The sequence below is a fragment of the Undibacterium sp. SXout7W genome (assembly GCF_049339385.1).
GTDB lineage: Bacteria > Pseudomonadota > Gammaproteobacteria > Burkholderiales > Burkholderiaceae_D > Undibacterium.
Map to the genome: position 1 here is coordinate 1 of NZ_JBMPPF010000022.1, position 50,954 is coordinate 50,954.

Sequence of the window (50,954 nt, forward strand, 5' to 3'; positions counted from 1 at the left end):
GGGAAATTTGAATCCAAACCTGGCTCCCCTTGGTGTATTGCCAAATCAAGTAAATCAAAAGCGGGCCTATCATCGCGATGTTTTGGAAACAATGAAAGGTGCATGGGGTGATGGTGTTTTACCAGTTACCTTATTTGAGCGTGCTGCAATTGACCTGGCTAAAGATCGTGCGGTGTGGCTCACAGATAAGGGGGAAAGCCGCAATGTGGCAGCCAGGGAAATGAAAACGGCTTGTGAGCACATTTTTAGCCGCATGGGTCTGTAAGGAAAAATCATGTCAAAGAAAAGTTTAGAATTGACCCAGTTTGCTGGAGTTATAAATGGTGCTATGGCGACGCCAAGGGTTCCTGACACTAATATGGACGTAAGTAAAATTTACGCTGTGGTGCAAGTTCGCAAAAAATTCAGCGATTTGGAACAGTTTGCGGAAATTCTTCGTGTGGACGGCATTAAACATCCCCTGCTTGTACATGAAGAAAAAGATGGTCGCTATCGAATCATCGCGGGGGAGCGCCGTTTCAGGGCTGCTTTGCTGATTGGTTTAAAAACTGTTCCAGTAAATATCGAACGTGGACTTGATGAAGCTACGATTCGTAGGCTCCAAGTATCTGAAAACATGACGCATCGTGCTCTCACTGTTCATGAGCAGGCTCTGGGGGTCGTTGAGGACACAACCAAATATGGAGCGGAAGAAGCTGCAAAAATTTGGGGTCGTAGTGCTGCCTGGATCAGTAAACGGATGGCTGTAAAATCGTACAAGACTGTGACATTGAGTATTTTGGAAGAAGAACTGTCTGGAGACTTGGAAATTCTATCTGTACTCAATCAGATTGAGGAACTTGATGCAGAAGAGGCTTCTCGTTACAAAATACACCTGATAGACGGTAAGCCGCTACCCCGTGACGAGATCCGCAACAAGCTGGCGCTGATGAAAAAACAGAAGGAAGAGACAGAAAACTATGCTGCTGAAAAAAATGCAGAGATAGACTCAAACATCGCTGGGAGCCAATTACATCCAGACGCTGGCGATGAAGAGGAAGTTCCTGAGACAGTGCCAGATGTTGAAAGCAATAATTTTGAAGCATCTGGCGGTTCTAAAACAATGGAAAAGCCAGGGACGCAGCGGGCGGCAGATAAAAAACCCCCTGGGAGACTTGGTGTGCCGGCCACATCACCAGGCAAGCAAGAATCCAAACCAGCCAAGGCACCAAAGCGCGATTTAGAAGAAGAAAGACGCCAGGCAGAACAGGAATTGCTTACACTCAGGAAAGAGGCTGTTGAATGGGGTGATGGCAATGGGGGACTGGTGAAAGAAATGCAAGAAAAATTTCGCGCACTTGACTCCAAACCCGATGATGCTGAGTTCGTTTTATGGTCTTGTTTTTTGGATTCAGTGTTACCTATGCTTTTTGCCCTGGGACCGGAGAGATCAAAAGCATACATCGCTCGGCTGCAATCGGACTCAAAAAAGAAAGGTATCGAGAAATTGTATGAAGAACTCCATCCAACTCAGGAGTTAGGTGGAGGCATACGCAGCAAGATTGAGGTGCCAATTATGCCTACCGGCTGGAAATTCTAAGTAGAAATCAGGTGCGGCAGCTATGCTGTCGCCCTTCCCTTCCTCTCTTTTTTTGTATTTCTTTCCCTATGAGTGTTATTCGTTTAAATACCGATGACCTGGACTTGCTTCTGTCCTCAACGAATCTAGGTGACGGAGCCAGAGCTATTGCTCGCGAAGTTTTCGTTCTTGGCCATACTCATACGGAGGTGGCCAAGAGAAATAAAGTCGCCAGGCAGCGCGTAACAGCGATCGTGGCGACGATAAGGCGTACTCAAGAGCATTATGCTGTCAGCTCTTCAGATAATATTGCTACCGTTCAATTAACTTTGCCTCTGGCGTTGGCGACAGAGCTGCAGAAACTCTGTGACGACATGGCGTGCTGTGGAAGTCATGAGAGGCGGCGTGCTACCTTCAATAAGATAACAAGATCTGTCGTGGCCGCCAGGCTGACTTATATCCATGAGGAAAAGAAAAACGCCCCGTGAGCAGACGAGGCGTTTGTGGTGATTTTCAAGACTTTAGGAGTTTTTCAAATCACAAGCTGGAATTTTATCACAGATCCTTTTATATTTTCAATTTAGTATATTCAAATTGGACGATGTTTTTATAGCGGTAAAAGCACATAATATGTGCAGTCTCTTAATAGGCCAGCCTGCACCCAAGCCCCGACATAAAGGTTTTAACTATGGCATCCGACAAAAATAAGAAATCGCCTACCAAGGTAAAGAAAATACCAACATCTGCGTTTGAAAATTTTCAACTCGATTTATTCCAAAAATTTTTGTGCAATACAGATGATGAACGTTCAAATCTCGGTAATACGATTGATCTGTGGGATAGTATCCCCAAATATTCTATGTCTCGCCAAGCCCAAAATAAGCTGCGGTCCAGCGATGGGCGGCTAAAGTTGCTGAAACTCAACTGTAAATTCGGTGGCAGAGGTTACCAGGTTGTAATCCAACCGGCACGAATTGAAGTCAAGGATAAAGAGACGGACACGATCAGTGAAATTGACTTCTATCCGTCATCGAATGAGGAATTGATTGAGGATGCATTGCGTAAAATCGCTTCAGAGCAAGATCAAGGTTTTTTTGACAAATTCAGCTATCGTTCAGGTGCAGTTTTCACGCTCTACATGCTCCGCGAAGAACTAGCAAAGCGCAAGCATACAAGGTCATTTCAAGAAATTATTCTTTCCTTGGAAATTCTTTCAAAGGCAAATATTGAAATTAACTGTGATGGTGATGGCGATGGCGTCGGGTTCAGTTCAATTCTGCCTGCACTTGCAGGCGTGACGCGAAAAGATTTGGAGGCAAATGCGGAGGCAAAATGGATTGCTCAGTTTCATCCTCTGGTAACCAGAAGCATTGACGAGCTGAGATATAAGCAATACAACTATGATCAAATGATGAGTCATTCTTCACAGCTCGCGAGATGGCTTCATAAACAGCTGTCCACCAAATTTACTTATGCTGCGCATGGTAGGACGTTTGATATGCTGTATTCAACAATTGATCGTGACAGCGCGCTTTTAAACGGATACAAACATGCCAGGCAGGGCATCCAAGCATTGGATGATGCTTTTTCAGAGTTGGAAAAGAACAAAGTATTGATGTTCTATACAAAGGATGTGAGGCGTGGGAGCAGAAACAAAATTGAGGATGTTTCCTACACATTAACGCCGAGCCCAGAATTTGTCGCTGCAATTCGGGCGTCTAATAAGCGACTCAGTGATGGGCGTAAACTAAGTGGTGAAATGTCAGTGCTTCAAATAGTCTGATCGGTAGGTATAGGTTACGGGTTGTGATGACCAATTGTCCGGTAGGTATAGGTTACAGGTCCTTCGTTACCTATCGCACTGAATGTGTCGCCTGTGGCAAAGAAATCCCGTTTATCATCAATTTTCATATGTAGGTATAGGTTACACATAAAATAAAAGCGGTAGGTATAGGTTTCGGGTTGTTTTGTTCTACGGTAGGTATAGATGACGGGTATTGGTAGGTATAAGTTACAGTTCATTTTGAACCAGTAGGTATAGGTTACGGGTTCCAATTGAAGCAGTAGGTATAGGTTACGGGTAATTTGAGAACCGGTAGGAATAGGTTACAGGTGTCCATTTCATAGGTAGGAATAGGTTACAGGTGTTCATAAAATTTTTAAAAACAGTGATTTCGTGGTTTATTTGATAACTTTTGTGCATTGTTTTTTACCCGTTTTCGGTAGGTTTTACTTACAGCAAATTTTTTTATGTAGTTGATTTTATTGAAAAAAAATTGATTTTTAACAACCTTAGCCTTTTTAGCCTTTTTTTTAGCCTTTTAATAGCCTTAAAAGCGCCGACTCTTGGGGCAAGCCCCACCGTCTCCTCCGGCCGCAAGCGGCCTCCGCCCGCGCTACGCGCTCCCACCCGGCATCCCCAGGGCTTCGCCCTTTAAATAGACCCCAAAGGGGTATTACGCTCGCAAGCGAGCTTGTTGACCCCCTGGGCACAACCAGCAACATACAAATAATTACCGTGAGTATCATCATTCCCATAACTACTAGGGAAAAGAGATTTATGCCCGGTTGCATCCACAAGTATTCACGCTATATACTGATTGCATGTACAGTATTATTGCGCGCCCATTTGAAATAATTCTCTTCAATGCCGGAATTTCGGCTGGCTTTCCCTCGCCTGCAGCTGACTATGCTCAAAAACGAATTGATCTAACCCAGAAGTTAATACTCAATACCGAAGCAACTTACCTGTTTAGAGTGGCCGGTGATTCTATGGAAGGTATTGGTATCTATGATGGGGACACCATCATTGTTGACAGGGCAATAGTCCCGGCTAGCAACAATATCGTCCTGGCTATCGTAGATGAAGAATTCACCGTGAAGCGATTTTTCAAACGTGGCCAGGTCGTTCGCCTCCTGCCAGAAAATCCCAAATACAAACCAATGGAGTTAAGGGAAGGTCAAGAGCTACGCATCTGGGGCGTTGTTACTTACAACCTGCGCAAGCTGTATTAATCATGCGGTACGTGGCTTTAATCGACTGTAATAATTTCTATGTTAGTTGCCAGGTTGTTTTCAATCCACGACTTGCCGGAAAAGCGGTCGTGGTCCTGTCAAACAACGATTCCTGTGTGATTAGCAGATCCAGCCAGGCGAAAGCTTTGGGAGTCAAGATGGGCGTGCCACTGTACCAGATCAGAGAACTTGTGAAGCAGCATGACATACAAGTTTTGTCGTCAAATTATCCGTTATATGCGGATATGTCCAACCGGGTCATGTCCATTCTTGGTAGGTATTCACCTATCCAGGAAATCTACAGCATTGACGAGTGTTTCGTTGATCTAACCGGCATGTCTGACATTAAAATGACTGCAGAGGCCATGAGAAGCCGCGTACAGCTCGAAACGGGAATCCCTGTGTGTGTTGGGGTCGGGCCCACAAAAACGCTCTCAAAACTCGCCAATTTCGTCGCAAAACGGCATCCGAGGTCCAATGGGGTGTTCAACATCAGCGATTTGACTCAAAAGCAACAAGACAGTGTTTTTTCAAACATCCTTATTGAAGAAGTATGGGGTATTGGCCGCAAACTTAATGCTTCCCTGGTGACACAGGGTATCTCCACCGTGGCCGAGCTGCGTGATGCCAATATTGCCGGCATTCGGACGAGGTACGGCCTTGTCCTGGAAAGGATTGTACGTGAGCTCAGAGGTGAGGACTGTATCGAGATCGAGGAGGTAGCACCGGCTAAGCAGCAAATAATTACCAGTCGTAGCTTTGGCCAGGTAATTGAATCCGTCGAAGATATCCAAGATGCACTGGCCCATTTTGTAAGCAATGCCGCATTCAAGCTGCGCCAGCAAGAATCTGTGGCCAGCGTTTTGCAGGTTTTTATCATGACTGACCGGTTTAGAGATGACAGGCCGCAGTATTGCCCTAGCATTACCATTCCTTTGATTTCGCCCTCGGCCAGCTCGACCGAATTACAGCAGTGGGCAGTACGAGGCCTGCAGGACATTTTCAGGGAGGGATTTCAGTACAAAAGGGCTGGTGTCATTCTGTCCGGCATCTTGCCGGCAGCTTTCTATCAGGGCGATTTGTTCGTCAATAAGGAGCATGCAAAACCTGGCTTGATGCGCGTTATGGACGACATTAATGCCAGGTACGGAAGAGGTACGCTCAAACTATCGCAAGATGGCTGCAGGATGGCTTGGGCTATGCGTCAGGAAAACAAATCACCGGCGTATACAACTGACTGGGATCAACTGCCCGTATGCAGGTAGCGATTTCAAATTTGTTTTTGCATAGCCAGAGACCCTGGTTGTGCTCTTTCTTTTGCTGCGATCAGATCCAGTACGTCTTGCTCGGAATACAGCATGACAGTTTCTATCGAAGCGTGACCAAGATGAGCGGCGACAGAGCGTTGATCCTGTCCTACTAATAAGCTTGCTTTGGCGAATGTATGCCGTAACCAATGAGGTGACGCCTGGCGCAATTGTGCTCCTCTGTCATCCTTCTTGGCATCGAGCTGATCAGCTGCTGCTTTAAGCCGGGCTTTTACAATCTCATAAATCCCTTGCCTGGTCCGTACTGGAGTCCATGCCTGGAAAAACTGTCTGTCCTTGGTATATTTGACCTTGATACCATTGATTAGGACAGGCATGGTACGCGGCGATAAGATTAATAATGCCGTTTCCTCAGGCCCTGGAACTGTTGGCAGGCCAAACGCCCTGCGGTACAGTCGGAGTGCATCGAAGACTGGCACTGGAACTGGAATTGTTCTGGCTTTGCTGCCCTTGGCAGTTTCTGCTAGAACATCAAACACCCAATAGGTTTTTTCGGTACCAGGAACTGATAAGAGGCGGAATGCTGACATCCTGGCCAGGACCAGCTCGCTCGCGCGCAGGCCAAGCCCGCGCAAAGCGGAGAATACAAAACGATCGCGACGGGCCAGCATTCGCTGACAGACCGTTTGTGCCATCTCATCATCAATGTTCTGAAGCACAAGATCATACAGATCCAGGCTAATTGCCCGATGAACGTTAGCAGGGTTCCCACGGTCGGCGCCGTCAAGGCATTCAGGGATAAAACGTATATAGCCCTGGCGGTGCCAGGATTTAAATAAAGAGTGCAAAACTCGCTGGATATCAGCCTGGCTGCTGTTTGACGGTTGTACACGAAACGGTGTCCAACCAGGATGGTGCTGGCGACTACCCTTTGTAGCGATGCAGTCTTTTGGCACTTTTTGTAGAAATTGCAAAAAAATGATCGCTTCTTGGCTAGACCAGCGAGATAGCGTGATTTTTGACACGTTTTCACAGTACCAGCGAATTTTTGCCATGTGATATCCGTATGTCGCATCTGTTTGGCTGGCTTTTCCCTTGCGCTTGATACTTAAGCCAGTGAGCCATAGTTCAGCTGCTTCCCAGTCGTCAGCCACGTTCCCCAGGTTGTGCCCAGCCTGCGGCCGTGCAATCAATCCTTCTGGCAGAATCTGCAGGGCGGTCATTCTGTTTCCCCATCCAGCAGTTGGTCAGGTATGGCGGCACCGCGCGCGTAGGCTGCGCGCCGGTAGTATTCAAACAATTCTAGGCGTTTGCGGTGTGCAATTACAGTGGTTTCATACTTCAATTTCCATTGGCGAGTATCGGCCCTGGCCAGCTCAATGCTGTCCAGGGCGTGCTGGCGCAGTCCGTCGATGCTGTCAGTGAGTTTGCGGTTGGCATCGGCCAGCTGGGCCAACTGATCAAACCAGGCTTGCTGCTGTAGCTGGTGTTGTTCTTTGATTATGGTGGCCGCCTGCAGCTTGCCCTGCAAGCTAGCCACCTGATCTGCCAGATTCCGGCACCTTTGTTCGCTATCAGCCAGTTCCCCGGTTAAAAAATTGACGATCTGGCTTGCGTGGACGACCTGGGCACCGTTTTCTAAGGTAGGTAAGTACTTGCCTATGCCTTTCACCACGGCACTCTCCAGCAGGTGCGCCAGCTCGCTGGCTTTAACATCATTAACTTGGCCAGCTGCCACCTGCATAGATTGAATCTTGGTCTGTAACCGGCGTCGGGCGTCTGCAAAAGTCTGCATCGACGGCGAGCGGTCCGGGCACAAACGCAAGAATAGCTGACGGCATGCAGCGATCGACGGGAGGATGCTAGTAACGTGATGCAGTGTAGCCAGAAAGGCGTCCACCAGGTTGCGCTGGCTGCGACCGCCACCATGGCGGTCAATCAAATCAGGCAGCGCGTCGGTCATTGCCGTGAGTTGTTCGGGGGTAGGTGTCCAGCTGGGCATATTGATCCTTTGTGTTCAGCGAGAAGGCATGATTACGGATTCCATGGTTCTTTTACGCTTGCGCCGGGGCATGCCGCGCGCGCAGCGGGCACACCAGCTGTTTTTGTTGAGTAGGTTATCCGGTGATGTTTGCCAGTCGCCATGGATAGGACACTCAATCGTGATCCGGTTTCTGGCAGAGATATACGGTGACTTGATCTTGCCGCCCTTCTCCTGAACGTAGCGCTGCAGCCGCTCAATCACGGGTGGCTTGCGTGCATCATTGCTGCAAAGGCGGCACCAGCTGCCAGAGGCGATGTGGCGCGGTTGTGCTTCAAACGGGCCATGTACCGGGCAATCAAATTTAAGGGGTGTATTGCAGTGAATATAAACTGTCGCCGTACAGCTGCCGCCATGTTCGGCGGCCAAGGCTTGCATGAGTTTCAGACGTGCTGCTCTGACTGGTGGAGGGAGGTATTCACGCATAGGCTGTTGGGGAAAAGAAAATTTTGCACTGCATTTACTTTATTTATATTTCTTGTCGATGACTTGCCCGCGGGGCAAAGACTGGAAACATCTTTCCATGGTCTTAAAGTAGGTCCAGTAACGGGAATTACCGTTCTCGGTTCCCACTTCTACCTCAACTACGCCGTCGGGACGATTAATGACTTTGGGTGTGCCGCCAGATTCCTGGACCATACGCATCCTGTCTGCCGGAGAGCTACTTTCGATGCAATTGGTATGGTTCAGGTCTTGCGAATACCATTTTCTTAAAAATTGTGGATCATCGCTGCAGCGTATCCAATTTTTTTTGGAACCGATAGCATCCTGCGGCCCCCAGCACAAACCGGATTGATGTGCATGGGTCATGAGCTCGTCGTTGAGAACATCAATTGCATTGCTCAATGCCTCATGTGTCTTCATATCAGGCGGGATTGTCGGCGGTCTAGCAACGCTTTTTGTTGAATGTTTTTCTGAACAAGCAACCGTAGCGCACAAGGATAAAGCTGCCAGGATGTAGGTTGGCAATTTCATTTATTCAATTAGTCCAGTAGTGATAGTTGACGGTCTTCGTATTGAGGTGTGTCATCTGGAGTGTTTTTCAGGGGTGGCGAGACACGCCTCATCTTGGCCATAAGAGGTACTTGTAATCCGGCTACATCGAGGCCTAGCCCGTATACGTCGCCTTCCAGCATGTGAGGTAATGGACGCCAGAGAGGTGAAAATTTCCGTGTCGTGGCCAGCTGCAGGAGGTCAGCGGCTGGCATGCCTTTCTTCGTATCATTGATAAATTGCCTTGCTTCCAGTGGTACCAGCTCTGGCGGGAATGTCGCTGGGAGACCAAAGTGTTCAAGCACCAAGTTGTCTACGTCTATTTTTGCGTACTTAGCCACGGGAAGATCCTTTCAGATACAGCTTTTGTTTTCATAAGCATTTGTTCAGCGGACCAGCTTCAAAAAAATATGTTTGCGTTGCGCGATGACTTCTTGAATTTCAACACCCAATTGAAATTGGGACTGTAGAGATAGCACATATGGCGATTTTGATTTTGACATTGCTGCTGCCAAAGTTACAGGGTTAAGTAACTGCACCTCATCGACACCGAAGCGACCGCGAGGAATCTCACCTGGTTCTAGTGGTAACAAATGCTGGTCGCATGGAGCGCTCATACTTATCACAGTGTCCTTCTTGCTAATGATGCGTCCAGAAAGAACGCGCTCCATTATGTAACTCTTCCCACTGCCAGATGGACCTACTAATACGACAATGTATCCCACCGCAAGTGCTGTGCGTACACCAAGAACAATCAGAAAGCGGCGAATTAGCTGCCAAAAAGATAGCCAGTTCGCGAATGGACTTTTGACCTGGAAAGAGATTGGCGCAATACGGGTATCTAGTTGAAGGGCGCGCTTTTGGTAGTCTCTCGATGCTCTTTCGTAATCCGCAATCGAAGTTCCAGGTAATCCTGCTACCTGTTGAATGAAACTGATTGTTGTCCGCGCCCACTGTTCCGTTTCAGGGTCTGCGGTCAATTCTTCGAGAATTCTTTCTGCCTGCGTAAGACGGTGCATGTTGAGATAGATGCCGGCGTCGATAACTGCCTGTTCCGCCTTGGTCATGTCCTCATAGGAACCATCGGGCAAATACTCATGCATATCACTGAGTATTATTCGGATTGGCCTGGCGACAAGGAGTTCATCACCCAGAATAGAATCTCTCGCATTTTTCGTGACCATCATGTTCCTTTCAAATTAAACTTGGAGCTTGCTGTTTTTTTGGCCTTAAGCGGCAGGCAAATTATCCTGGCTAAAAAGTTGGTTAATGTTTTTATTGAGTGGCCATCCAGCTATCAAAACACTGGTTCAAGCGGTAATTTTGAAATGAAGCTGCGTTGAACATGGTTTGCATCTGTCTAAGTATGATTGCGACCAGCTGGCGCGCGGGGCCTATCGTGTTTGGCTTACCTTCACTATGCAGTTTATCTTCCAAATCGCACAAACGCTCATTGAGCCGATAAAAGTAACGCCCTGCTAGAGAAAAGTTTGCATTATCGGCGAGATAATCCCCTTTTCTGTGATTATATTCACTGTGCGACCGGACAAAATTAGATCTGGATTCGGCATCAATACACTCTGTCGCAAGTTCAGTAATAACTGAAAGATATATTCGATGCTGGTCGAAGAGTTCACCTAAAATTTCAATTAGGCAATGCTCAAACGCAATTAAGGACTGGCCAGACAACCGCCCATTCAATGGGGTAAGATCTACGTGCATAAACTTTGGTGTCAACTCTTCGATAGTGACTTTGGGTTCGCGTTTCATAAAATCTCCTTAGGCTTGTTCTGATTTTCGAGCTGCAAGTTTCTTATCCATTTCTCTTATGTCAAGGTTAGCGAGACTATGTATGAAGTCACTTGGTAACGCTAAAGCCAAGAGTGTAAATTTGGCTTGACGTATGGTGTAGGCACAAAGCCCTTCGCTAAGTATCAATAATCCGGTGGCCAAGACCAATGCGACACCTTGAAATATTTGCGAGTCAAAAACAGCAAAATGACTAGATATTGCGGCGCCGCCTATTACCAATATAATTGCTAAGCAGGCTCTAACGCGCAATTGATTAAGTGAGCGACGTACATGAAGAAAACTCAAAATGGCTTTTCCTTGGAGTTCCGTGAGGCTTTCAAGTGTTGGTACTTCTGCTTCATTCGTGCTCATTGTGTATCCCTTGTTCTTGAATCTTTGAGGCGTTGATGATGTGCTTTTCTTGAGTTTCGCGCGCGAAACAAAGTATCTGTCGATGAAGCATATTCAAAACTTCTTATGACATTGGCCGCATTGCATTCATTATGCTGGCGGAAATATATAAGCAATCTTTTACGAAGTTTTGGGTCTATGAGATTCCAAGAAACGGATGCGCCTTGTTCCGCATCAGCACCAATACCATTTGCAAGCAACGAGCTAACCCGCGCTGGGAACGGCAACTTACCCCAATGTTCACTACCTTCTTCGTCATCCAGCTCATCTTGAGTCTTCGTGCAATTAAGTATTTGCACTTTGAAGATGCGCACGCCTTGTTTATTGATGTACCAGATTGGTGAATAAAAATCTTCGTTCAATGCCTGATGTATCAACTTGCGTTCATCGGATGAAAAGTCTTCCCAGGCCATATGCAAAAGAATGGAATCACTTTTCTCGATGCGGGCAAGAAACAAATTACGCTTGCTTGGACGGGCACTATTCCATTCATTTTTCGCTTCACTCTGTGTATAGGTCTTGATATCATTCACAGGGCTATACTCCGTCATGAACATTTGCCATCCACATCAAGGCACCATTTCTCTCTGAACCAGCCATCGTTGTCCAGGACGGCCCTTCTTCATTGACTGCAATACAACCAGGCTGCCAATGTTCTGGATTGCGCAAAGTATTCACCCATCCTTGCACATTACCTTGGAATAAAACTATGACGCCTGCACGCCCTGTATACCCATTCTGTTCGCGCCAGATTCGTGCAAGCATGTACTCGTTCATATCTTTTCCCTAGATGAGTGAGTCTCAGAGGCAGATTGTTTTAACCACCTGAGCTGGCGGCCGATGGACAAGCCGGCCATCGGAACAACGGTCTTAATATTATGTTGCGCAAGTTGTGGCAGCAGGAACTCTCGATACCGCTGGCCAGCGAAGAAGATTACTTGCTCCATTTGAGAAACTGTATTCAGCAATTGAAGACTTGTCCTCTCACCCCACTCTCTTCGTTCCGAAATAACCATTCGGCTAAGGGTGTGGTTATATGGTTCAATTATTTGCTCAGGTTTGAGTAGGCCATGGGCAGCAGACAAAATAAACCATTTACAACCTGTTGCCTCAACCACCTTGCGTGCTTTTATGAACCAGTCGGATATGTACAGGTCCTTGGCTGCACTTTTGTGTTCCCTTTTCTTGCTAACACATGAAACAAGATAGATAGGTGCCATTGCATCAAATTCCAAGTTCATATCCGTCGGCAGAAAGTTTGCGTGTACTCAGAGTATAACATTTAACATACACATATCATACACTCAGCGTTTAAAATTTCGCGCGCGAAATACTTTTCTGATAGGGAAAAATAATTATTCGCGTTTAATCAATTTCACCAATTTTTCACGTTCTTGTTCACGATCCACATTTTCTGGAAAAATCACAAGACCCACATCTTTCATCGTTTCCCGCGAAAGGTTCGTATAATCCCAGCGCGAAATCTTTCCATTGACGATAGATTCACGAATGTGTGTTTTCAATTCGATAGGAGCGTTTGGCCAGGCTTCTATAAGCGACCGATAATTTGACCCTGAAATTTCCCTTGTTTGATTTAGCCCGGCGGCTACACCTGCAGTAATCATCATTACAATGGCAATCGAAAAATTATCAAAAAACCACTTAAAAAACCTTTTCATCATTTTGCGTCCTTAAAATGAGCGGTGTAAGTATTGGCCTCATACCAGAGCATTCCGCCGCAACGCATGACATACAATCCATTGTCCTTTCCAAAGACCTCCATTCCACCACTGGGACAATATGCCTTACTAAAATCACTTATTTGATGAATATTACCCACGCCATCGTCATTGAAATTCCCTACGTCTTTCCTGACTAACCAGCCGGGGTATGACGATCCGTTGACTAGATAGATTCGTTCAATGGTCATTAGAAAGCCAAAACAAACAAGCATGATGTAGATTATTGCCACAGTAGTTGCTCCACGTCTTACTGCAACATTTTCTGATTTCATTGATCGTGCTGCCCAGGTGCCGCTGGCAAGAAAGCACGCCACCAGCATAAAACTGCCAAACATCACCCAGGATCTGGAGAGAATCCCAAGTCCCACTCCCATGGCACACCACAATCCAAATAATGTTTGATCCAACCATTTATTCATAATCCGTTCCCCTGTTAAATTTTTAAAGTTTCCTGTATTTTTAAATGAATGATTTCCTTTCTCTTCAATTATTTGGTTGCCTCCAACTGAGCTTTTTCTTTGCGTATGCGCTGGAGCGCTGACTTGAAACTTGTCATCTTCATCGTGAAACCTTTTTCATGAAGTGTCGATAGCACCACCTCACGTTTAACGCCGGATTTGAGTGCTGCTTCAACATCATCAAAAATGTCACGAAGGCGGTCAGTTTCTGAGCGCAATGCGTCATTTTGCTTCAGCTCACGCAAAGCCTGGCTTATATCTGTGGTTCTGGTATTTTTTATCATCATTTTTATATTTCACTGCCTGAATTATTGGTACTGCTCGAGCTACTTCCACCACAATCCCCACTACTGGATGAGTCATAACGACTGTAGGAGACATTACTGGGTGCATCGTCTGTTCTAAATGATGGCGAAGGTGTATCCCTGTCCTGATCTCTTGAAGAATTATCTTCCTGGCGATTCTGGTTTGAATGCTCTCTATCATTGCTCCACAATGACCACGGGCTAATGGGACTCAACGGGTTCAATGGATTAAGTAGGTAGTCAGTCATGCTTGGGGACGTTTCTCCCGTTGCCGATGGCTTAGCCGTCTGTCTGAGTGTGTTATAGGTGCTCCTGGTTGTTTGGTTTCCTTCCTGAGTTTGCGCCTCGGCTTCATTCATATTCAACCTGACGACAACTTTTACAGGGGTGCCAATCTCGTCTCTCATGCAAGCATTGATAACATTGATTAGTTTGCCTAAATTAATCCGTTGTTCATCGCTAAGAGGCTGACCTGCATGCACTTGTTCCAGCATCTTCAGAACCTCGTCCTGCGCCTGCTTCAATTTTTCTATTGTGCTTGTGGCGTAACGCTTTGAGCCATCCCCTCTTTCGGGTTTGGAATTGCTCCAGTAGGCTAAAAGCACATCGACACGCTCTATTGTGTCAAGGATTTGTTTTAATTCTACCTTCACACGTCGTTTTGCCGACTTAATAGTTAAATTTCGGTGCACAAGGTAAATGGCAATACCACTGATAAAGAAGGCCAGGCATAGGGTGCCAGAGTGATCCACTGCCCACTCCCAGCTTTGTGCAAAAATACCTGGCTTATAATCAATCTTCGGTGTTTCTTCCGGTGCTTCTATACCAGCCATTGATGCCAACAATTTCATGCCAGGTATCAACATACAAGTCATGAATATGGTCGTCCCGAGGGCGCGGGTTGCACTGTCTTTCCCCATAAGCATAATGAGGGAGGCCAATAAAACGCCAACCATGGCGATCGCTGTCAAAAATGGGCTTTGTATTAATCCTGCAATGTTGGACATAGCGTCGTGTACTCTCAATGCTTGAGCCATGACAGGAAATGATAATGTCAGCAACAACAACATAGCGAATTTACGCATTGAATTCTCCTTTTCCGGTGCTGATCTGTACTGGTTCTACTACAGATTGAGGGATTGTGAGCAAGCCCAACTCTGCCATCTTTTTGTTGAGCGCTTCTCGACGTGAGTAGTCTTCCAGTCGCTTGTTCACATCAAGAGAAGCTTTATCGTTGGCAATATCTGCCAAGGCTGCAGCTTTGGCTTCTTCCCTGTCCACTTTCTTTTCCAGGTCATCAAAGTTGACGCCAGGCGCCTCACCCACATTACCCAGGTAACGTGCTGCCCTGGTCTCGGCCTGGGCGACTTTACTTCTCGCGTCGAGAACACTGGTTTTATGCTCCATTTCCTGCTTTTTCTGACGGAGATCGGATAGACGACCTTTCAGTTGCGACAGCATAGGGGTAAGCCGTTCGACATTGTTGCGATAGTTGCTTTCTGTCTCTTCTGCTTGCACTTGCAGCTGCAGGGCTTCCACCGCAGCTGCACGATCTCCATTTTGAACAGCATTCCTTGCAACACTTTCCCACTTGACGGCATTTTCGCGTGATTTATCGCTCTCCTTTTGCATCAAGCGCAGCTCGGCCCCAACATCGGCAACGCTTTCCTCTGCTGAGCGAATTTGATTCTCAAGCGAGCGTATACTTTCGCGTGCGGTACGGCCAACGCTGCTGGATTTATCTACCAAGTCGTGTAGAAAACCAGAAACCTGTACCCAAATTTTACTTATTAAGCTTGTCATTTTGATTTCCTTGATTGTCCAGTTGATAGAATAGGAATTTAAAAAATATGATGCATCCCTATTGCATCCATTATGCATCCACAACGCATCCGCGTCAAATTTATTTTATTGTTCATTAATTAATTGTTATTTGATTATCGTATGCTTATGTTATAAAAGGAAGCTCCTCACCATAAGTGCAATGAAAATTTACGATTGTAGGAAGTAATGAGATATAAAAATCGAGCTTCAGCGCCTACACAGCTCAAGACAAAGACGGAGTTAAGACAACTGCGCTTGAAGCCAAGTGCAGACCAAGGCGCAGTGGCGAAGTATTGGCAAGGTCATACACACGTTGACCTGTATGATCCAGCCGTAGCCATTCCTATGCGCCCTTATAAACCGGCCAGCGTTAAGCAGTTGACGGCCTTGGCAGAAGGACGGACCTTGATAGGAACGGCATTATGTGGATGTGGCAACCGGTATTACAAATCTTCAGACAGTAACAGTTGCGACGACTGCTTTTATGAAAATACGCGCAAAGAGGAAATTGAAGAACACCAGGCCCTTTTGCTGCAAGGGACGGCCTGGCTTGCTCAGTCTCCCCTCTTTCTCGATACCGAAACAACCGGGCTGGATCATGGTGCCGAGATAATAGAGATTACGTTACTTGACGCCGGGGGACTGGTGCAGGCTGATTACCTGGTACGGCCCAGCGCACCGGTTCCAACGGAAGCAATTGCTGTCCACGGGATTACAGATGCAGACCTGATTCATGCGCCAACATGGCCAGAGATTGCTGCTCAGATTAACAACCTGCTTGTTGGCCGGCTGATCATTGCTCATGGGGCGGATTTTGATGAGCGCATGCTGAAACAAACGAATGCCAGGTACAGTATTGAGCAGCCGGTGTTTGAAATGGCTTGTACTATGATGGCGCTCTCGTATCGTAACGGTAAACGCTGGCCAAAGCTAAGAGAAGCAGCGCTTTTGGTCAATGCCAATATCCCGACGGGACCACAGCATCGTTCGATGAACGATGCTGAAGATTGTAGGCAGATTGTTCTCGCTATATGTAAAGAGATGCAATTCTTATAGGGAAAGAAATATCTAATCAGGATAAATCGTATGTGTGCGGTTATTTATCACAGTAATGGTCAATTTCTTTTTTTCATGGGTACGCATGAGGTCTTGCTTAATTCGCTCGGCTTGCATAAAGCCAAAGGCATATCCATAATTTTTTCCCGTAGCGTCAACTAGCTCAAAACGTGCTACTTGCTTAACCCGAACGCAACGGTGCAAACTTGGGTCTCGGGTTGGCATCGACTTTGGGGGCGGCACGGCAAAAGGTAATACTTCCGACCACAACGTTCCATCAGGGCATTTCAGATCGACAAGTGCCTTTGAAGTATCAACGCAATGGTTAATACCATCGGACCAGGTAGTAGTACCTGGGCAAGTATCCTTGTCGTTTGCGTCTTGCGGTATGGTTGATGCGTTAGCAAAGCAAGTAAACAGTAGTGCTGTGAAAAATAGAGAAAATTTTGTCATCGAAAGTTATAAGTGAAAATTGGATTGGCACACCTGTAATTAATCATTGCGACCTAAAGATCTAACGCTTTGGACGGCATAAGGTTGACAAAATCTGAATACACCGCCACATCCCTAATAAACGTCAACCCGGTTTGATAAGATTAATTTGGTCATGAGATTCCGCCTTCACTTTTTCTTTTCATTTGTTGGAGGTCCAATTTCTACAATTACTTTCATATTTTTTCCTTGGTAAGTTGGCTTCCAGGCAGTGAGGGTTTTGCGCCGAAACCCCTTTGTTCTCCAAAAATTAAAACTTGACGCCATTTTCACCGAAACGACGATCGAAATCATTTGCAGCATCAAGAAACGGTTTTCAACTTCGCTTCAAGACCCGAATCATGTGGATGTTCACTAATATTTTAGCGATTTTTGTTTCTTTTTCTACCCCGGCTTGAATGGTAGTAAGAGCCTCTAAAATCATTTCCTGGGTGTCAACGAAATCTGTTTTGACGCAAATTATTGCGTGCCCCGAACCGGCGGGTTCAGTCGATATTTCTGTTTTTGAAAAGGTGTAACTAAATAACACTGGCACTTGATTTGTACGACACTTCAAAATTTTTGATTGATATTGCTCGCTACCTGCTAAAGCAGACTCATGCGCTGGATTTGTATTAACGGGCAAGTTGCTGTTGTGAAGGGTCTCGCCGACCGCTTTAATTTCACTCAACATATTATGCAAATGTTGAGGACCTTCAACCACTGGTACTACTTGGGCAAAGGCCAAACCGCCCCAAAAAAATGTGCTGACGCAAATAAGTTGAATTGTTTGGTTCATCGTACTTTCCTATCGCTATTAGCTGGCTTTACCTGAATTTGTTTTTGTCGCTTTGATTTGTAAGCTGATAGCTGCAAATAAAAAATTACAGAAACCAGGTTCAATTCCAAGTCAGCCACAATATTTCCCGTCATGATTCGATAACGTGACGTCTGGCCACCATCAGCGTCAGCCAGTGCACTTCACCAGGCTCTGGGACGCGTCGAATTCTCAGTTCGCCGGACACCTCTCCGTTAGGGAAGATTGCAACGTGTCCTGTCCCGGTCAACAGTGAAAGGGCATCTCCAATATCGTGACCTTGAACGCAGCGAAAGTAGGGAAAGTAGTCGGCTGTTTCGATACCGTGCCTATACAAGGTCGCGCAGGCAGTATTGATAATCTGCTCCCGTTTAATAGCTCGATGGATGTTCCTTAAAAAGACGAATAATCCGCACACTATAAACCCTGCGGCAAATGCGATGAGATATCCCAGCATGGTGTATTCCCTATAAAACGTCTGCGAAAAAGAGAAATGAAAATACCTTATTCCATAACCGATGTAGCAGCAGACAAAATTTGAACAATAATAGAATTCTTCAGAGTCGGAACTATTAATTTGGCCGCCTTTAAGCTCTGTGAGCTATAAGGTAGACAGGTTTCCAAAAGACGGCGAATAGTGGAAGCATCAATTGATGAGCTTTTTTCTCTTGCTGCGTCTATCATGGCGTCCGTGATATTAATCTGGTTTGATTCAACAAAATCGGCATGCTCTGGGACACAATGTAGTACATCATCAGTTGGTAGTATTCCAGTTACTAACCAAAATGCGTAATCTGGAAAAAGTTTTGCTAACGCTTCAATCATGTCAGGGGTTGGTCTCTGTGCTCCCGAAGCAAAATTCCTCCACCTCTTAGATTCTATTCCTGTTTTCATTGTTAAACTTGCGTAAAAACCATGCGTGCGTCGAGCTGCAGTCAATACGAAATCAGCCCGTTGAACAATATCATGGCAGTCGGATCGTCTCGCATTGAAAAGTTCAACTTCTAATTTTTTAATATTATTTAGTTCCAATATTATTTCCCCGCGAGCTTACTTAATCATCTAAACATTGTTGGACTAAATTTTTATCATCAATTCCAGTAACGATCCACAAGGTATATTGCGGAAAAATTTGACAACACTCTTCTATCATCTGCATCGTAGGGCGTTGTTTTCCATTTTGGAATTGCCGCCAACTACCAGAGCCCACTGATGTTAACCGAGCTAACTCCCTATACCTGTTTTCAATCGGAAAGTGCTTTTCTATGACCACTTTCATTCTATCTGCCAAGTTATTTTCAGGTGATTGATGAATTTTTTCTGAAATTGCATCACGAATCACAGATTGTTTGAGCGGCGATTTTATACGAGACAATTTTAATTTCTCTCTTGTAGCAGGACTATGGATAGGGCAATTTTTCAGAGTTGAATGTAATTTTTCCTGAATTTGAGTTTAAATATGCAATCTCTTTTTGTCTCAGATTCATGAGTCTTTCCAATTCCTGCAATTCACTGCTTTTTGGTCCTTCTAGATGTACCCTAACATTACTAGTTTGTTCTTGAAGTTTCATGCATTGAACGAAGTAGTCCGCAAAATATTTTCTTTCGTCTAGTTGCACTTCAGGGAAACATTGAGACGTATTTTCGCTCCTGGGGCAAGTGTGACCATATGTTTGATCAGTCAATCCACTTGCAAGCCAAAATGCATATTCAGGAAACAATCTGGAGATGGATTCAATCATTTCCGCTGAAGGTGCTGCATTTTCCCTGGTAAAAAATGATTGCCAGGTTTTCTTAGATATTGCAGTCCTAACTTCCAACCAACGTGACGCACCTCTTATAGGAGCCTCTAAGGAAAGAATCAGCCTCATTCGCTGAGAAGTGGATGAAATCATAAAGTCAAATATTCAAGTTTTTGGGATATTCAAGTTTTCGGGAATTTAATTTGAGATTTCAACCTTCCGCAACGGGGAAAGTTAAAGGGCCCCATCCACGTATGTCTTCCAGTGAAAGCGCATTGCCGGACCTGCTTGTGAAGGTTTTTTTCTCTGGATTCCAATCACCATGCTCAACCGTCCCATCGTGCTTCCACAGTAATACCCCATTTTTGGTCATTGCTCTAACAGGCGTATTGGCTCCAGGAAAAAGTGCCTCTTCAGGTGTAGGCCAAAAAACTTGCGCATTTTCTGGGTCTTCAGGTCTTCTCATCAACCTGAAAAACTCGATTTCAATATTGCTGATCCACATCGTGTTTATTCCTCGCCATCAAATGGCAAGGTTTGGCCAGCCGACAATTCGGCAACCAGATGCGCACGCTTGCGGTTCAAATCGAATGCATATTCAGGATCGCAACGGCCCAGCTCAAAGTCAATTTCTTTGATTCCTTCTTCGATTGCTGCACGGTGTTCTTCGGTAAGGATTGTGCCTGGTCCATTGTCTTGGTCAAAATGAATTGTCATGATTTGCCTTTAACAGCGCCCTGCGCCAACAAGTTTGTCAGCATTCTTTCGCGCGCGAAATAATTAACTGGTAGGGAAGAAAAAATATTACTCTTGAGACATTTTGGAACTAAGATGCATAAGTGCTATAAAAACACCAAAACCAACTGCGAATGATGAAGATCCGTACCCAATCAAGGATGCTGCTGCAATTATTTCTCCAGCCCAATAAACTTTATGCCATGGAAATGATTTAGTTCCCTCGATTTGTGGGTCGTTCATGTTTTTTTGTTGAGGTTTATTTTTGGTCATAATTCACTTGAAATTTTGGCTTCCGGCCAATGCGGGGTGAAAACACCAATTTAACAATCGCAGATACCGCAAATTGAATCCAACTTTTCGAGTGCAGCAGCAAGCACCTGCACATGGCCGCCGCCCCAGGGGTGCTGCGTAGCGCCTCGTTGTATCCAATCAAACGATTTTGGCTGAAAACCTAGAATATATCCAACTTCACCTTTAGGCCCCTGCACTGCAACCGCAAAAGGATTATCAGCATTAGACGCAGAATGTGTCATGGGAAAACCAATCACAATGCCAGTACGTTGGTTAAAACTTTGTGGTGAGGACACCAGTAAGGGATGGACACCTGGCATTTCTTTCCCAACATGGGGGCTGTGATTCACGTAGATAATTTCGCCGCGCTCTGGCACCCACTGAATTCCCTTCTTCACCGTCATTAGAGAGCTTCCTTGCCTACGGGTACAAATGCCATTACTTCACCGCCATGGCGAAGCTGATCAAAGGCTGACAGCATTTCGTCCAAAGTTGGTTTGCGGTCGGTAGTCTCGACGATGATCTTGCCTGGTTGAGCGATTACGCGCACATGGCTGCCATCAACGATGCCGGCAGTCTTGGCCACAAGCTTGCTCAATCGTAAGGCCAAGCCATTGCCCCAGGTGTTAATGGAAGTTTCGATTGCTTGCTGTGTCATTTTGAATCTCCTAAAGAATTGCACGATGTTGATACATCGTATCAACATTAATTTACTGTGTCAACAAGGTTGATACTTTTTAAGCGTGCTAGAGAATTGGCCGGGATTCAGGAAATTTTCATTGAGAATTTCACATCGAAGGTGGCGCTGTCACTGTTTGCATATTCTCTTTTACATTGATGGCTTTCTCCAGTGCCAAAATTGCCCAATCCGGGCAAGTTCTGGCACTCGATTTTTCCGGGTTATTCAGCCAGGATCGAATTGCACGTACTGAGCATGGCCGTTCCGTTTGCTGGCAGATCAACGCGGCCCCCTGTGCCTGCGTCAGATTATGATCATCGAGCAGTTGTTGAAGTTTACGGCGGTTGTTACCGTCAATCATTCTATCTTGCCTTCAATCACTATTACATCTCCTTCTACCGGCATCTCCAGCATAAGGCGCAATTGTCGGTTGGTGTAGGCGGAAAATTGATTGATAAAACCAAATGAGGTGTTTGAGACAGTACCCCGAAAGCCTTGAATCATAATGTAAATGACAAACAAAGGTGATCCGATATGCTGGATGAGTAACACCAGCTCAGCAGCAGTACAAGTCTGGAGGAAGGTGAAACTTTTTTGTAATTCATCTGGCGCCAACCAGGCCGCTGCGCCGACACAACCAAACACCAGAACCGGCAAGGCCGTGACGAAGCCGATGCCGAATTTAATAATCACATAAAGTAAATTCAGCATCTGAGCGAGATATAACCTGGGAGTCTTCCAGGAGCCCGCTACCAGGTCGCGGTACGTGTCCAGTGGTACGGAACCAACTTCAACGTGATTGATAAACACCCGGGCGATGGAACTGGTCATACACATTCCTTTCTTATGATCCTGCACAGGCGGATGCCCACGCGTGTCTGTGATAATAGGCACGTGTGCCTATTTTGTCAAATCAGTTTCAGGTATGTTGCAGGTATAAATGCAGGTATGAATTGATCTATTTTACTTAGCACATATTAAGTAAAGCAAAACACGCCTGTCCACTTGACCGCATCCGACTGGGTTTTTGCACAAAATTGTTCCCAACAGAGGTTAGCCGGTAAGCTGGAAATTTTCGTCAAAAGTAAGGTAAGTATTTGATTTAATGTCGAAATTCACTTAACTCTGAACTTTCTTGCTCAGCCATCCCTGTATCAGCCAGGCTTGCCTTACCCAGCATCATTCGGCGAGTTCCAGATTTACTTCCACTAATGGATCACTTTTACTTCGCCGGACGCCTGCTACGCAATGGCGCGAGCCTGGAGACTGTACAACAGCTTCTCGGACATTCAGACTGAACCATGTTTTGCCGTATTTGTCAGTCAATGCGGAGAAGTTGCGCGAAATGTTTGAGGTGGTGCTATGATGGTACACAATGTGTATTAATTTGGAAATCATGGAAGAACTAAATCAACAGGAATTGTTGCAGTCACTGAAGGCAGCCATTGAAGGTACATGGAATGACGTCGCTGTCAGCACTGGTATTGCTCCGCGCGCGCTCAAAAGCTACCTACTTCCGGTAGATTCAAAGGGGCATAGAGGAATGGATAAATTTGTTCGCGAAGCAGTTGAAAAAGTGCTTTCTGAAGCTAAGTAGAAAACGAAAAAATATGCTTGAGTAGGTACACAATGTGTACTATAATTAAAAAAATAGAGCGACCAATGGGAGTCTAGATGAATAAGCAAAGCGTGCTAAGTGGTATCAACGAACTGTAAAAACGTGGCTATTCCGCAGTTGACGGGGGAGATCACATCATAGTGTCTGACCCAAGGCATCAGTGTGGCACGGGCCTGAACGCTGGCGGGTTGATTGTGACTGGCTACCTGGACATAGCTTTGCACAACGGAAATGCGGTCTCTAAGTTCCTGTATGACCGCACATAATCACTTAAGGCAAAACGAAATGACCCAAAATGATCTACATTTGTGCCGAATAGAAGGCAAGAAGGCCTTCCAGAAGCACGGCGTTACTGGAGTGACAAAGCACTGCTACCCTAATCCTAGCGACCAACGACGTGCTTTCATCGAAGGGCATACTCAGGCCAATTTCGAAGCTGCCGAGCGCGCACAACTGGAAGCGCTTGCTTACCAAAAACTGTCAATGCGGGACAACAAAATTGACCGCGCATGGGCTGCAAAGTTGACGCAAGCCTGAAGGAAAACGAGCATGCTGAATGAGCTACAACCTGATCTGCGCGAACTGCTTGACCTGGTGCGCTCGGCTGAGAATTTTGACGCCACGGTAGCTGCATGCTTGCAAAGCGGAAAGCCCATCGCGGTCGGCGATGACGCTCAGGGTGAACGTCGCCGTAAAGGACTGCGTATCGAGCAATTACGCAGCAAGTGGAACATCTGAGGAAAAATGATGGAAACTTTTACACACACAAAAACGACCGGTAAAAAAATCACGTATGACGTGAAATGTGATCAAAACAGTTATACCGTTTCGTTAAATGGAAAGGTAGTGAAATCGGCGTAAGCCCCGCACCTGGCCGGAAGCCAGTTGGAGAACAACATGATCACTGACATAAAAAAGCAAGCCCACATTAATGCATGTAACACCGGCCACACACCCACGTTCACTGGTTCTCATCAGGAAACGTCAGAAAGCCTTATGGCAAGCGACAAAGAGTTGTCGGGTCATCGTGTGGTGATAGGGAAAACCAAAGACGGTATGAGGGCGTTTGAACGCTTCATCGCAAGAGAGAATGAGTTGCAGTGCAAAAACTCTAGTGCCACCGGATTGTTGGCAAGTTAGCTGAGCCGTATCTGATCGAGGAAATTTATGTTACGTAAAGTGTGGTTAAAAGTTGCCAAAATGACGGGGCCAATAGATCGAATTGACTTGTCTTTGTGTACGCTATTTGTTGTGATATTTGTCTATGCCGCAATTAAGTCTGCTGTCGTTTGGCGAGTGGAGAATACTCCATTCTTGACCACGGAAGACGAACGCCAAGGTGTGGAGTTGTCCAAAGAAATGCTCAAGACAGCAAAGGAACTGGAAAAGAGTACGGAACCAAAGCAGTTGAATATGGCACCGCCGCATTTGGAGCATCCAAATTCAACAACGACAAAGTCAAATCCTGACAACTTGACTTGAGTGAAGCTAATGACCGTCTCTTACAGCTAGGGAAAACAAAAATATGAATAATGTTCAAAAAGATACAACAGCCTCTCAATCTTCAGCCATGAAGGGGTTAAAAAAACATGAAAAAATAGCTCAAATTGGTGTGGCTCTCTTGATCACCTTGCTTGGGATTGGTGGGTTTGGATGGCTTTTTGAGGTAGCAGACGGGCGAGCAAGACGTCAATTCATCGATCAGTATTATGACGACGCCGCTGAGGTTGTATGTATCGGATTTACTGCCTCAGTTTCTGATAATCGTCCAGCGACAAAGTCCATAATGGAGAGCGTCGGAAATGGAATGCTGAAGTACGACCCCAAATTCAAAGGGGTAAAGATTGTGGCACTAGATGACGAACGTTTTACATTTAAGGTCTTTGATCGCGATTTACTGATGCAATCAAGTCAACTTGCAACACCTAAGTTGGTGGATCTACTCGAAAGTCGCAACTTGTCTAGATCTATTTTAGCTAATTACCAGCCAAGCATGGACAAAGAAACTTGTGCTGATTTCATTGCAATTTCGCAACAGAAAGTTTTCAAAAACGATATTAGGCATAATCCGCTACTAGACATGAATAAGCGGCCAGCGTGGGAATAAGAATGCGAGCCAAACGTACTTTGGAATTGAACGCAGATCAATTTTTTGAAGTCTTTCGAGGGCTTGAGCTGCGCGTGGTTGAATGTGAAAAAATGCTTAAGAAATCAAAATCTTCCCAGGCTCAGGATGAGTGGGCAGATCAACTCAACTGTGCCCGTAGAACTCTTGAGACAGTCGAAGAAATACGTACAAAATTTTAGTTCAAGGAAAAATATGCAATCAAAATATGGAGAGGGAATTTCATCGCGAGAAGTGGCAAAACACTTGAACCGACTTGCCTTATTTCTTGACGCTGAAGCGGCGCGGTATCGGGGGTTAGGATTTATTGAAGACAATGAGCAACAAGCAAAAGCGATTGAGAAAGAAGCTGCTGATGTGCGTGATCTTGCCCTTGAACTACACGATATGAAAGAAACAATTGGGAAACCGGTTATTTCGTAAAGGAAAACGCCGTGAATTCACTTACTCCAGAACAAACAGCTTTGCGCGAGGCTATCCGTTCTGCCTTTGATCGTCGGAGGGATGCTGACGTACAGTATCAATGCTTGATGAAGCAATGTACTCAGCATGTCTTTGTCGATATTGACGACTCCGCGCATTGTGCTGTCTGCGGCCATCATGGTGGGTGGTATTGTCCAGATTCGCCAGATCATCGTTGCGAATACGACCTCAACGATATTTGCAATTTTTGTGGCAATCCGGATGAACGTAAATAAAGAAGGAAGCATCGCACTGGCCGATTGCCAGAATTAATTTGCATTTGGAGAAATTATGAAAGGAACGATAGAGATTGACCATTCAGTTCTTGATGATAGTGGTATTACTTTTGAGCAGTTTCAAGAAGCTGTTAGTAATGCGCTGGGCACATTGCACAACCCTGTAACTGGTAAGCCAATCTACTTCAATGGCGTTCAAGTGACAATTATTGTTGATTGCCCTGAAACTGTGCCTGCCTGATTCAGAGGAAAATAATGGCAAAGATTACGATTGATCGCGTGGTGGAAGATGAGACCGATTTTGGTATTGAGTTTTCCCGTGTTTATTTCAGTGTGGAGGGCAATGCCACGGCCGAGGAGATTAACGCCATTCTGGCAGCAGAGATGGATGACCTGACCAACTTGAACTTCGAACTGGTGGCGGGCAGGGGTACGTTTGTGACGATCGACTTTGGACCAAAGGTCGGTGCCACTTTTGAAATTCCGCGTACCTGAAAGGAAATATATGACCCCATCGCTCGAGTTTAAGAAGTTTTTAAGTGCATGCGTTTACAAAGCGCTTGATGAGAAGAATCCTGTCCCAAATGACATTTTTGAAAAAAAACTTTGGGCGTCCGCCGAATTTGATTGGTTTAATCAGTCAGGTCAAATTTTTGCGCTGATTAACGAAGATGGATTGGCTATTGAAACAGCGGCTCTTTATCGTGATGATATTGAACTGACTATTGCTGCGCGAAATGCTGCGATGTTACCTACACCTAAATAGCCTAGCTTGATTTTGCAGGCCTTATAGCGATATTGGATTTGCTGGGTGTTGTGGTCAGGCCAGCCAGCGTTGTGTTGTGCTTCGTTTTAATGCTGATGGGTTTATTTGCTGTCGCCTATTTAGATTTAAGCGAAGTGGGGTTAGACCAAAAAGAAACTGATCCTAAATCAACAACACTTTAATCAAAGACTAATATGGAAATTAATTTTGTTACAGTAATCTTGCTTGTTCTTCCCCTGGTCGGCGCGTTTTGTATTCTTCTAGGGAAGATAACTTATGCGACGACGACATTCTTTTTCGCTTCACTTATTCTTTTTGTGCAGGTACTTGGTAGCGTGAGCAGCGGGCCAGGAGATTTAATAGTTTCTGCAGTATTTTTATTTCAATCCATTAGCTTACAAATAAAGCCAGGGTTGAAACAAATTTTGGTTGTAAAACGTTCATAAACGCAAAACTTCTTGAATTAGCTCAAGACGGCAAATACAAATTAACGCCTGATGCATTGTCCATGTCCTGGGACCAATTTTCAGCAACTATGATAACGCTTAAAAGCAATTCAAGTAAAAATATCAGCAGTCTATGATAGGAAAGCCGGCGCAAGCCCCGCTCGTGACCAGAAGTCAGCAATGGAGAAAAATTGACATGCAACAAAGTAGAACAGTATTAGAAATAGTTCAAGCAAACTTCAATGATCTCAACGACAGTGAATTACGTGTGCGAGAAGCATTTGTAGATTTTGCTGAAATCATGGCACGTTATAACGACGTGCTAGCTCACGGATATAAACATGGTTTCCGATTGGCAGTATCCAAAGAAATATTGGATGCTATGCGCAATTTTCAACCACATTTCGGCCAGATAGATAGTGCCGTCACGATCTTTGAAACAATGGTTGAACCATCAAAAATTAAATTTTAGGAAAAACAATGGTAACGAAAATTGAAGCATACGAAAGTCTCAAGAGGGTTGCAGAAATTCTCCAACCATTGGCAGATCAACGCGGAAGAATCGCCGTTGTATTTGATCCAGACAAGGGCTGGTGCATTACTGATGATATCGATGTGTTAGAGCCAAAAATGGGGCCGATGGCACCAGAGTACCGAGTAATCGCTTACCAGCAATGGTTTCAACCTGCGCTTGCTGGTGCTTATGAAACCATCTTGGAAGTGCGGCACGCTCGTGCCCGACAAAAGTAGAAGTAAGATACTTTGAAACGAAATAATTTCATCCGCTGATGCGACCTGCGGGAAAAGCAAGCGAGTGCCTCCAGCGAAAGCTAGACGCGGAAGATAACGTCGAGCGTTTAACGGACGTTGTTCAGAGCATAGAGCATAAGCACGGTGCCGGATCGCATGTGGTCACACCAAAAGATCAAGCGGCTATTCACACCGAATTGAATTAAGCGCAAGCCACCCTTGCGATCGCAAACGCCGAGTTTGTAGTGCGAGGACTCTAGTCTCCATAAGGAAAATACCAAAATGCTTGTATCGATTAAATATCCCGGCGATTTCCCATTAAAGGGATGGGACAAAGGCATCTTCGACATTCGCGTGACGGGCATGTTCAGACGCAAATACGTTGACATTTGCACTCTCCAAGTCTGTAGAAAACAAATAAAACTGGAAGACGCCCTTGAGTCCCAACTTCAAGCTGATTTACGTGAATTACATTGCGTAAACTTTAGCGAAAATCCGTCAGAAATATTGGACGAATTACGTTCCAAGATAGGCGAATACGTTGGAGTTGAAGTGCATCGTAGCTATCGTTTGCCCCTATTGACGATTGCGGGTTGGCTGGCAATTGGCCTTGTGATTGCTGGATTGGGATGGGGCGTATCGAAGGTTTTCGATCAAATCGAAACACAAAAGCGCGAACGCATTGAGCAATCAGCATTGGACACGGTAATCCCATTGGCGCCCTATCGCCCGTCAGCGATTGTTGGTCCCACAATGGTGAGCGATTCTGAGTCGCCCAAAATACTGGATGCTTCGGTCACAACTACATCGCCAGCAAAAGCAATACACCAGTTTGCAAATGCAATAACCGAAAGTGGTAAGAAATTCGACGTAGTTGTTACCGTCACGCCGTCGAGCGACTGATCGGGGAAAATAGAGCATGAAGTCCATAAAAGTAACAAACGAAGAAACCAAGAATCAACCAAAAAGAAAATCAATTTGGCAATATATTTTAGTTTCAATTTTAATACTACTGATTGTTCTTGTTTTTTACAGGCGAGTTCAACTCAATTCTGGTGCGCTCATTGGTTCGAGTATTCAACAGATGGTGAATTGCCTAACTGAGACCAAGAGCGCGCCACAAGGATGCAACTCCCAGGGTGACGAAGTTCAGGTACAAAGTCATCCCACTGGTGGATGGGAACTATCAGGTCGTTTAACCAGCTCGCGACAGTGTTTTGCATTTGGTAATTCATTTGCCGCGACGTATCCTGCACCTATCGTAGCTTCAGTGGCAAGAATTAATGGGACTCTTATAAAACCACATGCTGGCTCGTTGGATGAATATGCCCTCAATACAGCATGCAATGAGGACAACACAGATCTTAAATTCATCATTAAAGTGCCAAAAGATGTTGATCCAGAAAGCAAGGCAATCGAGATTTTGAATGGCAGAACATGAGCGAAAGTGACAAAAGGAATATTGGTGAATCAAAATGATATTTGAACCTCGAAAATTAGAAGTTGGCTGGTTTGGCAGATGTTTAAAAAATGCATTTTTCCTATCCAAGCGGACCCCATTTGTTTGGTTGATGATTTACGGTATTCCGCTATTAATATCAGAATATCTCAATGCAATGCCGGCACTCATGCTGATCGCAGGTTTTGTTATTCTGGCAGGATTAGTATTGGCATTTAAAACTGATACCCATTCAAAAAAGAGTGTTTTAGAAATAGTTCTACCGCTAATTTCCGTTGCTGGATATTTTGCTTTTGGGGCATCTGCTATCTGGATTGTGTCTTGGCTATCTCTGCATTCTGTTAATGCAGGATTTATCCCTACAGTGCCAGGTACTTTCATGATCCGATTTGCATACGGCTTTATGTTCTTACTTTTCAGTTTGATGACTATATACGCAGCTTTAAAGGCATTATTTTTTCCATTTCATATCTTAGGACTGGTTTGGGAAAAAATGGATTTTGAATTGCATTCAATTGGCATATTTAGCATTCAATTGACGCTGGATCAGGGGTTGAGTTTGGGGCAGCTGGACTTTTAAGCAGAAAGGCTGTTGATATAAATATCCTACAGCTCGCACCCTTAATTTTCCTTATTGCTTTGGTGATGTTTATCCCGCCTTTTATCGGTGTTTTTGTTCCATTCATGTACTGTCTTTATAGAGAAGTTTTCTACGGAGATGGCCTGGCTAACGCGGCTAAGAAATCAATGCGTGTACTGGACAATGCCGAAAAACCTATCATTTAATTACAGGCAAAACATAAATGAGTAAGTTGATTGACGCTATCGAGCGTGCGAACGTTAAGTTGTTGGAAGTTGGTCTTCCGCGTTATGACAAGGTGGTAGAACTATTGCAGGCTGCAGAAAATAGACTGGAAGCCATGAAGAGCAGCCACAAAGACACTGCATCAAATATAGCGGTGTTGAGGGAAAAATTAGATAAAACTTTGAAAAATTTTCCCTATCCATAGACCTGGCTAACAAGAGGGAAATTAAAATTGTCTCGTTTAAAATCGCTGCTCAAAAAAACTGTGACTCGTGATGCAATTTCAGAAAAAGTTCATCAACCAACTGAAAATAATTTGGCAGCTAGGATGAAAGTGATCATTGAACAGCACTTTCCTATTGAAAACCGATATAGAGAATTGGCTAGGCTAACATCAGTGGGTTCTGATAGTTGGCGACAATTCCAAAATGGAAAACAACGCCCTACGATGCAGATGATAGAAGAATTTTGCCAGATATTTCCGGAATATACCTTATGGATTGTGACAGGAATTGAAGATAAAAATTTAGTCCAACGATGTATAGGTAATTAAATAAACTTGTGGGGAAATAATATTGGAACTAAATAATATTATATGGCTGCTAACAACCGTATTGCTTATGGCCGTTTACCAGCCGGTACCGACCACCGTGCGGTCCAGTATAGCAAGCAGTGGGCCTATCAGGCAGGTTTTGCGGCGCATGCCGGAATTCCCATGGTGGCACAGGGCTGGCATCGCGCCATAAGCCCTGGGAAGCCCTTCTAACGACGTTTTGAAGCGGAACCAAGGCAGGATCTTTGTTGTACTGCGTGTATACCCATGCCAGGCCGCTTTCGACCTGGGCGCGGTTGGCCTCGACGCCGCCACAGGTGACAACGCCGACCGTCCGGCCATATTGATCTATGCCTTGCTTTTGTAGTTGTGCGTCCCGACCGTAACACAGGTCAAACAGAGACTTTTTGGATGCCTGGCCATACGGCTGAGACTTTTCAGGTGCATCAATGTTGGCTAGCCGCACTCGCAGCGCTTTGCCAGCTTCCATTATCTCCAGAGTGTCCCCATCAAGTACCGAAGTAACCCTGCCTGCTACAGCAGGAAGCGGTAGAGAAAGCAAAAGGTAAGTCAAAATATTTCGCGCGCGAAAATTCATTGTCTTGTATATTTTCCTAAGCCTAATCTTTGAATTCTGATTCTAAATCGCGCATTTGGGATTTAAAATATTCACTAGGGCCCTCACCTCTGACTTGCCCAATACGAACACTCAACCTTGTACGTTGTTCGCTTCCATAGTTACGTTCAGCAGAAATATGCAGGAAGTAAGGAAAGTCGTCACTCATTCGGATTTTGGTGATGAAAGCCTGGCAGCATTGAGAGATTGCAAATTTTCCTTTTTCCCAGCCTTTATACCTTTCTCTAATACCAACAGTATCTCCAGTTAAGAAGTCAGTTAATTCAGGAGAGATTGAAGAAATCATATTTTTGAAATCCGAGTTGCTTATTTCCAGCAACTCTTGAAACGGTTCGTGCCTCCCAAGAGTGGGTTCACCTACCCACGATTGGTGCCACGAATGTGATTTTTTAGAGTGCAAGAATATGATGTCGGTACCGTTGATGCTATGTAGAGAGTCGATTATTGATTTAAATGCGCCGTTCATATTTTCTACCCGCCCGGACGCAGCACCTGATCTAAAACTTAGAAGATATTTCTCTTCAATTACAACGCCTACTCCTATAAAGGCCATTCCTGCAAACCAATTTATCCAAGAAGCAGGATTGCAGGCGACAATTATTCCGCAAGCAATCATAGCCACAGTTCCAACCACAAGAGCAAGCGCATATTTCGTCTGCCTGGTCTGTCGTTCGAGGTCTTTCTGTATCTGCATAATTTTGTTTTCAGTAGGGGTTTAAATTCAGAATATCTACGCTCCTCACGCATCGTATATCATGGGCCAGCAGAGTCATTGTTGCTTTCACCTGTACTTTCGCGCGCGAAACTCAAAAAATTCGCTAATTTCAAATTATATGTATGATGTATGTATGATTATAGTATGAAATATGTTATATTCAAATAGGTGATTTTAATATCTGCCTCGGTCGTCTAGCGGTAGGACAGCGCAACTTGTGAAACATGGGTGAAACTCCCATTCAAAGATTTCTTTGATCGTCTAGGGAATAGGACGCACAGACTCGCAGACACTGGTTCAAATCCAGTTCGTGGCATCTCCATTTGTTTCGGTGCAAAATAATTTGAGAAAACGACATGCAATACGCAATGCAACAGGGCGCTCATGGGTAACATAAAATAGTCAAGGCCGATGGATCTGCGCTGGGTTTAGGCCAGTATGATGGAACCCTCAATTCGCTGGAGGCATTATTTTATTTCCCCAGCCGCTTCCTATGGTCTGGGAATTACTTAAAACGCTTTATTAAGCAAAAGAAGAAAGGTAAGGTAGTACACCATGTTCAAAACACTATCCCGTATTGAAAAAGCAGCATTGCTTCTGTTGATCGGAATGTTCTGCTTTTTGTTTTTTGTGCAATATAAACGGGGACAAGACAATAAAATACTATCTCCAGATTATGCTGGAGATAACCTGGCAAAATTGGCAGTCTTAGGCGACTCTTATGCGGGGTTAGCTGATAATTTTAAAAAGAATCCGGGTTCAATTCCTCTCAGAATTTATCATGACACATTGCTATCGGCGAGTCTGCAATGTGGGCAAATGGAAATTTCAAAAACCGGAATTCCATATCCTTTGCAAAATGCTTGTAAAGACGTAGAAAAATTTATTTCAAATGAACCGTCTCTTTTGGCCAGTTTGCGAAAATAAATTTAGCAAACTGATCCAATCATATTTGTGACTATGGAAAATTTAACTGGCTTCTCCAAAGAGAGCAGGAAAGCTGATACATGAACGTGATTCAATTTCCTGGAAGAAATAACGAAGGCACCCTGAGGCGTCAATATACTCGTTCAATCTACGATTCACTAAAGCGACTTGAAGCGGTAGGCAGATATGACAAAGACACAGTTCTTGTCATGCTCGGCTACCTTTCGGGCGCCATAGTAGCATTTCATTTTTCAGGCGATGACGTAGCAGCGAGTGTGACATTAAAAGCTGCAGAGCGATTGGAAGAAAATTGGCAATGCTTTTCTGATGTTACCTTTGGGCTTATACGCGAACTAGACCCACAACTTTTGGAGAAGGAAGATCATGTCCCTATTGATTAATCGAATAAACGGCACCGTTGTTGAAATCCACGATGGTGCTATGCGAGTAAAGGCCCAGATTCAATTATTTGGATATGCAGATGTTGTTGACCCGCAAACCAAATTTACCTTTCAAGTCGAGCAGCATTCAGACGGTAGCTTTGCTGAATCTAAACCATCTACCACACCTCGCGCAACAGCAGTGATGCATGACGCCGCAAAGATCTACCCGTCAGGGAGCATTCCTAACAATGAAAACTACGCCGAAATTATAATCAGCGCGGCAGAATATACGTTCTTAAAATCTCCATGACAACAGCAATCAAGAATTTAAATAATGTATTCTGCAAAAATCGTAAGGTGCTCACTTAATGCTTCTGATTACACTTATTGATGGCTTCCTTTTAATGGCTGGATTTCTCAGTATGCTGAATAGTGATTTTTCACCCATTCACCGACCTGCTTGCCCGGCATTTTTGCGTTTATTACTGGTAAAAGAGAATTCAGTTTTATATGTGGCGTTGGACGCTCTGTATCCTTGGCATAAAATTCGTGCGCCCATTGGAAAAACCTGGAGTCAGTTTACAGTGACAGAAAAATTAAAAATCCGCTGGCAGCTCCACAATTTAAAACCCTACGTCTGGATATGGTACGCAATAGGACTATGTATCAGTCTTGCAGCTCACTCGCCAGCTTTCTGCTTGGTCCAAACATTTTATATATGTGTCGCATATAGCAAGCGTCCGAAATAATAAAAAATCTATACATCTTAAAGCGTTGAAATGAAAAATATACTGTTAAGTAAATTCCTTGTAAAAATACCTGGTGTCCTTATGGGCCTGATGGTTCTCTCAGTTGTTATAACCATCTTCAAATGCGTAGAAGCTCACCAATTAGGGGAAAAGCATAAGATCCTGGGTTTTACAATTATTGGTTTCGTAGTCACGTATGTTCCTTTGCTTCTCTCCTTTCTGGTTTTGAAAAAAATACAGCCAGCAGAACTTTCGCACGCGAAACGAGTTTTACCCGAAACAAAATAGTTGCATCCCTGGTGCACAGGGCGCATCCAAATGCCAACGACAGGTATTTGAATGCGTAAGCAGGGGCAGTCAGGGCCCGTCGTTCCCGCCGATTTTGGTATGGTGAATCTGATGAAGTAAACTGGTTAAATGATTTTTAAAGCCAGTTCGAGAATGGGAACTCCGAAGCCGCTTGCGGTCTGGCATAACTGGAAAATCAATTAATCATGAATACACAATCGAAATACAAAGATAAAGCAAGCCGTCTTCGTGCTTCACTGAAGGCGGTTTTGGGAATCGATTGCAAGGTTTCCCAATCCCTTGAGATCATAGCGCACACTGAAAACTATCCGACCTGGGATGCGCTCTCAGGTGTCGCAAAAAAGGTGGGTATATTGGCTGGTACCAGCATACCAAGAATCATAGTTGAGACTGGCCAAATCAAGGATTTGATGGACTTATACAAAAAGAATACTGGATTGATTTTGGTATCTGGCCTGACTGGCACCGGAAAATCAAGCCTGATGGATAGCACGTTCCGCAATTCATTTGCCAATAATAAAAAAGCGGCAGTATTTCTGCGGGATTCCTTCATAGATCTTGCTCGCTTCTCAGTTGAAATAAAACGTGATGCCCGTGCTGCAGTATTCATTGACGAATTACGGGAAATAGATGTGTACTGGCCTCCTGTTCTCTCTCTCCTGGAGGCGGGGCGTCTGGTAGCTGTCTCCATATACAGCTCGAATACTGAGCAATTTATTCGACAGCACGTACCGGAGAGCTTGATTATATCAAATTCGTTTTTGTGGTTACACCTGGTAAGACCAAAAGAACATTCACCAACCAAATCCATTGAATTTTAGAAAGGAAACATCATGGAGAATCAAATAGCATGTCCAAAATGTGGCGCTGATGCAGCAACGACCGGTGCAGTAAGCTGTTGGTGTGATAAAGATTTCTGTACCGGTCAACGATGTGGCGCCAACGATCTGAAAAAAGAATATGTCTGCACAAATCCTGACTGCTTGAGCACTGGCACGACGCCAGAAGCCCAGAATTACTATAACAGTCATATGCCTAAAGACTAAACATTGAGCTACGGTGAAAGCCCCGTACTGGCCGGAAGCCAGATTACTGAAAGATTAAAATGCCGCATCATTTCCTTGAAGGCTTTGAGAATAAATGGACGCTGGTTCGGGAAACCAGTAGTAGCCAGAAATTCAGGGTCAAGACTCCTGATGATCATACTTTCGCGCTAGACATTCATTACACAATAGGAAAAATGTTGACTGTGAATGTGGTCTTTATGGGGAAAAAAGAAAATTTGTCAAAAAATATAATCAATCCGGTACTAGACGAATTAGGCCGAATTGCAATCAAACATCGCGATTATGCAGTCATTGACTACACACTTGCCTGCACTGACGAGCTATTTGATGGAAATTTTACTATTGATGAAAAAGACAGACTTATTCGCAAACTTTGAGTCACCTCACCAATTTTTACATTTAAAGGAATCCATGAAATCAATTGCACTCTTATTCGCATGCATCATCACGTCAACAGCAATAGCGGCTGAACCGCAGATGTTTGAGGTTGCCGTAATTCAAGTTAGTAATCAAGCCGGGCAAACTACGTTGGAATCACTCAAGTTGTCTGCTACAGACGGCAAAGCGGCTACGGCTAATTTGTTACAGCAACACCAGTACATTCATGCATGCACCGCAACAACACAAGAAAAAGCAACTTTTAATACCGGTATCTCTGCATCAATCAGGCCAGTATCTGTTGATTCTTCGGGAAATATCCTTGCCGATGTTGATGTTAAATATTCTCTTCTTGAATCCATGGGAACATTCAAATCAAATGCGTGCCAGGTGCAATTACCGGCACTGAAAGAGTTCAGAACAGACGCAAGATATCAAGTTGGTACCAAGAGTCCGGTCCAGCTCGGCGAGCTGCGCATTCCTGGTAATGCTGGCTTACGTTATGAGGTGTGGCTATTCGCCAAAAACTAATCGCCACATAAGGAAGAAAAATGAATTTAACATCGACCACATTTCGAATTAAGCAATCAATCCTTTCAGCTTTAAAATTGACCTTCTCATACTGTTTGTCAGCTGCTGCATTGATCATTGTTGGCGATATCCTGGGACGGGTGACAAGGAGGTATTTCCACTTGCCAGATACAACGATAAGTATGGATTTTCTTCATGCACTCTTTGTTGAGCACTATTTACCGATTTACATTTTCACGATCAGCTTCACCGGCTACATGGCAGTGACATTGCTGAAATCCTGGGCTGACCTGGGGAAAGAAAATACATCCTCATAATCAAGCACAAAGACGGCTGAACAACCGGCTCCATCCGGGTGTCCAGCCTAACCATCTCAACTACAAGGAGTTAAATATGGCTAAAACGAATCATAATACAACCTGGAAAACGAGAGTTTTCAACTTAGTAACAAAATTCATCTGCGCAATATCAATGCCATTGCTGGCTGGCGGGGCCGGCGCCGTTGACCTGCAGGATCTCGGTAAGCAGTTGGAAACTAAATTCGGCCCGCAGTTCAAAGTCCAGGCGGTCGAAAAATCACCTTTCCCTGGCCTGTATGGCGTTCAAATGAATGGTGAGCTGTACTACACGGACGACAAGGCCCAGTTCCTGATTATCGGTAAGATGATCAACACGTCCACAAAAGTTGATTACACGGAACAGCGCACCAATGAACTCAACAAGGTTGACTACAAAACCTTGCCATTTAATTTATCCATCAAAACGGTCAAAGGTGATGGAAAACGTTCCATTGCATTGTTTGAAGATCCAAACTGTCCGTACTGCAAACAGCTTCGCAAAAATCTTAGCACCATCGACAATCTGACTGTGCATGTTTTCCAGCTCAACATGCTTGGCCCGGATTCCAAACAGAAGTCGCATGATATCTGGTGCGCGCCAGATAAAGCCAAGGCTATTGATGACTGGATGCTGAATGGAAAGTTGCCTCCTGCAGCGCCGGCTAACTGCACAGATCCACATACTGAGGTCATGGCCCTGGGCAGCAAGCACAAAATGAAAGGTATCCCTACGATGGTGTTTCCTGATGGAAGTCGCCTGACTGGCGGTGTTGATGCAAAAACCATTGAAGACAAACTCAGTAAAATTAAATAGGTTCGCCTGACTGGCCAGATCAGCACAAGCCTGGTCTGGCCAACTCGGTTTGGCCAAAAGCCGCCATGCACTACAGTTGCTTGATTTTTTCAGCGTAGCGTTTATAAAATCGCTCAGCAGCATCCTCGAATCCATCAGGTAATGTGATTGCTTCTGATCGCCCTCCCCCGCTTCTCTCCGGTCTTCCGTATTTACTCAGCCGCTCCGAAGCCACTGCTTGGCCAAAGACCTGACTCTGCCAGCTGCGCACTTTCTCACGACTTGTATCTACATCCATCAGTGTGGCATCTGTGATTTCTTCGATCAGCCAGCGCCGCCACCTTTTGACCAGGCCGCCATAAGCAGCTGCAGCTGAACGCGCCTCTAATACGTTTTCTGTCGCGAGAGCACGACTGATCTTCAATTTGGCCGACTTTGCCTGGGCGAAGAAATTGCCAGACAAGCCGTCGCTAAGTTGCTCCTTCGCTGCTTCACTTAATGCTTGAAGGTGTCTCATGATAATGGCCCATAGTTAGTATAAGTACTGGTACTTATACTAACGAGTGCATCCGGTGGTGTCAATGTGTTGGCTATGTATCTCTCGCTCTCCCAGGATGATTGTTACAACATCTCCCAGGTGCCTTTCCACGCTCGCCTGCGGCTCGGTCGCAAGCGACTGGCTAGCGAGCTGGCCACATTCCAAGGCCACCTTGTCTTTGTGATTGCAGAGCCCGCCTTCGCTCCTGGACCAGCTGGTGATGTGCCTATGACGGCAAATTAGTTTTGCTTTGCAAAAAGGGAGTGCCACCAAGCAGGCCGGGCCTGGCCGCAAGCGGCTGGGTGGCGAGCCACCCACCTGGCGCCACGGCTTTCTTTCGCTAACAAGGGCAGTATTACCAGCTGCTGTCGGAACCTTTCCCCGGAGGGCAAAGAACCCGCCATCAGCTGGCAACACTCCCCTTAGCCGCTGGGCTTAACCCAAAAGACAGCACGACGCGCAGCGTCCTGCAACTACCTGGCCAGGCTCACGCCAGACAACACCAGGTAACCGCAACATCTACGGCAGCGCCAGGGCGACTGCCAGCTGGTGCGCGCCGGTGCGTGCCCGGATCTCGATCAGCAGTCTGCAACGAAAATCAACAACCTGAAGTGAGGGAAGAACTCTTTCAAAGGCCGCGCCAGCGATGAAGCTGCTGGCACGCCCTTTGAGCCGCCGCATCCGCTATGAAACCGGCCGAGTACTTCCCAGCCCGGACAATCCTTTCAAGACCCGCGCCAGCGATGAAGCGTGCTGTCACGGATCTTGAGCCGCCGCATCCGCTATGAAACCGGCCGGATTGTCCTTGCAACGTGGGCAGCACGGGCCGCGCCGCCCGGTCACAAATCCCCACACAAGCACCTCCCGAGTTTATGAGAGGTGCTTGTGTGGGGATAAACGTTGTGACCGGGCTAGAAACATGCGGCCCGTACCTCGCTGCCTAAAGACCACCCACCCCCACCCCTCCCCTGAGGGAGGGGCTTCACCACCCCCCTCACCCCCGCCCCGGCGGGGGAGCGAGAAGGCGCGAGCGAAGAGGATCAACTTTTAAATGCCAGACCAAAAGCAAAACCCTCTTTGATGATGGTTCCCATCATCACCAGAACGGCACTGGGGCAGCACAAAGCCGAAACGCATTGGATAGGTGAGCAGACCGAACCAATGTGCCTTAGAAGTCCTTTAAATCTTTAGGAGTCGTATATGTCTCAAACTACTGTTGAAATCGTTGGAGCCGCTGAAACCACCAATTTGCCAGTGTGCAGGCCACAGGCGACGCAGTCTGCGCCGCATGCACAATTTGTTGTTTCCGTATACCGCAACGTTCGTACCATCAATGTTGATGATGTGGAAGAACTGGCAGACCTGATCTTGGCTGCTGGCATGGTTTTACAGAACGTTATTGTGTTTCGCCAGAAACGCAAGGGCAAGGAAACGGGCAAACTGGAAATTGTGGCAGGCGGTCGCCGCTGGAGAGCGGTCGCTTTGCTGATTTCCAAGAAATTGTTTCCGGCTGATTTCCCGCTGAATTACATTGAAGTATCAGAAGACGAAGGCATACAAATCTCCCTGATGGAAAATTCTGGCCGCATGGACATGCACCCTGCCGACCAGTATGCCGCCATGCAAGCACTGATAGAAATGGGTAAAACTGTTGATTTCATTGCTTCCTATTTTGGGATGCAGACCATTGGTGTAAAGCGCCGCTTACGCCTTGCCAATGTCGCACCCGAACTGATGGATTTGTTCAAGAAGGACGAGGCCACGATAGAACATCTGGAAGCCCTTGGCCTGTGTGACGACCATCAACGGCAGTTGGATGCATGGAAAGCTACCGCAAACCGTAGTCACGCTGTCTGGGCTATCCGTGACTTGCTGACCAACAACACCGTATCGACCAATGACAAAGCAGCTATCTATGTGGGCGTAGAAGCCTATGAGAAGGCAGGCGGCACATTAATACGTGACTTGTTCAGCGAGGAAGGCAGGGGCTATATTGAAAACGCCCCTTTACTCGAAAAACTGGCTGCTGAAAAACTGGAGAAACAGGCCGCAAAACTGAAGAAAGAAGGTTTTGCATGGGTAGATGTAGCAGTGCGTTTTGATCATTCCGACCTGAGCAAACTTGGTACAGCGCGAAAGATCAAGCGTGAACTCACTGACGAAGAGCAGACGCAACTTGATGCCGCTCAGTCCGCGCTTGATGATGCCCAACAACAGCGAATTGAAATTGAGAGTGCTGGCTGTACACCGGAAACACAAAATGAATATACAGAAAGCGCCAATGCAGCCCGAAAACTGTGCCGCCAGCTCAGAACAGAACTGGATAACCTGAATGCCAGTTTCTGTGTAATTCACCCTGACGAAGCTGCATTTGTAGGGGCAGTCGTTACCATAGATCATAACGGCAAGTGCGAAATTCACCGTAACAGGTTGCGTGCTGATGATGTAAAACGGCTGAAAAAAGAAGCCAAAGGCGAATCAGCTACACAAGCAGAGGATGAAGATAAACCCGCCTTGTCTGAAAAACTGTTCACCCGCTTGACTGCGCACCGCACCGCTGCACTGCAAGCGGAAACCATGTTTCGCCCAGACATGGCAATCATGTTGCTGACGTACCAGCTGATGAAACGCTCTCTATGTAATGACGGTCATGTCTATGATCGCCTGTTGCGCATTTCGGCAGAATCGGCTCCTTTAACTCAAAGTGCTGAAGACATGGAGCAAAGTAAGGCTTATTTGGTCATTGAAGAACGCCGCGCAGAATTGAAGGCGATGCTTCCAGAAGAGGATAACTTGCTGTTGCCGTGGATGCTGGAACAGTCGCCAGAATTGATTAATGACCTCATGGCCTTTTGTGTTGCTGACTCCATGAATACAGTGCGCGGCAGCGCCAACAGATCAGCGGAACTTGATGTATTTGCCAAGGCTGTCAATCTGGATATGCGGAACTGGTGGACTCCTACGCAGGATTCCTACTTTAAGAGCGTGCGCAAATCACATCTGGTGGACGTGATTACCTCGGCTGTATCGATGAATGATGCTTTGCCTATGGCGAAAATGACCAAGGACATGGCAGCGGCAGCGGCAGAACGAGCCATTGCGGGTAAAGGCTGGCTTCCTGAAGTCCTGAAATTCGATTAATCCTCAACAGAGGGAAGGCTTTGCCTTCCCTTCCAATAATTGTGTCTGCGTCACTCCCGTTACGCAGACGAAAGGACGACCATGCACACTTTCGATACCAGCACTGATCCTGCGCAATTTGTCCCAACAGAAACGGCGGCCGCTGTCGCGGCCATGGCCGTAACATTTCTGGCTTGTCATGACCAGGAGGTGACGCCCAAGGCGATGGCCGAAGTCGTGCGCCAGTTGCTGTCAGCAACGGCGCGGCATCCGGTAGAATCGCATCCTGATATTTTGCTGGCAGCGTATGCCGGTATTGGCCAACAATTGATGAAACAAAGAAGTATGCGACCGGAACCCATTTTTCTGCATGGCAAAGCTGTATTGTTCAAGCCAGGTATGGGCTATTACTTTGAAAATCCTGCTGAAGTAAAAAAGGTTTCTGTCAATTATGTTGGAGCTGTCAGTACCTATTTTTCATTTTTCTGCGATCAGGGCATCCTTCATGAAGGTTATTGCAGAACTCACCCGGTGAAATAATCTCTCTTCCCTATCCAGGCACTACCCAGGTGCCGAGGCCGGGAAACCCCTATGGCAGCGCGATGCGCTGCCATTCTCTCCCTTTGCCCGCTTTGGAACTCATCTCTGGTAACGCAATGTCCAGTTGTTCGTGTGCTGGATCGCATACTTGCGGTTTTCCTGGTTTTGAATATCCGTGTCTTTTCCCTTGTGCTTCCTGGTGTCCTGCTATTCGTGCTGGCTGTGCCGGTGATCGACATTTCACTGCATACACCCTCGTCCATTTTTGCTCTGCAAAAACCGGATGCCCTTTACATGCGCGCCTGTCGGCTTGGTCGCAAGCGACTGGCCAGCAAGCTGGCCACATTTCAAGGCCACCTTGGCGATAGACATTCGCGTAGCGAATGTAGGTAAAGGAACTGCTTTCTACTAGGGAAAAAAGAGGGGGCGGGAAATTGACGCACAGAAACTAAAATAAGTTTGTTTTGTGTATGAAATGTGTATGATATTAGTATGCATTGTGTTATAATTACACCTGTAGTCCCGCTGTTACTTTGTTCAATTCCCAGGAGAATGCCATGCAGTTAGCGTCAAAATTCCACAAAAACGCCCACGTTTTGCGCTCTATGTCGCCGCTGTCTAACGACCAGATCCGCGCTGTTGTCCCTTCCATTTTTGCCGACGACAAGCACGGCAGCCGTTCTGACCGCTACACGTATGTTTCAACCGGCGAGATTCTGGACAACTTGCGTGACCAAGGTTTTTCGCCCTTTATGGTCTGCCAGTCCAGGGTGCGTGATGATGGAAAACGTGAACACGCTAAGCACATGGTACGCATGCGCCATGCAGGCAACATCAACGCAGCTGAAGCAAATGAAATCATTTTGCTGAATTCTCATGATGGCAGCTCGTCTTATCAGTTGTTTGCTGGCTGCTTTCGCTTTGTCTGCCAAAACGGTTTGGTTTGTGGTGAAACGCTTGAAAATATCCGTATCCCGCACAAAGGTGAAATTGTTGGCGACGTTATCGAGGGCGCGTTTCGTGTGGTCAAGGGATTCGAGCGTGCAGACGAGGAGCGCGAAGGTATGAAAGCCCTGACCCTCAATCAGGGCGAAATGGCAGCTTTCGCAAAATCAGCGCTGCAGCTGAAGTATGACCCGGAGCTGCCAGCACCTATCACTGAAAACCAACTTTTGCGCCCAAAACGCAGAGAGGACAGCAAGACAGATTTGTGGACTGTTTTCAACACAGTCCAGGAAAACATCATGGGCGGCGGTATTTCTGGCCGCAGTGCCAACGGCAACCGTATGCGTACTCGCGCCGTGGAAGGCATCAGCCAGAATATCCAGCTGAACCGCGCCATGTGGACTCTTGCAGAGGAAATGCGCAAGCTCAAAGCTTAATCAGGTGCCGCCTTCGGGCGGCTCGCCTTCCCAGTTTGTGGGCAACCACAAAAGGCGAAGGCTGGCGAGGGTACGACCTGGCCAGCCTTCAATTCAATAGTAATCCCGCTTAGGAGTAACACATGAACAGCAACCATTCTACAGGTGTCCACATCCGTAAGAAAGACTTTTTCAACTTGCCAGAGCATTGCCGTCGCGTCGTTGATGGCATCGTAGAGGTTTTGTCGAAAGAAACTTTCGTCAAAGCCATCATCACCGATTAACCACTTTAACCCGGCCCCGCACGCGGGGCCTGTGGAGATCTTCGATGAAACCACATAAAAGACTGATTGCACTCACGGCTGCTGGAAACTTTCGTGCGGCATTCGCCCTGGTCAAAGACAAGCCTGTGAACAGCGTTAAGCGCTTGATGTGCCGTGCTGGGTTCCAGGTGGCTGGCGAAGAAAACAAAAAAGATTTTTGGGAAGAGGTACAGGGTAGCCTTGAGGATGCATGCCGGACGCACAGCAAGGGGGCCAAGCATGTTTAATTTTCTGAGAGGTAGGTTAGGGCGGCTGTTTCGTCCACATCGCCCTGGTGCCGGTTTAAGCCTGTTTGAGCGCCATTTGCTGACCGAGATAGGCTATGACCTAGATACACGTCGCCTGCATTGGGGGATTCCTAAGGAAGAAAGTCCGACAATGCGCCTGGATATCTGCCTGGCAGCTTACAAAGCTGGCGGGATGTTCGCGCATGTGGACAAGGGCAAAGTCTATATCGACTTGCGCCGGGTATTCATTCACCATGCGGCTGTGATCAATCATGGTGGCCAGGGCAGGCTGGCTGGAGGGGCTTTTTACACACTGGCCATTACCCTGGGCTATGATAATGACCCAAAAGTTTTCGAGTTGCTTGACGCCCTGGATCTGGATGCCGAATTTTTGCGGGGTTTCCGACAGGAAGCCGTGGTTTATGGAAAGGAAATTTTGAAACTGATTCCGGTCACAGCCCTGGGATTTCATCCCCATTACAGGCGCACCCGGTTCTCCTTCCTGCTACGGTACTATTATACCAACCGAAAAATTCTGAAACAGGCGTGAAATTTCGCGCGCGAAAGCAAAGGAAAAAATATGCGCAGGGCATTTTTTACCCTTGTTCATGAAGGGTATGATGTAGAAGTATTTCGCACCCTCAAAGGAGTATGCAAAGCAGTCGCTACGCTGGAATTGAGTCTTTCCGATGATGAAGAGCGCCCCGTATGTACGGCGGCGATGGTGCGTAAAGCGTTAAAAAAGGATTACATAGTTCGTTTGTACTGCGTGGATAACAAGGGAGATTGGTTATACCGGATCGAGACACACCAGGCATATGCAGATTAAGGCATATCACGGAATGGAAAAAAGCCCTTGCCGGGCTTTTTTTTCGTCTGGTGATTTATCACCAGGAAGAGTGCTTATTTGCCTTGCCGGCGCTTGATCCGGTAGATAGTGCCGGTGAAGGAAGGCAGGGAGTCAAATTCAAGCCCGGCCTGGCTGGCGGTTTCCATCAGCGTGCTCATCGCATATTCTTTTTTCAGCTGGTCGATATCGTCCAGGAGGTGGGTGAGCGTGGCCGTTTTCGATTTCAACTTCAGGGCTACCACCTTGCGTACGTTGTCTGAAAACTGGCTCAAATCGGTTGCTATCGCGTTTTCTGTCATGTGTATGATGTGCGTATGAAATATGTATGGAATTGTCCCATAGCTTGCCGCAATTGTATAGCAAAGACTGTTTTCTGCTCGGGAAATAAGAATTTTTTTAACAATGAAGATTCATTTTTTAATGCAATTTTAATAATTTAATAGAAAATGTTTAACAATATAAGTAAAGGTTTTTCTTTACTTTATACCGTTTTTTTACTATACTGTAAGTACAGTCTGATCACCTGGCTGTCATTCAAATCCACACTTTAAGAGGTTCATCATGGCACACGATATCAATCAATTTTTCGTAACTGGTCATTTGGTTGCAGATCCAGAATTTTTCCCCGCTGCCCAGGACAATAAGAAAGACCTGGTACGCTTCCGCATCGCCGCGAACTACGATGAAAAACGCGCCAACTTTATCCCCATCACCGTATTCGGCAAAATTGCCGCCTCCCATGCTGAAAACCTGCGTAAAGGTTCCGGCGTCGTGGTCACTGGCTCAATCAGCAATAACGATTTTGAAGCCAATGGCGTGAAACATTACAGCTTCAACTTTGTCGCTGACGATGTGAAATACATCGGCGGTAAGCGTGCCGATCAGGGCGACGAGTAATCACTTTGGTGCTACTGGTGACAAACCTCACCAGTAGCAACTACCCACCTTTACCCGACTGACATTATGCGCACAGCAAATATTCCCAGCTGGACATACGAAGGCAAAGCACCTGGCGTGCTGACTTTTTTTGAATCAATTGCGCTGGCCGGGCTGGAAGGGCAGAAGATCAAGCTGTCAGCTGACATACAGCGAACCCTCTTGGGTGGTGTGGTCTTCGGCAGACGGGAAATATCTGTACTGCCAGATGGAACGGTGAAGTGCGTCATCAGTACCACTTTTGGCTTGGATTATGAAGAGGCTACATGGTCTGCATCAGTCGTTACTCTGGCACTTCAGGCACAGCAGCAGTTACGCCCTGGAACGTTTGGCGCTAATTACTATGACTATCCAGACCATCATCTACCGGAGGATTAAGCATGCTTACGCAACAACAGCGCGATCAATTCCGTTTGGCGTTGGCAGCCTTAAATAACTACAGCATCAAGCGCGTTGCGGATCTGGACATCGACCAAGAGATTACGGATAGCCAGGTGGTCGAAACCAGAGACACGCTGGAGGATTTTTTTTCAGCGCATGGCCGCAAGCTTGGCCATCGTGACGGCAAGCCGAACGGCCAGGAGCTGTGCCGGACAATCGCCGGAGCTTTATATAAATGGGAAGCAGTACAGAGCAGGCCAGGTAAGCGCCGGGGCAACTTGTTCGTCATGGATTTTGGCGATGCAAGGGCTTGCTACTTTGACGGCGAAGTATGACACTAACGGTATTCAATTGATAATTTCAGAGGGTGATGACATGGCACTGCACATAGACAGCGGTTTCAACGTGATAATCAATCAAGGCGGCATAGCACACAGACCTGGCTATGTTTTCGTCACTGAAACCGCTTCCAGTAATGGAAAACTGTTTAAAGGCAACGGCGGACACAATGGCAGTTTTTTTCAATACAAAACAGAAGGCATCGCTTTGTTTGAAGGCAACCGAGAAGAACTCACTTTGTCACGGTTCCAGGATGTAACTGGCTGGTGTGCGCCAGAAGTAAAGGCTTATCCCGCCAAGTATGCGCACTCACCAAGCGACACACCAGGCACAATGACTATCATTGCCGGCACAGATGAAGAAGCAATGTCAAAAGCGCGTGACTTTGTAGAAAAAGGGTTTCGTAACAGCACCTGGATTACCGTGGATATTGAAAACGGTTTTTATAACGCACGAAACGAGCATGGCCGTGCGATTGGCAAGCTGACACAATAAAATGTCACCAGCTGCGCATCATCCTGGGCAGATTTGGATATGTGCAAAGCACCGTTCCCAGGAGAGCGCAGCGTAATCATTATAACCACAATTGTGAGATCCACCTGGCCGGACATTGCGCCATCTTAGATATTTCTTTCCCTAGTAGAAAAGGCTCGCACCTGGCGAGCCTTTTCTATTTCCGTGGTATCAGTAGAAGCAGGGACGTGACTGTTAAAGCATTACAGAAGACAAAAGCGGCAAAGATCATCAGCAAATCTTTCGTCTGTCGTCTGTTGAGCAAGTCACTCAGATTTTGACTCAAATTCAATTTTTGCAGCTCTTTAGCAACCGCTCGTTGTGCCTCCTGCCCAAATGTCTCGCTGTTGGCCTGTATTACCCTGGACAGGTTTTCATTCACTTTGGCGAGTTCAGCGCTCACAATCTGCCCGGCCAGCTCCCGATTCATGTTGGCGCTTTCCTGCATGGTCTGCTGCAGTGTCGCTGCAGCATTACTCAACACATTTGCCGCCTGCAGCAATTTTCCCTCCTGGTGATCTACTCTCTTCGCAACTGCATCCAGGCGAGCAATCAAACTATCGGCTTCTTCGTACAGGCCACTTAGAAGCGCTTCACGAAGTTCTTGAAGGTTGCCATTCATGATTACAGGCGCAATTCAGCGTATACGTTATCGAGATTTTGGGTTACCTGACTAGACCTGCGTTTCATAGCAATGCGCACTAGGTAGTATGCTTGTTTATCGGTTCCCATTACACTATTAAAGTCGGCACGGTAATTGATAGGATCATTAATTACGTCTGCCAGAGTCAATTGTGTGTCTTTTAACTCGTCAAAGAGTGGACTTTTATAGATGGCAGCCTTTGTGTTAACTGTTGCTTTCTTCAGTTGATGTAACGCCACTATTTCAGCAAATTTAGATTCAATGTCGAAGTTAATACCATCAATCTTATTGAAGACAATTTTTATTTTCTTGGCTGGTACCCCCATTACATGCAAAGCTTCAACGGTTCTAACCGCTTCTTCTATTGCGTGACTTGACTCGACGACCGGAATCAAAAAACAATCAAATTCTTCGTGGCTACCGTCAAGCTGCACCATTTTTTCAAAGAATTTTTCGGCATTTGATTGGCCTACGTCCACCAGCGCTGCTTTTGACAGCATGACTGCATCGAGCACTTCGTCAAATTTATCAGCAGGTACGGTGTGCGCTTTTACACCAGCTTCCTGGAGACCGCCGTTTAAAGTTTCGAAACTAAAAATGCAATCCGATGGGATTTCTGGTTTTAAGCGTGGTAATAGAAAATTTGCAGTAAGGGTTGTTTTACCAACATCACCGCAGAAGCTAGTAACTACTATTTTCATGATTGATCTTTCTTAATAAATTTATTTCTGTTTTGATAAGCCACTTTTTTAACTTCGGCCATGTGGGATTTATCACCGCTTAACACTTTTGCTAGCTTCGAAGTAGCATCAAGGGTTTCATTTTTTTCCTCATGACTTTCACCAGGTTCATTTTGTTGCGGGATTTTCGCTTGAACCAGGTCTGCAGGTATGTCCTTTTTAGCAAGCTTGACCGCTTGCAGAAAAGACGACAGCTGCATTGTTAACCCGTGATTCTCCTTGTAGTCTTCAAAAATGTAAGGCAGGGTATATCCTTCTTTTTGTTTTGCAATAATATTAACTATATTATTTCTAACGAAGGCGGCACCGTGCAGCATTTTTATTGTCGATTTGGTCATTTTCTGTTCAGAATTTATTTATTTCCCCGCTAGAATGCCGTCAACTGCTTTGTCATGTCAACCTTTTATACCAAATAACTACCTTTTATCTACCAATTCCCTACTTTTTTGAAAAAATCTAACTCAAATGTTGGCATTTACAATGCCAATTTAATCACTTTTTCGCTTTTTTACTACCTATTTAGTACCAAAACAGTACGATAAGCCGAAATCTGTTTAAGCTAAGGCGGGATAGGCATTTGCCATTATTATTGGTACCAATAATTAATAAAATCGACTATACTTTAACCATGGCTGAAATCAATTTAAAACTGACCGAAGACGATACAAATCTCCTGGATGAACAGAGGAAAACTTCTGGGATGACGAGGTACGCCTATGCGCTCAAACTGGTTAAGGACGCGATTCAGAAGCGACGAGATCCAGCAGCGATCTTTGCCAAAGAACCGGCAGGCGATTTTAAAATGGTCACGGTAACCATCACATTGCCGGACTTCATTGAACGTGCTGTTATGGCCAGAGCAAAAGCAAACGGTATGAAAAGAAGCCCCTACATTGCCGCTGTACTCCAGGCTCAAACATTGAAAAAGCCGGTCATGCGACATAATGAGATGCAGGCGGTATTGCAGTCTCAACGAGAGTTGGCAGCAATCGGCCGCAATCTCAACCAGGTGGCCAGGGCTTTGAATGAGCGTTTTACGGAAACGGACAAATTGAAACTAGGTATGCTCAACGATTTGAAAATTGCAATTGAAAAGCAACAGGCCGCAATCAGTGATTTGGTCAGGGCTTCGCGTCGTTCCTGGGGAGCTGATGAATGAAGAGTAAAAAGCCCCAAAAGCCGCTTGGTGCAGAGCTACATGATGTATTAAATCCATATGCGCAAGTGAAGGGCGGGGTATCGAGAGAAAGAATTCGATTTGACAGGCCCGGCTCTTCAGGCAAAGCGAAAAGTAGCGGAAATGCTTCAGCTGGTGGTGTGGTGGCTGGACATTCAGAAGTCATGGTGAAAATTACCAACTTCAGTAAGGGAGCCAAGGCGACCAGGGCGCATTTGACCTATATCACCAGGAACATGCAGCTTGAGGCAGAAAACCAAAATGCGGAACAGCTGGCGCATAGGGAAGAAATAAAAGATGTCATCAATGAGTGGGGCAGGGCCATCAATGATGAGAAATCAGGAGCTAATACCAGGACGGCAATGCACTTGATGATGTCTATGCCAAAAGGTACTGAGCCAGAAGCAGTAAAAAACGCCGCAAGAGAATTTGCGCATGACGAATTTGGTGAGAATCACGAGTACATTTTTGTTCTACATACGGACAGACCTCATCCACACGTTCATCTTGTAGTGCGAATGCTGGGCAAGAATGGCAAGCGCTTGAATCCTCGTAAAGCAGACTTAATGCGATACCGGGAGGCTTTTGCAGTAGAAATGCGCAGGCAGGGTGTGGATGCAGTAGCGACAGTACGCCAGGCTCGCGGTGTAGTAATTAAACAAGATCAAAGCAAAGTCGCACACGCGATTGATCGTAAGGCATCCACAATAGAGGCAAAGCGAATTGTAGAAGCTGTAGATGATGTTTTGAAGGAACGGAAGGGCCAGAAGCCAACAAAAGGGCCATGGATAGATATGATAGAAGCGCAGCGCATCAAAGTCACAGCAGCATGGCAAGCATTCGCTGAAGAACTATCGGCACCGGCTACAAAGCCGAAGGCGCGCCAGATAAGCCTTGAAGTCATACGCGCTGGAATGAATCAGAACAAAGAAAGAGCAAAAATATATGCCCAAGAGACCAACTCTAAGCTACACGATCAACCAGGAGTTCACGGACAACGACGGCGTGATCGAGAGAAAGCAAATACCGATCTACATAAGTCCGGTTATCGAATCCCTGGAGGAAGAGGACAGGCCACGTCCACAACCAGCTTGCGCAGTTTGCCCAGCGTCAATGTGGTATTTCATCGGGGAAGAGCTGAACAGTTATTGCTCAAGAATGCACGCAGTCATGTGGACAGCATCGGCAACACCGATCACGGAATGCGACGGAAGAATACACGCGATGCAGCAATACTTACTGGAAATCAAGGAAGTGGGCGTGGACAACACATTAACGCCGATGACGTTAGACGATACGTCGAACGGCTAGAAAAGGCACCATTCCTCACCAGACACGAAACTTTTAAAAACAGCTTGAAGAAACAATTCGCTTTGGGATTGGATGCGGTCAATGCGGTGAAACAAGCAGCAGAAGCAAAATTGCAAGCGGTTCAAAAACAGAACCAGGTAGTAAAGACAGGGCAATCTAAGCCTGCACAGAAAGATAAAACTCGAAACGATGCGAAATTCAACAAGGCTAAAAAATCAACCTTGAGGAGTGATGTATGAGTAGCAGAGCAGAAGTAAATCAAAAGGCCGTTGAAGAGGCTAGGCAAAAGGAGGCGGCCAAGCAAGCGGCTGCTAAGGCCAGAGAGATACCGATCACAACAGTTTTCGTTGCCATGGGTTGCGAGCAAGATCCAAAAGATGAATATCAGTGGCGCACGGCCAACCATGATCGTATATCAACTGGTGGCCGGGACAATAAACCGCAGCTTTGGTTTAACCATGACAGGGAGAAGGGCGGTTACGGCGCAATTGACCTGGTTATGCATCTGGGTGAGATGAAGTATTCCGAGGCGCTAACCTGGCTTGGTTCAGAAACGACGAAAACAGCGGTGATATCGACGGCCATGGTGATTGCCAAGCGCCAGGCTGAACAAAGCACCAAAAAACAGACTGAACCACCAGCAGAGGTAAAAGCCAATTGGAGCATTGCCAGGGACTATCTGATCAATGTTCGCAAGTTGGGACCAGA

At 45.9% G+C, this 50,954-nt stretch carries 85 protein-coding genes and 1 tRNA gene (1 of these 86 running past the window's edge); 51 read left to right on the plus strand and 35 right to left on the minus strand.

The features are described from left to right. From ACO0LB_RS17695 to ACO0LB_RS17720, 6 genes are all read left to right on the plus strand, one after another. Positions 1-265 (plus strand): ParA family protein (locus ACO0LB_RS17695; protein ID WP_423051483.1); only part of this gene is annotated, 265 nt, incomplete at its 5' end. Between the two features lie 9 nt (positions 266-274). Then, the gene (locus tag ACO0LB_RS17700; RefSeq protein ID WP_423051485.1) at positions 275-1,579 is read left to right on the plus strand and encodes a ParB/RepB/Spo0J family partition protein; all 1,305 of its coding nucleotides are present in this window, start codon (positions 275-277) and stop codon (positions 1,577-1,579) included. Between the two features lie 68 nt (positions 1,580-1,647). Beyond that, complete coding sequence (locus ACO0LB_RS17705) at positions 1,648-2,046, plus strand: hypothetical protein (protein ID WP_423051487.1); 399 nt, start codon at positions 1,648-1,650, stop codon at positions 2,044-2,046. Positions 2,047-2,246: 200 nt separating this feature from the next. After that, complete coding sequence (locus tag ACO0LB_RS17710) at positions 2,247-3,341, plus strand: hypothetical protein (RefSeq protein WP_423051489.1); 1,095 nt, start codon at positions 2,247-2,249, stop codon at positions 3,339-3,341. Between the two features lie 821 nt (positions 3,342-4,162). Next, the gene (locus ACO0LB_RS17715) at positions 4,163-4,573 is read left to right on the plus strand and encodes a LexA family protein (protein ID WP_423051491.1); all 411 of its coding nucleotides are present in this window, start codon (positions 4,163-4,165) and stop codon (positions 4,571-4,573) included. A 2-nt stretch (positions 4,574-4,575) separates the two neighbouring features. After that, positions 4,576-5,838 (plus strand): Y-family DNA polymerase, encoded by a 1,263-nt coding sequence (locus ACO0LB_RS17720; protein WP_423051493.1) that lies wholly within the window; start codon positions 4,576-4,578, stop codon positions 5,836-5,838. A 5-nt stretch (positions 5,839-5,843) separates the two neighbouring features. Here ACO0LB_RS17720 and ACO0LB_RS17725 read toward each other — a convergent pair whose 3' ends face one another. From ACO0LB_RS17725 to ACO0LB_RS17795, 15 genes are all read right to left on the minus strand, one after another. Further along, positions 5,844-7,064: a tyrosine-type recombinase/integrase gene (locus ACO0LB_RS17725; protein WP_423051495.1), complete on the minus strand. Its 1,221-nt coding sequence runs from the start codon at positions 7,062-7,064 to the stop codon at positions 5,844-5,846. After that, positions 7,061-7,804 carry a hypothetical protein gene (locus ACO0LB_RS17730; protein WP_423051497.1) on the minus strand — a complete coding sequence of 248 codons (744 nt, stop codon included), beginning with the start codon at positions 7,802-7,804 and terminating at the stop codon, positions 7,061-7,063. Before ACO0LB_RS17730 ends, ACO0LB_RS17725 begins: the two co-directional genes overlap by 4 nt. Before the next feature lie 54 nt (positions 7,805-7,858). Continuing rightward, positions 7,859-8,308, minus strand: a complete 450-nt coding sequence (locus tag ACO0LB_RS17735) for a hypothetical protein (protein WP_423051499.1) — start codon at positions 8,306-8,308, stop codon at positions 7,859-7,861. A gap of 39 nt (positions 8,309-8,347) precedes the next feature. Beyond that, on the minus strand, positions 8,348-8,692 hold the full coding sequence (locus tag ACO0LB_RS17740) for a hypothetical protein (protein WP_423051500.1): 345 nt from the start codon (positions 8,690-8,692) through the stop codon (positions 8,348-8,350). A 569-nt stretch (positions 8,693-9,261) separates the two neighbouring features. After that, on the minus strand, positions 9,262-10,062 hold the full coding sequence (locus ACO0LB_RS17745) for a hypothetical protein (protein ID WP_423051501.1): 801 nt from the start codon (positions 10,060-10,062) through the stop codon (positions 9,262-9,264). An 88-nt stretch (positions 10,063-10,150) separates the two neighbouring features. Further along, complete coding sequence (locus ACO0LB_RS17750; protein WP_423051503.1) at positions 10,151-10,645, minus strand: hypothetical protein; 495 nt, start codon at positions 10,643-10,645, stop codon at positions 10,151-10,153. A 9-nt stretch (positions 10,646-10,654) separates the two neighbouring features. After that, positions 10,655-11,038 (minus strand): hypothetical protein, encoded by a 384-nt coding sequence (locus tag ACO0LB_RS17755; RefSeq protein ID WP_423051505.1) that lies wholly within the window; start codon positions 11,036-11,038, stop codon positions 10,655-10,657. Then, on the minus strand, positions 11,035-11,610 hold the full coding sequence (locus tag ACO0LB_RS17760; RefSeq protein ID WP_423051507.1) for a hypothetical protein: 576 nt from the start codon (positions 11,608-11,610) through the stop codon (positions 11,035-11,037). The genes ACO0LB_RS17755 and ACO0LB_RS17760 overlap by 4 nt, the downstream gene beginning before the upstream one ends. 4 nt (positions 11,611-11,614) lie before the next feature. Next, complete coding sequence (locus ACO0LB_RS17765) at positions 11,615-11,842, minus strand: hypothetical protein (protein ID WP_423051509.1); 228 nt, start codon at positions 11,840-11,842, stop codon at positions 11,615-11,617. 8 nt (positions 11,843-11,850) lie between these two features. After that, the gene (locus tag ACO0LB_RS17770; protein ID WP_423051511.1) at positions 11,851-12,318 is read right to left on the minus strand and encodes a DUF6884 domain-containing protein; all 468 of its coding nucleotides are present in this window, start codon (positions 12,316-12,318) and stop codon (positions 11,851-11,853) included. 114 nt (positions 12,319-12,432) lie between these two features. Next, positions 12,433-12,759, minus strand: coding sequence for a hypothetical protein (locus tag ACO0LB_RS17775; RefSeq protein WP_423051513.1), 327 nt, complete (start codon positions 12,757-12,759; stop codon positions 12,433-12,435). After that, a complete protein-coding gene (locus tag ACO0LB_RS17780; protein ID WP_423051515.1) occupies positions 12,756-13,238 on the minus strand; it encodes a hypothetical protein in 483 nt (160 codons plus the stop codon). The genes ACO0LB_RS17775 and ACO0LB_RS17780 overlap by 4 nt, the downstream gene beginning before the upstream one ends. A gap of 68 nt (positions 13,239-13,306) precedes the next feature. After that, positions 13,307-13,564, minus strand: a complete 258-nt coding sequence (locus ACO0LB_RS17785; RefSeq protein WP_423051516.1) for a hypothetical protein — start codon at positions 13,562-13,564, stop codon at positions 13,307-13,309. 2 nt (positions 13,565-13,566) lie between these two features. Beyond that, positions 13,567-14,667: a hypothetical protein gene (locus tag ACO0LB_RS17790; RefSeq protein WP_423051518.1), complete on the minus strand. Its 1,101-nt coding sequence runs from the start codon at positions 14,665-14,667 to the stop codon at positions 13,567-13,569. Next, entirely contained in the window at positions 14,660-15,385 is a 726-nt protein-coding gene (locus ACO0LB_RS17795; protein WP_423051520.1) for a PspA/IM30 family protein, read from the minus strand. The genes ACO0LB_RS17790 and ACO0LB_RS17795 overlap by 8 nt, the downstream gene beginning before the upstream one ends. A 207-nt stretch (positions 15,386-15,592) precedes the next feature. Between ACO0LB_RS17795 and ACO0LB_RS17800 the strand changes: the two genes are divergently transcribed. Next, positions 15,593-16,462 (plus strand): exonuclease domain-containing protein, encoded by an 870-nt coding sequence (locus tag ACO0LB_RS17800; RefSeq protein WP_423051522.1) that lies wholly within the window; start codon positions 15,593-15,595, stop codon positions 16,460-16,462. A gap of 12 nt (positions 16,463-16,474) precedes the next feature. On the opposite strand, the gene ACO0LB_RS17805 is transcribed toward ACO0LB_RS17800, so the two are convergent. From ACO0LB_RS17805 to ACO0LB_RS17865, 13 genes are all read right to left on the minus strand, one after another. Next, a complete protein-coding gene (locus tag ACO0LB_RS17805) occupies positions 16,475-16,915 on the minus strand; it encodes a hypothetical protein (protein WP_423051524.1) in 441 nt (146 codons plus the stop codon). A gap of 355 nt (positions 16,916-17,270) precedes the next feature. Next, complete coding sequence (locus ACO0LB_RS17810) at positions 17,271-17,732, minus strand: hypothetical protein (RefSeq protein WP_423051526.1); 462 nt, start codon at positions 17,730-17,732, stop codon at positions 17,271-17,273. A gap of 130 nt (positions 17,733-17,862) precedes the next feature. After that, complete coding sequence (locus tag ACO0LB_RS17815; protein ID WP_423051528.1) at positions 17,863-18,207, minus strand: hypothetical protein; 345 nt, start codon at positions 18,205-18,207, stop codon at positions 17,863-17,865. A gap of 47 nt (positions 18,208-18,254) precedes the next feature. Beyond that, complete coding sequence (locus tag ACO0LB_RS17820) at positions 18,255-18,782, minus strand: hypothetical protein (RefSeq protein ID WP_423051530.1); 528 nt, start codon at positions 18,780-18,782, stop codon at positions 18,255-18,257. 22 nt (positions 18,783-18,804) lie between these two features. Continuing rightward, a complete protein-coding gene (locus ACO0LB_RS17825) occupies positions 18,805-19,125 on the minus strand; it encodes a hypothetical protein (RefSeq protein ID WP_423051532.1) in 321 nt (106 codons plus the stop codon). 25 nt (positions 19,126-19,150) lie between these two features. Beyond that, a complete protein-coding gene (locus ACO0LB_RS17830; protein WP_423051534.1) occupies positions 19,151-19,645 on the minus strand; it encodes a hypothetical protein in 495 nt (164 codons plus the stop codon). A 58-nt stretch (positions 19,646-19,703) separates the two neighbouring features. Then, positions 19,704-19,997: a hypothetical protein gene (locus ACO0LB_RS17835; RefSeq protein WP_423051536.1), complete on the minus strand. Its 294-nt coding sequence runs from the start codon at positions 19,995-19,997 to the stop codon at positions 19,704-19,706. 5 nt (positions 19,998-20,002) lie between these two features. Next, a complete protein-coding gene (locus ACO0LB_RS17840) occupies positions 20,003-20,209 on the minus strand; it encodes a hypothetical protein (protein WP_423051538.1) in 207 nt (68 codons plus the stop codon). Positions 20,210-20,296: 87 nt separating this feature from the next. Next, the gene (locus tag ACO0LB_RS17845; RefSeq protein WP_423051540.1) at positions 20,297-20,500 is read right to left on the minus strand and encodes a hypothetical protein; all 204 of its coding nucleotides are present in this window, start codon (positions 20,498-20,500) and stop codon (positions 20,297-20,299) included. 50 nt (positions 20,501-20,550) lie between these two features. Then, the gene (locus tag ACO0LB_RS17850) at positions 20,551-20,925 is read right to left on the minus strand and encodes a type II toxin-antitoxin system PemK/MazF family toxin (protein ID WP_423051542.1); all 375 of its coding nucleotides are present in this window, start codon (positions 20,923-20,925) and stop codon (positions 20,551-20,553) included. Further along, positions 20,925-21,179, minus strand: a complete 255-nt coding sequence (locus ACO0LB_RS17855; protein WP_423051544.1) for a hypothetical protein — start codon at positions 21,177-21,179, stop codon at positions 20,925-20,927. Before ACO0LB_RS17855 ends, ACO0LB_RS17850 begins: the two co-directional genes overlap by 1 nt. 130 nt (positions 21,180-21,309) lie before the next feature. Then, positions 21,310-21,561, minus strand: a complete 252-nt coding sequence (locus ACO0LB_RS17860) for a hypothetical protein (RefSeq protein WP_423051546.1) — start codon at positions 21,559-21,561, stop codon at positions 21,310-21,312. After that, positions 21,558-22,031 carry a hypothetical protein gene (locus ACO0LB_RS17865; RefSeq protein ID WP_423051548.1) on the minus strand — a complete coding sequence of 158 codons (474 nt, stop codon included), beginning with the start codon at positions 22,029-22,031 and terminating at the stop codon, positions 21,558-21,560. The genes ACO0LB_RS17860 and ACO0LB_RS17865 overlap by 4 nt, the downstream gene beginning before the upstream one ends. Positions 22,032-22,596: 565 nt before the next feature. Between ACO0LB_RS17865 and ACO0LB_RS17870 the strand changes: the two genes are divergently transcribed. The 19 genes from ACO0LB_RS17870 (at position 22,597) to ACO0LB_RS17960 (ending at position 30,420) form a co-directional block, all read left to right on the plus strand. Next, on the plus strand, positions 22,597-22,797 hold the full coding sequence (locus ACO0LB_RS17870) for a hypothetical protein (RefSeq protein WP_423051550.1): 201 nt from the start codon (positions 22,597-22,599) through the stop codon (positions 22,795-22,797). 306 nt (positions 22,798-23,103) lie between these two features. Next, positions 23,104-23,355 (plus strand): hypothetical protein, encoded by a 252-nt coding sequence (locus ACO0LB_RS17875; protein ID WP_423051552.1) that lies wholly within the window; start codon positions 23,104-23,106, stop codon positions 23,353-23,355. 12 nt (positions 23,356-23,367) lie between these two features. Further along, positions 23,368-23,556, plus strand: a complete 189-nt coding sequence (locus ACO0LB_RS17880; protein ID WP_423051554.1) for a hypothetical protein — start codon at positions 23,368-23,370, stop codon at positions 23,554-23,556. A gap of 159 nt (positions 23,557-23,715) precedes the next feature. Then, positions 23,716-23,958 carry a hypothetical protein gene (locus ACO0LB_RS17885; RefSeq protein WP_423051556.1) on the plus strand — a complete coding sequence of 81 codons (243 nt, stop codon included), beginning with the start codon at positions 23,716-23,718 and terminating at the stop codon, positions 23,956-23,958. A 27-nt stretch (positions 23,959-23,985) separates the two neighbouring features. Next, the gene (locus ACO0LB_RS17890; RefSeq protein WP_423051558.1) at positions 23,986-24,300 is read left to right on the plus strand and encodes a hypothetical protein; all 315 of its coding nucleotides are present in this window, start codon (positions 23,986-23,988) and stop codon (positions 24,298-24,300) included. 43 nt (positions 24,301-24,343) lie between these two features. Continuing rightward, the gene (locus tag ACO0LB_RS17895) at positions 24,344-24,925 is read left to right on the plus strand and encodes a hypothetical protein (protein ID WP_423051560.1); all 582 of its coding nucleotides are present in this window, start codon (positions 24,344-24,346) and stop codon (positions 24,923-24,925) included. A 213-nt stretch (positions 24,926-25,138) separates the two neighbouring features. After that, positions 25,139-25,366, plus strand: a complete 228-nt coding sequence (locus tag ACO0LB_RS17900) for a hypothetical protein (RefSeq protein WP_423051562.1) — start codon at positions 25,139-25,141, stop codon at positions 25,364-25,366. Positions 25,367-25,492: 126 nt separating this feature from the next. Then, positions 25,493-25,678: a hypothetical protein gene (locus ACO0LB_RS17905; RefSeq protein WP_423051564.1), complete on the plus strand. Its 186-nt coding sequence runs from the start codon at positions 25,493-25,495 to the stop codon at positions 25,676-25,678. 18 nt (positions 25,679-25,696) lie between these two features. Further along, positions 25,697-25,882, plus strand: a complete 186-nt coding sequence (locus tag ACO0LB_RS17910; protein WP_423051566.1) for a hypothetical protein — start codon at positions 25,697-25,699, stop codon at positions 25,880-25,882. A gap of 14 nt (positions 25,883-25,896) precedes the next feature. Next, positions 25,897-26,136, plus strand: a complete 240-nt coding sequence (locus ACO0LB_RS17915) for a hypothetical protein (RefSeq protein ID WP_423051568.1) — start codon at positions 25,897-25,899, stop codon at positions 26,134-26,136. A gap of 10 nt (positions 26,137-26,146) precedes the next feature. Continuing rightward, the gene (locus tag ACO0LB_RS17920; RefSeq protein ID WP_423051570.1) at positions 26,147-26,407 is read left to right on the plus strand and encodes a hypothetical protein; all 261 of its coding nucleotides are present in this window, start codon (positions 26,147-26,149) and stop codon (positions 26,405-26,407) included. Positions 26,408-26,601: 194 nt separating this feature from the next. Continuing rightward, positions 26,602-26,853: a hypothetical protein gene (locus tag ACO0LB_RS17925; RefSeq protein ID WP_423051572.1), complete on the plus strand. Its 252-nt coding sequence runs from the start codon at positions 26,602-26,604 to the stop codon at positions 26,851-26,853. Positions 26,854-26,986: 133 nt separating this feature from the next. After that, positions 26,987-27,325 carry a hypothetical protein gene (locus ACO0LB_RS17930; RefSeq protein WP_423051574.1) on the plus strand — a complete coding sequence of 113 codons (339 nt, stop codon included), beginning with the start codon at positions 26,987-26,989 and terminating at the stop codon, positions 27,323-27,325. Positions 27,326-27,333: 8 nt separating this feature from the next. Next, the gene (locus ACO0LB_RS17935) at positions 27,334-27,603 is read left to right on the plus strand and encodes a hypothetical protein (protein ID WP_423051576.1); all 270 of its coding nucleotides are present in this window, start codon (positions 27,334-27,336) and stop codon (positions 27,601-27,603) included. A 282-nt stretch (positions 27,604-27,885) separates the two neighbouring features. After that, complete coding sequence (locus ACO0LB_RS17940; RefSeq protein ID WP_423051578.1) at positions 27,886-28,506, plus strand: hypothetical protein; 621 nt, start codon at positions 27,886-27,888, stop codon at positions 28,504-28,506. Positions 28,507-28,522: 16 nt separating this feature from the next. Then, positions 28,523-29,044: a hypothetical protein gene (locus ACO0LB_RS17945; protein ID WP_423051580.1), complete on the plus strand. Its 522-nt coding sequence runs from the start codon at positions 28,523-28,525 to the stop codon at positions 29,042-29,044. Between the two features lie 34 nt (positions 29,045-29,078). Continuing rightward, positions 29,079-29,642 carry a hypothetical protein gene (locus ACO0LB_RS17950; RefSeq protein ID WP_423051582.1) on the plus strand — a complete coding sequence of 188 codons (564 nt, stop codon included), beginning with the start codon at positions 29,079-29,081 and terminating at the stop codon, positions 29,640-29,642. Between the two features lie 223 nt (positions 29,643-29,865). Continuing rightward, positions 29,866-30,072, plus strand: coding sequence for a hypothetical protein (locus ACO0LB_RS17955; RefSeq protein WP_423051584.1), 207 nt, complete (start codon positions 29,866-29,868; stop codon positions 30,070-30,072). Positions 30,073-30,099: 27 nt separating this feature from the next. Further along, positions 30,100-30,420 carry a hypothetical protein gene (locus ACO0LB_RS17960; protein ID WP_423051586.1) on the plus strand — a complete coding sequence of 107 codons (321 nt, stop codon included), beginning with the start codon at positions 30,100-30,102 and terminating at the stop codon, positions 30,418-30,420. Positions 30,421-30,469: 49 nt separating this feature from the next. Here ACO0LB_RS17960 and ACO0LB_RS17965 read toward each other — a convergent pair whose 3' ends face one another. Beyond that, positions 30,470-30,886: a thermonuclease family protein gene (locus ACO0LB_RS17965; protein ID WP_423051587.1), complete on the minus strand. Its 417-nt coding sequence runs from the start codon at positions 30,884-30,886 to the stop codon at positions 30,470-30,472. A 154-nt stretch (positions 30,887-31,040) separates the two neighbouring features. Continuing rightward, positions 31,041-31,751, minus strand: coding sequence for a hypothetical protein (locus ACO0LB_RS17970; protein ID WP_423051589.1), 711 nt, complete (start codon positions 31,749-31,751; stop codon positions 31,041-31,043). Positions 31,752-31,955: 204 nt separating this feature from the next. Between ACO0LB_RS17970 and ACO0LB_RS17975 the strand changes: the two genes are divergently transcribed. From ACO0LB_RS17975 to ACO0LB_RS18020, 10 genes are all read left to right on the plus strand, one after another. Next, a tRNA-OTHER gene (locus tag ACO0LB_RS17975) sits at positions 31,956-32,088 on the plus strand. A 239-nt stretch (positions 32,089-32,327) separates the two neighbouring features. Beyond that, complete coding sequence (locus ACO0LB_RS17980) at positions 32,328-32,699, plus strand: hypothetical protein (RefSeq protein WP_423051591.1); 372 nt, start codon at positions 32,328-32,330, stop codon at positions 32,697-32,699. An 80-nt stretch (positions 32,700-32,779) separates the two neighbouring features. Then, positions 32,780-33,100 (plus strand): hypothetical protein, encoded by a 321-nt coding sequence (locus ACO0LB_RS17985; RefSeq protein WP_423051593.1) that lies wholly within the window; start codon positions 32,780-32,782, stop codon positions 33,098-33,100. After that, positions 33,084-33,392 carry a hypothetical protein gene (locus tag ACO0LB_RS17990; protein ID WP_423051595.1) on the plus strand — a complete coding sequence of 103 codons (309 nt, stop codon included), beginning with the start codon at positions 33,084-33,086 and terminating at the stop codon, positions 33,390-33,392. Before ACO0LB_RS17985 ends, ACO0LB_RS17990 begins: the two co-directional genes overlap by 17 nt. 58 nt (positions 33,393-33,450) lie before the next feature. Continuing rightward, positions 33,451-33,831 (plus strand): hypothetical protein, encoded by a 381-nt coding sequence (locus ACO0LB_RS17995; RefSeq protein ID WP_423051597.1) that lies wholly within the window; start codon positions 33,451-33,453, stop codon positions 33,829-33,831. A gap of 494 nt (positions 33,832-34,325) precedes the next feature. Continuing rightward, on the plus strand, positions 34,326-34,961 hold the full coding sequence (locus ACO0LB_RS18000; RefSeq protein WP_423051599.1) for a hypothetical protein: 636 nt from the start codon (positions 34,326-34,328) through the stop codon (positions 34,959-34,961). Between the two features lie 284 nt (positions 34,962-35,245). Continuing rightward, positions 35,246-35,584 (plus strand): hypothetical protein, encoded by a 339-nt coding sequence (locus tag ACO0LB_RS18005; protein WP_423051601.1) that lies wholly within the window; start codon positions 35,246-35,248, stop codon positions 35,582-35,584. Positions 35,585-35,618: 34 nt separating this feature from the next. After that, positions 35,619-36,116: a hypothetical protein gene (locus tag ACO0LB_RS18010; RefSeq protein WP_423051603.1), complete on the plus strand. Its 498-nt coding sequence runs from the start codon at positions 35,619-35,621 to the stop codon at positions 36,114-36,116. Positions 36,117-36,136: 20 nt separating this feature from the next. Continuing rightward, the gene (locus ACO0LB_RS18015; RefSeq protein ID WP_423051605.1) at positions 36,137-36,433 is read left to right on the plus strand and encodes a hypothetical protein; all 297 of its coding nucleotides are present in this window, start codon (positions 36,137-36,139) and stop codon (positions 36,431-36,433) included. A gap of 154 nt (positions 36,434-36,587) precedes the next feature. Further along, entirely contained in the window at positions 36,588-37,268 is a 681-nt protein-coding gene (locus ACO0LB_RS18020) for a DsbC family protein (RefSeq protein ID WP_423051607.1), read from the plus strand. A 70-nt stretch (positions 37,269-37,338) separates the two neighbouring features. On the opposite strand, the gene ACO0LB_RS18025 is transcribed toward ACO0LB_RS18020, so the two are convergent. Further along, complete coding sequence (locus ACO0LB_RS18025) at positions 37,339-37,764, minus strand: hypothetical protein (RefSeq protein WP_423051609.1); 426 nt, start codon at positions 37,762-37,764, stop codon at positions 37,339-37,341. A gap of 1,221 nt (positions 37,765-38,985) precedes the next feature. Here ACO0LB_RS18025 and ACO0LB_RS18030 point away from each other — a divergent pair. The 8 genes from ACO0LB_RS18030 to ACO0LB_RS18065 all read left to right on the plus strand — a co-directional run bounded on the left by ACO0LB_RS18030 (position 38,986) and on the right by ACO0LB_RS18065 (position 44,185). Then, positions 38,986-40,926, plus strand: a complete 1,941-nt coding sequence (locus tag ACO0LB_RS18030) for a ParB/RepB/Spo0J family partition protein (protein ID WP_423051611.1) — start codon at positions 38,986-38,988, stop codon at positions 40,924-40,926. 81 nt (positions 40,927-41,007) lie between these two features. After that, positions 41,008-41,445 (plus strand): hypothetical protein, encoded by a 438-nt coding sequence (locus tag ACO0LB_RS18035; RefSeq protein ID WP_423051613.1) that lies wholly within the window; start codon positions 41,008-41,010, stop codon positions 41,443-41,445. A 51-nt stretch (positions 41,446-41,496) separates the two neighbouring features. After that, entirely contained in the window at positions 41,497-41,838 is a 342-nt protein-coding gene (locus ACO0LB_RS18040; RefSeq protein ID WP_423051615.1) for a hypothetical protein, read from the plus strand. 164 nt (positions 41,839-42,002) lie between these two features. Then, positions 42,003-42,827 (plus strand): DUF932 domain-containing protein, encoded by an 825-nt coding sequence (locus ACO0LB_RS18045; RefSeq protein WP_423051617.1) that lies wholly within the window; start codon positions 42,003-42,005, stop codon positions 42,825-42,827. 122 nt (positions 42,828-42,949) lie between these two features. Further along, the gene (locus ACO0LB_RS18050; protein WP_423051618.1) at positions 42,950-43,090 is read left to right on the plus strand and encodes a hypothetical protein; all 141 of its coding nucleotides are present in this window, start codon (positions 42,950-42,952) and stop codon (positions 43,088-43,090) included. A 44-nt stretch (positions 43,091-43,134) separates the two neighbouring features. After that, positions 43,135-43,356, plus strand: a complete 222-nt coding sequence (locus tag ACO0LB_RS18055) for a hypothetical protein (RefSeq protein WP_423051620.1) — start codon at positions 43,135-43,137, stop codon at positions 43,354-43,356. After that, a complete protein-coding gene (locus tag ACO0LB_RS18060) occupies positions 43,349-43,906 on the plus strand; it encodes a hypothetical protein (protein ID WP_423051622.1) in 558 nt (185 codons plus the stop codon). The genes ACO0LB_RS18055 and ACO0LB_RS18060 overlap by 8 nt, the downstream gene beginning before the upstream one ends. A 30-nt stretch (positions 43,907-43,936) precedes the next feature. Continuing rightward, positions 43,937-44,185: a hypothetical protein gene (locus ACO0LB_RS18065; protein WP_423051624.1), complete on the plus strand. Its 249-nt coding sequence runs from the start codon at positions 43,937-43,939 to the stop codon at positions 44,183-44,185. A gap of 74 nt (positions 44,186-44,259) precedes the next feature. Here ACO0LB_RS18065 and ACO0LB_RS18070 read toward each other — a convergent pair whose 3' ends face one another. Beyond that, positions 44,260-44,505, minus strand: a complete 246-nt coding sequence (locus tag ACO0LB_RS18070) for a hypothetical protein (protein ID WP_423051626.1) — start codon at positions 44,503-44,505, stop codon at positions 44,260-44,262. 262 nt (positions 44,506-44,767) lie between these two features. On the opposite strand from ACO0LB_RS18070, the gene ACO0LB_RS18075 reads away from it, so the two are divergent. From ACO0LB_RS18075 to ACO0LB_RS18090, 4 genes are all read left to right on the plus strand, one after another. Further along, the gene (locus ACO0LB_RS18075) at positions 44,768-45,103 is read left to right on the plus strand and encodes a single-stranded DNA-binding protein (RefSeq protein WP_423051628.1); all 336 of its coding nucleotides are present in this window, start codon (positions 44,768-44,770) and stop codon (positions 45,101-45,103) included. Between the two features lie 66 nt (positions 45,104-45,169). Next, positions 45,170-45,520, plus strand: a complete 351-nt coding sequence (locus tag ACO0LB_RS18080) for a hypothetical protein (protein ID WP_423051630.1) — start codon at positions 45,170-45,172, stop codon at positions 45,518-45,520. 2 nt (positions 45,521-45,522) lie between these two features. Beyond that, on the plus strand, positions 45,523-45,858 hold the full coding sequence (locus tag ACO0LB_RS18085) for a hypothetical protein (RefSeq protein ID WP_423051632.1): 336 nt from the start codon (positions 45,523-45,525) through the stop codon (positions 45,856-45,858). Continuing rightward, the gene (locus tag ACO0LB_RS18090) at positions 45,824-46,357 is read left to right on the plus strand and encodes a hypothetical protein (RefSeq protein WP_423051634.1); all 534 of its coding nucleotides are present in this window, start codon (positions 45,824-45,826) and stop codon (positions 46,355-46,357) included. Before ACO0LB_RS18085 ends, ACO0LB_RS18090 begins: the two co-directional genes overlap by 35 nt. Positions 46,358-46,532: 175 nt before the next feature. Here the strand turns inward: ACO0LB_RS18090 and ACO0LB_RS18095 are convergent, their stop codons facing one another. From ACO0LB_RS18095 to ACO0LB_RS18105, 3 genes are read right to left on the minus strand one after another with little or no spacing between them, the layout of a single operon-like run. Continuing rightward, positions 46,533-46,997: a hypothetical protein gene (locus ACO0LB_RS18095; RefSeq protein WP_423051636.1), complete on the minus strand. Its 465-nt coding sequence runs from the start codon at positions 46,995-46,997 to the stop codon at positions 46,533-46,535. 2 nt (positions 46,998-46,999) lie between these two features. Further along, complete coding sequence (gene stbB / locus ACO0LB_RS18100; protein WP_423051637.1) at positions 47,000-47,719, minus strand: StbB family protein; 720 nt, start codon at positions 47,717-47,719, stop codon at positions 47,000-47,002. Next, positions 47,716-48,096, minus strand: coding sequence for a hypothetical protein (locus ACO0LB_RS18105; protein ID WP_423051639.1), 381 nt, complete (start codon positions 48,094-48,096; stop codon positions 47,716-47,718). Before ACO0LB_RS18105 ends, stbB begins: the two co-directional genes overlap by 4 nt. A 239-nt stretch (positions 48,097-48,335) precedes the next feature. On the opposite strand from ACO0LB_RS18105, the gene mobC reads away from it, so the two are divergent. The 3 genes in view from mobC to ACO0LB_RS18120 are tightly spaced (each overlapping or abutting the next) and all read left to right on the plus strand, a layout consistent with a single transcriptional unit that may run on beyond the window. Then, the gene (gene mobC, locus ACO0LB_RS18110; protein ID WP_423051641.1) at positions 48,336-48,917 is read left to right on the plus strand and encodes a plasmid mobilization relaxosome protein MobC; all 582 of its coding nucleotides are present in this window, start codon (positions 48,336-48,338) and stop codon (positions 48,915-48,917) included. Further along, positions 48,914-50,485 carry a relaxase/mobilization nuclease domain-containing protein gene (locus tag ACO0LB_RS18115; RefSeq protein WP_423051643.1) on the plus strand — a complete coding sequence of 524 codons (1,572 nt, stop codon included), beginning with the start codon at positions 48,914-48,916 and terminating at the stop codon, positions 50,483-50,485. Before mobC ends, ACO0LB_RS18115 begins: the two co-directional genes overlap by 4 nt. Continuing rightward, positions 50,482-50,954 carry the 5' end (the start) of a toprim domain-containing protein gene (locus ACO0LB_RS18120; protein ID WP_423051644.1) on the plus strand. Its footprint extends 550 nt past the window's final position, so the window shows 473 of its 1,023 coding nt (coding positions 1-473); the start codon lies at positions 50,482-50,484; its stop codon lies beyond the right edge, outside the window. The genes ACO0LB_RS18115 and ACO0LB_RS18120 overlap by 4 nt, the downstream gene beginning before the upstream one ends.

Coding starts and splice junctions, on each gene's coding strand:
- ACO0LB_RS17770 (WP_423051511.1), bottom strand. CDS start 12,318: ATGAACTTGGAATTTGATGCAATGGCACCTATCTATCTTGTTTCATGT.
- ACO0LB_RS17780 (WP_423051515.1), bottom strand. CDS start 13,238: ATGAATAAATGGTTGGATCAAACATTATTTGGATTGTGGTGTGCCATG.
- ACO0LB_RS18000 (WP_423051599.1), top strand. CDS start 34,326: ATGAATACACAATCGAAATACAAAGATAAAGCAAGCCGTCTTCGTGCT.
- ACO0LB_RS17835 (WP_423051536.1), bottom strand. CDS start 19,997: ATGTGGATCAGCAATATTGAAATCGAGTTTTTCAGGTTGATGAGAAGA.
- ACO0LB_RS18105 (WP_423051639.1), bottom strand. CDS start 48,096: ATGACCAAATCGACAATAAAAATGCTGCACGGTGCCGCCTTCGTTAGA.
- ACO0LB_RS18055 (WP_423051620.1), top strand. CDS start 43,135: ATGAAACCACATAAAAGACTGATTGCACTCACGGCTGCTGGAAACTTT.
- ACO0LB_RS18025 (WP_423051609.1), bottom strand. CDS start 37,764: ATGAGACACCTTCAAGCATTAAGTGAAGCAGCGAAGGAGCAACTTAGC.
- ACO0LB_RS17740 (WP_423051500.1), bottom strand. CDS start 8,692: ATGACCCATGCACATCAATCCGGTTTGTGCTGGGGGCCGCAGGATGCT.
- ACO0LB_RS17850 (WP_423051542.1), bottom strand. CDS start 20,925: ATGACGGTGAAGAAGGGAATTCAGTGGGTGCCAGAGCGCGGCGAAATT.
- ACO0LB_RS17725 (WP_423051495.1), bottom strand. CDS start 7,064: ATGACCGCCCTGCAGATTCTGCCAGAAGGATTGATTGCACGGCCGCAG.
- ACO0LB_RS17775 (WP_423051513.1), bottom strand. CDS start 12,759: ATGATGAAAAGGTTTTTTAAGTGGTTTTTTGATAATTTTTCGATTGCC.
- ACO0LB_RS18030 (WP_423051611.1), top strand. CDS start 38,986: ATGTCTCAAACTACTGTTGAAATCGTTGGAGCCGCTGAAACCACCAAT.
- ACO0LB_RS17700 (WP_423051485.1), top strand. CDS start 275: ATGTCAAAGAAAAGTTTAGAATTGACCCAGTTTGCTGGAGTTATAAAT.
- ACO0LB_RS18050 (WP_423051618.1), top strand. CDS start 42,950: ATGAACAGCAACCATTCTACAGGTGTCCACATCCGTAAGAAAGACTTT.
- ACO0LB_RS17910 (WP_423051566.1), top strand. CDS start 25,697: ATGAAAGGAACGATAGAGATTGACCATTCAGTTCTTGATGATAGTGGT.
- ACO0LB_RS17880 (WP_423051554.1), top strand. CDS start 23,368: ATGCTGAATGAGCTACAACCTGATCTGCGCGAACTGCTTGACCTGGTG.
- ACO0LB_RS17940 (WP_423051578.1), top strand. CDS start 27,886: ATGCTTGTATCGATTAAATATCCCGGCGATTTCCCATTAAAGGGATGG.
- ACO0LB_RS17875 (WP_423051552.1), top strand. CDS start 23,104: ATGACCCAAAATGATCTACATTTGTGCCGAATAGAAGGCAAGAAGGCC.
- ACO0LB_RS17955 (WP_423051584.1), top strand. CDS start 29,866: ATGAGTAAGTTGATTGACGCTATCGAGCGTGCGAACGTTAAGTTGTTG.
- ACO0LB_RS18065 (WP_423051624.1), top strand. CDS start 43,937: ATGCGCAGGGCATTTTTTACCCTTGTTCATGAAGGGTATGATGTAGAA.
- ACO0LB_RS17865 (WP_423051548.1), bottom strand. CDS start 22,031: ATGACCAGTTCCATCGCCCGGGTGTTTATCAATCACGTTGAAGTTGGT.
- ACO0LB_RS17710 (WP_423051489.1), top strand. CDS start 2,247: ATGGCATCCGACAAAAATAAGAAATCGCCTACCAAGGTAAAGAAAATA.
- ACO0LB_RS17765 (WP_423051509.1), bottom strand. CDS start 11,842: ATGCTTGCACGAATCTGGCGCGAACAGAATGGGTATACAGGGCGTGCA.
- ACO0LB_RS17795 (WP_423051520.1), bottom strand. CDS start 15,385: ATGACAAGCTTAATAAGTAAAATTTGGGTACAGGTTTCTGGTTTTCTA.
- ACO0LB_RS18080 (WP_423051630.1), top strand. CDS start 45,170: ATGCGCACAGCAAATATTCCCAGCTGGACATACGAAGGCAAAGCACCT.
- ACO0LB_RS17745 (WP_423051501.1), bottom strand. CDS start 10,062: ATGATGGTCACGAAAAATGCGAGAGATTCTATTCTGGGTGATGAACTC.
- ACO0LB_RS17915 (WP_423051568.1), top strand. CDS start 25,897: ATGGCAAAGATTACGATTGATCGCGTGGTGGAAGATGAGACCGATTTT.
- ACO0LB_RS18045 (WP_423051617.1), top strand. CDS start 42,003: ATGCAGTTAGCGTCAAAATTCCACAAAAACGCCCACGTTTTGCGCTCT.
- ACO0LB_RS18090 (WP_423051634.1), top strand. CDS start 45,824: ATGCAAGGGCTTGCTACTTTGACGGCGAAGTATGACACTAACGGTATT.
- ACO0LB_RS17860 (WP_423051546.1), bottom strand. CDS start 21,561: ATGATTGACGGTAACAACCGCCGTAAACTTCAACAACTGCTCGATGAT.
- ACO0LB_RS17990 (WP_423051595.1), top strand. CDS start 33,084: ATGTCCCTATTGATTAATCGAATAAACGGCACCGTTGTTGAAATCCAC.
- ACO0LB_RS17900 (WP_423051562.1), top strand. CDS start 25,139: ATGCAATCAAAATATGGAGAGGGAATTTCATCGCGAGAAGTGGCAAAA.
- ACO0LB_RS18085 (WP_423051632.1), top strand. CDS start 45,523: ATGCTTACGCAACAACAGCGCGATCAATTCCGTTTGGCGTTGGCAGCC.
- ACO0LB_RS17790 (WP_423051518.1), bottom strand. CDS start 14,667: ATGCGTAAATTCGCTATGTTGTTGTTGCTGACATTATCATTTCCTGTC.
- ACO0LB_RS17730 (WP_423051497.1), bottom strand. CDS start 7,804: ATGACCGACGCGCTGCCTGATTTGATTGACCGCCATGGTGGCGGTCGC.
- ACO0LB_RS18060 (WP_423051622.1), top strand. CDS start 43,349: ATGTTTAATTTTCTGAGAGGTAGGTTAGGGCGGCTGTTTCGTCCACAT.
- ACO0LB_RS17870 (WP_423051550.1), top strand. CDS start 22,597: ATGGAAGAACTAAATCAACAGGAATTGTTGCAGTCACTGAAGGCAGCC.
- ACO0LB_RS17715 (WP_423051491.1), top strand. CDS start 4,163: ATGTACAGTATTATTGCGCGCCCATTTGAAATAATTCTCTTCAATGCC.
- ACO0LB_RS17840 (WP_423051538.1), bottom strand. CDS start 20,209: ATGACAATTCATTTTGACCAAGACAATGGACCAGGCACAATCCTTACC.
- ACO0LB_RS18075 (WP_423051628.1), top strand. CDS start 44,768: ATGGCACACGATATCAATCAATTTTTCGTAACTGGTCATTTGGTTGCA.
- ACO0LB_RS18095 (WP_423051636.1), bottom strand. CDS start 46,997: ATGAATGGCAACCTTCAAGAACTTCGTGAAGCGCTTCTAAGTGGCCTG.
- ACO0LB_RS18115 (WP_423051643.1), top strand. CDS start 48,914: ATGAAGAGTAAAAAGCCCCAAAAGCCGCTTGGTGCAGAGCTACATGAT.
- ACO0LB_RS17995 (WP_423051597.1), top strand. CDS start 33,451: ATGCTTCTGATTACACTTATTGATGGCTTCCTTTTAATGGCTGGATTT.
- ACO0LB_RS17980 (WP_423051591.1), top strand. CDS start 32,328: ATGTTCAAAACACTATCCCGTATTGAAAAAGCAGCATTGCTTCTGTTG.
- ACO0LB_RS17810 (WP_423051526.1), bottom strand. CDS start 17,732: ATGAACCAAACAATTCAACTTATTTGCGTCAGCACATTTTTTTGGGGC.
- stbB (WP_423051637.1), bottom strand. CDS start 47,719: ATGAAAATAGTAGTTACTAGCTTCTGCGGTGATGTTGGTAAAACAACC.
- ACO0LB_RS17920 (WP_423051570.1), top strand. CDS start 26,147: ATGACCCCATCGCTCGAGTTTAAGAAGTTTTTAAGTGCATGCGTTTAC.
- ACO0LB_RS17925 (WP_423051572.1), top strand. CDS start 26,602: ATGGAAATTAATTTTGTTACAGTAATCTTGCTTGTTCTTCCCCTGGTC.
- ACO0LB_RS18005 (WP_423051601.1), top strand. CDS start 35,246: ATGCCGCATCATTTCCTTGAAGGCTTTGAGAATAAATGGACGCTGGTT.
- ACO0LB_RS17895 (WP_423051560.1), top strand. CDS start 24,344: ATGAATAATGTTCAAAAAGATACAACAGCCTCTCAATCTTCAGCCATG.
- ACO0LB_RS17930 (WP_423051574.1), top strand. CDS start 26,987: ATGATAGGAAAGCCGGCGCAAGCCCCGCTCGTGACCAGAAGTCAGCAA.
- ACO0LB_RS18040 (WP_423051615.1), top strand. CDS start 41,497: ATGGCAGCGCGATGCGCTGCCATTCTCTCCCTTTGCCCGCTTTGGAAC.
- ACO0LB_RS17805 (WP_423051524.1), bottom strand. CDS start 16,915: ATGACAAAATTTTCTCTATTTTTCACAGCACTACTGTTTACTTGCTTT.
- ACO0LB_RS17945 (WP_423051580.1), top strand. CDS start 28,523: ATGAAGTCCATAAAAGTAACAAACGAAGAAACCAAGAATCAACCAAAA.
- ACO0LB_RS18020 (WP_423051607.1), top strand. CDS start 36,588: ATGCCATTGCTGGCTGGCGGGGCCGGCGCCGTTGACCTGCAGGATCTC.
- ACO0LB_RS17735 (WP_423051499.1), bottom strand. CDS start 8,308: ATGCGTGAATACCTCCCTCCACCAGTCAGAGCAGCACGTCTGAAACTC.
- ACO0LB_RS17800 (WP_423051522.1), top strand. CDS start 15,593: ATGAGATATAAAAATCGAGCTTCAGCGCCTACACAGCTCAAGACAAAG.
- ACO0LB_RS17845 (WP_423051540.1), bottom strand. CDS start 20,500: ATGACCAAAAATAAACCTCAACAAAAAAACATGAACGACCCACAAATC.
- ACO0LB_RS17970 (WP_423051589.1), bottom strand. CDS start 31,751: ATGCAGATACAGAAAGACCTCGAACGACAGACCAGGCAGACGAAATAT.
- ACO0LB_RS17830 (WP_423051534.1), bottom strand. CDS start 19,645: ATGATTTCATCCACTTCTCAGCGAATGAGGCTGATTCTTTCCTTAGAG.
- ACO0LB_RS17905 (WP_423051564.1), top strand. CDS start 25,493: ATGTCTTTGTCGATATTGACGACTCCGCGCATTGTGCTGTCTGCGGCC.
- ACO0LB_RS17890 (WP_423051558.1), top strand. CDS start 23,986: ATGTTACGTAAAGTGTGGTTAAAAGTTGCCAAAATGACGGGGCCAATA.
- ACO0LB_RS18070 (WP_423051626.1), bottom strand. CDS start 44,505: ATGACAGAAAACGCGATAGCAACCGATTTGAGCCAGTTTTCAGACAAC.
- ACO0LB_RS17720 (WP_423051493.1), top strand. CDS start 4,576: ATGCGGTACGTGGCTTTAATCGACTGTAATAATTTCTATGTTAGTTGC.
- ACO0LB_RS17950 (WP_423051582.1), top strand. CDS start 29,079: ATGATATTTGAACCTCGAAAATTAGAAGTTGGCTGGTTTGGCAGATGT.
- ACO0LB_RS17935 (WP_423051576.1), top strand. CDS start 27,334: ATGGTAACGAAAATTGAAGCATACGAAAGTCTCAAGAGGGTTGCAGAA.
- ACO0LB_RS17885 (WP_423051556.1), top strand. CDS start 23,716: ATGATCACTGACATAAAAAAGCAAGCCCACATTAATGCATGTAACACC.
- ACO0LB_RS17785 (WP_423051516.1), bottom strand. CDS start 13,564: ATGATGATAAAAAATACCAGAACCACAGATATAAGCCAGGCTTTGCGT.
- ACO0LB_RS18010 (WP_423051603.1), top strand. CDS start 35,619: ATGAAATCAATTGCACTCTTATTCGCATGCATCATCACGTCAACAGCA.
- ACO0LB_RS17855 (WP_423051544.1), bottom strand. CDS start 21,179: ATGACACAGCAAGCAATCGAAACTTCCATTAACACCTGGGGCAATGGC.
- ACO0LB_RS18035 (WP_423051613.1), top strand. CDS start 41,008: ATGCACACTTTCGATACCAGCACTGATCCTGCGCAATTTGTCCCAACA.
- ACO0LB_RS17985 (WP_423051593.1), top strand. CDS start 32,780: ATGAACGTGATTCAATTTCCTGGAAGAAATAACGAAGGCACCCTGAGG.
- ACO0LB_RS17705 (WP_423051487.1), top strand. CDS start 1,648: ATGAGTGTTATTCGTTTAAATACCGATGACCTGGACTTGCTTCTGTCC.
- ACO0LB_RS17755 (WP_423051505.1), bottom strand. CDS start 11,038: ATGAGCACGAATGAAGCAGAAGTACCAACACTTGAAAGCCTCACGGAA.
- ACO0LB_RS17750 (WP_423051503.1), bottom strand. CDS start 10,645: ATGAAACGCGAACCCAAAGTCACTATCGAAGAGTTGACACCAAAGTTT.
- ACO0LB_RS17815 (WP_423051528.1), bottom strand. CDS start 18,207: ATGCTGGGATATCTCATCGCATTTGCCGCAGGGTTTATAGTGTGCGGA.
- ACO0LB_RS18015 (WP_423051605.1), top strand. CDS start 36,137: ATGAATTTAACATCGACCACATTTCGAATTAAGCAATCAATCCTTTCA.